Annotated in this window: 40 protein-coding genes (2 of these 40 only partly in view); 17 read left to right on the top strand and 23 right to left on the bottom strand. The window is 48.7% G+C overall.

Going from position 1 to position 57,671, the window contains the following annotated elements:
* Positions 1-880 carry the 3' portion of a S41 family peptidase gene (locus tag K7A41_RS06940; RefSeq protein WP_265713132.1) on the top strand. The gene continues 125 nt to the left of window position 1, outside the view, so only the last 880 of its 1,005 coding nucleotides appear in the window; its start codon lies off the left edge, out of view; it ends in the stop codon at positions 878-880.
* A gap of 104 nt (positions 881-984) precedes the next feature.
* Here the strand turns inward: K7A41_RS06940 and K7A41_RS06935 are convergent, their stop codons facing one another.
* The 10 genes from K7A41_RS06935 to prfB form a co-directional block, all read right to left on the bottom strand.
* A complete protein-coding gene (locus K7A41_RS06935) occupies positions 985-1,983 on the bottom strand; it encodes a hypothetical protein (protein ID WP_265713131.1) in 999 nt (332 codons plus the stop codon).
* 10 nt (positions 1,984-1,993) lie between these two features.
* Positions 1,994-2,260, bottom strand: a complete 267-nt coding sequence (locus tag K7A41_RS06930; RefSeq protein ID WP_028069387.1) for a hypothetical protein — start codon at positions 2,258-2,260, stop codon at positions 1,994-1,996.
* A gap of 171 nt (positions 2,261-2,431) precedes the next feature.
* Positions 2,432-4,810, bottom strand: a complete 2,379-nt coding sequence (locus K7A41_RS06925; RefSeq protein ID WP_265713130.1) for a PQQ-binding-like beta-propeller repeat protein — start codon at positions 4,808-4,810, stop codon at positions 2,432-2,434.
* A 65-nt stretch (positions 4,811-4,875) separates the two neighbouring features.
* On the bottom strand, positions 4,876-6,666 hold the full coding sequence (locus tag K7A41_RS06920; protein WP_265713129.1) for a RagB/SusD family nutrient uptake outer membrane protein: 1,791 nt from the start codon (positions 6,664-6,666) through the stop codon (positions 4,876-4,878).
* Positions 6,667-6,678: 12 nt separating this feature from the next.
* Positions 6,679-10,092, bottom strand: coding sequence for a TonB-dependent receptor (locus K7A41_RS06915; protein WP_265713128.1), 3,414 nt, complete (start codon positions 10,090-10,092; stop codon positions 6,679-6,681).
* 237 nt (positions 10,093-10,329) lie between these two features.
* Positions 10,330-11,439, bottom strand: a complete 1,110-nt coding sequence (locus tag K7A41_RS06910; RefSeq protein ID WP_265713127.1) for a FecR family protein — start codon at positions 11,437-11,439, stop codon at positions 10,330-10,332.
* A gap of 130 nt (positions 11,440-11,569) precedes the next feature.
* Complete coding sequence (locus K7A41_RS06905) at positions 11,570-12,112, bottom strand: RNA polymerase sigma factor (RefSeq protein WP_265713126.1); 543 nt, start codon at positions 12,110-12,112, stop codon at positions 11,570-11,572.
* 211 nt (positions 12,113-12,323) lie between these two features.
* Complete coding sequence (locus K7A41_RS06900; RefSeq protein WP_265713125.1) at positions 12,324-13,625, bottom strand: nucleotide sugar dehydrogenase; 1,302 nt, start codon at positions 13,623-13,625, stop codon at positions 12,324-12,326.
* Between the two features lie 39 nt (positions 13,626-13,664).
* A complete protein-coding gene (locus K7A41_RS06895) occupies positions 13,665-15,110 on the bottom strand; it encodes a glycosyltransferase (protein WP_197734457.1) in 1,446 nt (481 codons plus the stop codon).
* A gap of 444 nt (positions 15,111-15,554) precedes the next feature.
* Positions 15,555-16,638 (bottom strand): peptide chain release factor 2 gene (gene prfB, locus K7A41_RS06890; protein WP_265713124.1). Its coding sequence is split into 2 segments (ribosomal slippage): positions 15,555-16,577 and positions 16,579-16,638, totalling 1,083 coding nucleotides; the frame shifts between segments, so codons are not numbered across the junction.
* 271 nt (positions 16,639-16,909) lie between these two features.
* Between prfB and pgi the strand changes: the two genes are divergently transcribed.
* Positions 16,910-18,559 carry a glucose-6-phosphate isomerase gene (gene pgi / locus K7A41_RS06885; protein ID WP_265713123.1) on the top strand — a complete coding sequence of 550 codons (1,650 nt, stop codon included), beginning with the start codon at positions 16,910-16,912 and terminating at the stop codon, positions 18,557-18,559.
* Between the two features lie 117 nt (positions 18,560-18,676).
* Here pgi and K7A41_RS06880 read toward each other — a convergent pair whose 3' ends face one another.
* Both K7A41_RS06880 and K7A41_RS06875 read right to left on the bottom strand, forming a co-directional pair.
* Positions 18,677-20,572, bottom strand: coding sequence for a heavy metal translocating P-type ATPase (locus K7A41_RS06880; RefSeq protein WP_265713122.1), 1,896 nt, complete (start codon positions 20,570-20,572; stop codon positions 18,677-18,679).
* 265 nt (positions 20,573-20,837) lie between these two features.
* On the bottom strand, positions 20,838-21,185 hold the full coding sequence (locus tag K7A41_RS06875) for a phage holin family protein (RefSeq protein WP_028069380.1): 348 nt from the start codon (positions 21,183-21,185) through the stop codon (positions 20,838-20,840).
* Positions 21,186-21,389: 204 nt separating this feature from the next.
* Between K7A41_RS06875 and K7A41_RS06870 the strand changes: the two genes are divergently transcribed.
* From K7A41_RS06870 to typA, 4 genes are all read left to right on the top strand, one after another.
* Positions 21,390-21,815, top strand: coding sequence for a DUF2147 domain-containing protein (locus K7A41_RS06870; RefSeq protein WP_028069379.1), 426 nt, complete (start codon positions 21,390-21,392; stop codon positions 21,813-21,815).
* Positions 21,816-22,108: 293 nt separating this feature from the next.
* A complete protein-coding gene (locus K7A41_RS06865) occupies positions 22,109-23,356 on the top strand; it encodes an ABC transporter permease (RefSeq protein WP_037532746.1) in 1,248 nt (415 codons plus the stop codon).
* A 216-nt stretch (positions 23,357-23,572) separates the two neighbouring features.
* Positions 23,573-24,763, top strand: a complete 1,191-nt coding sequence (kbl, locus tag K7A41_RS06860) for a glycine C-acetyltransferase (protein ID WP_265713121.1) — start codon at positions 23,573-23,575, stop codon at positions 24,761-24,763.
* Between the two features lie 78 nt (positions 24,764-24,841).
* Positions 24,842-26,647: a translational GTPase TypA gene (gene typA, locus K7A41_RS06855; protein WP_028069376.1), complete on the top strand. Its 1,806-nt coding sequence runs from the start codon at positions 24,842-24,844 to the stop codon at positions 26,645-26,647.
* Between the two features lie 175 nt (positions 26,648-26,822).
* Here the strand turns inward: typA and K7A41_RS06850 are convergent, their stop codons facing one another.
* Positions 26,823-27,329 carry an ecotin gene (locus tag K7A41_RS06850; RefSeq protein WP_081817832.1) on the bottom strand — a complete coding sequence of 169 codons (507 nt, stop codon included), beginning with the start codon at positions 27,327-27,329 and terminating at the stop codon, positions 26,823-26,825.
* Between the two features lie 291 nt (positions 27,330-27,620).
* On the opposite strand from K7A41_RS06850, the gene K7A41_RS06845 reads away from it, so the two are divergent.
* The 6 genes from K7A41_RS06845 to K7A41_RS06820 all read left to right on the top strand — a co-directional run bounded on the left by K7A41_RS06845 (position 27,621) and on the right by K7A41_RS06820 (position 38,410).
* Positions 27,621-29,315: a GMC oxidoreductase gene (locus tag K7A41_RS06845; RefSeq protein ID WP_265713120.1), complete on the top strand. Its 1,695-nt coding sequence runs from the start codon at positions 27,621-27,623 to the stop codon at positions 29,313-29,315.
* 40 nt (positions 29,316-29,355) lie between these two features.
* Entirely contained in the window at positions 29,356-32,157 is a 2,802-nt protein-coding gene (gene uvrA / locus K7A41_RS06840; RefSeq protein ID WP_265713119.1) for an excinuclease ABC subunit UvrA, read from the top strand.
* A 163-nt stretch (positions 32,158-32,320) separates the two neighbouring features.
* The gene (gene pafA / locus K7A41_RS06835) at positions 32,321-33,964 is read left to right on the top strand and encodes an alkaline phosphatase PafA (RefSeq protein ID WP_265713118.1); all 1,644 of its coding nucleotides are present in this window, start codon (positions 32,321-32,323) and stop codon (positions 33,962-33,964) included.
* 151 nt (positions 33,965-34,115) lie between these two features.
* On the top strand, positions 34,116-34,565 hold the full coding sequence (locus K7A41_RS06830; RefSeq protein WP_265713117.1) for an RrF2 family transcriptional regulator: 450 nt from the start codon (positions 34,116-34,118) through the stop codon (positions 34,563-34,565).
* Positions 34,566-34,789: 224 nt separating this feature from the next.
* Positions 34,790-37,573 (top strand): outer membrane beta-barrel protein, encoded by a 2,784-nt coding sequence (locus tag K7A41_RS06825; RefSeq protein ID WP_265713116.1) that lies wholly within the window; start codon positions 34,790-34,792, stop codon positions 37,571-37,573.
* Positions 37,574-37,615: 42 nt separating this feature from the next.
* Positions 37,616-38,410, top strand: a complete 795-nt coding sequence (locus K7A41_RS06820) for a GLPGLI family protein (RefSeq protein ID WP_265713115.1) — start codon at positions 37,616-37,618, stop codon at positions 38,408-38,410.
* A 143-nt stretch (positions 38,411-38,553) separates the two neighbouring features.
* Here K7A41_RS06820 and metG read toward each other — a convergent pair whose 3' ends face one another.
* Complete coding sequence (gene metG / locus K7A41_RS06815) at positions 38,554-40,623, bottom strand: methionine--tRNA ligase (protein ID WP_265713114.1); 2,070 nt, start codon at positions 40,621-40,623, stop codon at positions 38,554-38,556.
* Positions 40,624-40,817: 194 nt separating this feature from the next.
* Here metG and K7A41_RS06810 point away from each other — a divergent pair, with 194 nt between their 5' ends.
* Positions 40,818-41,720 (top strand): S66 peptidase family protein, encoded by a 903-nt coding sequence (locus tag K7A41_RS06810; protein ID WP_265713113.1) that lies wholly within the window; start codon positions 40,818-40,820, stop codon positions 41,718-41,720.
* Between the two features lie 31 nt (positions 41,721-41,751).
* On the opposite strand, the gene K7A41_RS06805 is transcribed toward K7A41_RS06810, so the two are convergent.
* A complete protein-coding gene (locus K7A41_RS06805; protein ID WP_265713112.1) occupies positions 41,752-42,573 on the bottom strand; it encodes a universal stress protein in 822 nt (273 codons plus the stop codon).
* Between the two features lie 408 nt (positions 42,574-42,981).
* On the opposite strand from K7A41_RS06805, the gene K7A41_RS06800 reads away from it, so the two are divergent.
* Positions 42,982-43,389, top strand: coding sequence for a DoxX family protein (locus K7A41_RS06800; RefSeq protein ID WP_265713111.1), 408 nt, complete (start codon positions 42,982-42,984; stop codon positions 43,387-43,389).
* Between the two features lie 27 nt (positions 43,390-43,416).
* Here the strand turns inward: K7A41_RS06800 and K7A41_RS06795 are convergent, their stop codons facing one another.
* From K7A41_RS06795 to K7A41_RS06785, 3 genes are all read right to left on the bottom strand, one after another.
* A complete protein-coding gene (locus tag K7A41_RS06795; protein WP_265713110.1) occupies positions 43,417-44,247 on the bottom strand; it encodes a universal stress protein in 831 nt (276 codons plus the stop codon).
* Positions 44,248-44,444: 197 nt separating this feature from the next.
* Complete coding sequence (locus K7A41_RS06790; RefSeq protein WP_265713109.1) at positions 44,445-46,565, bottom strand: carboxy terminal-processing peptidase; 2,121 nt, start codon at positions 46,563-46,565, stop codon at positions 44,445-44,447.
* 304 nt (positions 46,566-46,869) lie between these two features.
* On the bottom strand, positions 46,870-47,967 hold the full coding sequence (locus K7A41_RS06785) for a tetratricopeptide repeat protein (protein WP_265713108.1): 1,098 nt from the start codon (positions 47,965-47,967) through the stop codon (positions 46,870-46,872).
* Between the two features lie 189 nt (positions 47,968-48,156).
* Between K7A41_RS06785 and K7A41_RS06780 the strand changes: the two genes are divergently transcribed.
* Complete coding sequence (locus tag K7A41_RS06780) at positions 48,157-49,437, top strand: replication-associated recombination protein A (RefSeq protein WP_265713107.1); 1,281 nt, start codon at positions 48,157-48,159, stop codon at positions 49,435-49,437.
* Positions 49,438-49,522: 85 nt separating this feature from the next.
* Positions 49,523-51,076, top strand: coding sequence for a S41 family peptidase (locus K7A41_RS06775; RefSeq protein WP_265713106.1), 1,554 nt, complete (start codon positions 49,523-49,525; stop codon positions 51,074-51,076).
* Position 51,077: 1 nt separating this feature from the next.
* Here the strand turns inward: K7A41_RS06775 and K7A41_RS06770 are convergent, their stop codons facing one another.
* The 5 genes from K7A41_RS06770 to K7A41_RS06750 form a co-directional block, all read right to left on the bottom strand.
* A complete protein-coding gene (locus K7A41_RS06770; RefSeq protein ID WP_265713105.1) occupies positions 51,078-51,989 on the bottom strand; it encodes a hypothetical protein in 912 nt (303 codons plus the stop codon).
* A gap of 10 nt (positions 51,990-51,999) precedes the next feature.
* Complete coding sequence (locus K7A41_RS06765) at positions 52,000-53,628, bottom strand: ABC transporter ATP-binding protein (protein WP_265713104.1); 1,629 nt, start codon at positions 53,626-53,628, stop codon at positions 52,000-52,002.
* A gap of 22 nt (positions 53,629-53,650) precedes the next feature.
* Positions 53,651-53,923 carry a PqqD family protein gene (locus K7A41_RS06760; RefSeq protein WP_265713103.1) on the bottom strand — a complete coding sequence of 91 codons (273 nt, stop codon included), beginning with the start codon at positions 53,921-53,923 and terminating at the stop codon, positions 53,651-53,653.
* A gap of 124 nt (positions 53,924-54,047) precedes the next feature.
* Positions 54,048-54,542 carry a S24 family peptidase gene (locus tag K7A41_RS06755; protein WP_265713102.1) on the bottom strand — a complete coding sequence of 165 codons (495 nt, stop codon included), beginning with the start codon at positions 54,540-54,542 and terminating at the stop codon, positions 54,048-54,050.
* Positions 54,543-54,545: 3 nt separating this feature from the next.
* Positions 54,546-55,454, bottom strand: a complete 909-nt coding sequence (locus K7A41_RS06750) for a DUF5106 domain-containing protein (RefSeq protein ID WP_265713101.1) — start codon at positions 55,452-55,454, stop codon at positions 54,546-54,548.
* 384 nt (positions 55,455-55,838) lie between these two features.
* On the opposite strand from K7A41_RS06750, the gene K7A41_RS06745 reads away from it, so the two are divergent.
* Positions 55,839-57,671, top strand: partial view of an SLBB domain-containing protein gene (locus K7A41_RS06745; protein ID WP_265713100.1) — the 5' portion only. It continues 690 nt past the right edge of the window; only the first 1,833 of its 2,523 coding nucleotides appear in the window; its start codon is at positions 55,839-55,841; its stop codon lies beyond the right edge, outside the window.

Genomic DNA, 57,671 nt, shown 5'->3' with positions numbered 1-57,671 from the left:
CGCGAATATTGGCAGTATAAAAAGCTGGCTGTATGCAGAATCTGAAAAACTTACATCAACCGACAGTCTAGCACCGCTGTATGAAGAAGTTTTTAAACGGTTAAATGACTATCATGGCAATTTAAAGTATAAAGGAAAGACCTACGGTTGGCAGGCACCTTTGAACATTGAGAATACGTATGTCAAAAACAGAATGAAGAATGCAAAGTCAGTGGTAAGTACTGTACTTAACGGCGAGTTTGGATATATTCGAATCCCCGGCAATAATGATTTTGCATTTAAGAAAGTGGACAGCATTGCTTCTGATATTGTTGCACATATTAATAAAGTCAATGCTACAGAGATCAAATGCTGGATTATTGATTTGAGATTCAATACCGGTGGAAATATGTACCCAATTCTTTTGGGCTTAAAAGACTTTATTGGAGATGACGTAGTCTTTGGCGGCTTTCGTAATTCTAAAGATGAGCCCTCAGGAAAATGGGAGATCATCGATTCCCGGATGTTAATTGATGGTATGCAACTCACACCAACATGCTCCGTGGCGAGCACTATTCCCGTGACCGTGCCTTTGGTCATCTTGACAAGTGCCTATACGGCAAGTGCGGGTGAAATGGCGGCAATCGCACTTATTGGACGTCCTAATACCACGGTTATTGGTGAAAAAACAGCAAATTATACCACCGCAGTTCAGGGTTTTAAAATCAATGCGTACGCTGGTATAAACCTTTCCACCGATTATGTTGTGGATCGGAATAACAAGGTTTATAAAAGTAGTATTGTTCCTGACGTTGAGGTCATAGGGGGAGATGATTTGGAGAATATGCTAAAGGATGATAAAATAAACAAAGCACTTGAGCTTTTTCGAAGACAACCATAAACACCTAAAAATCCTGAGAAAACGCTAATTAGAGAACGGTCCCCGCTCGTTATCGTTTACTCGAGCGCTCTTATCCGCGGGCTGATATCCTCCAGGGATCTGCATTAGTACGGTGGAGATGATTCCCCGCTATCAGACGGCATGTTGAAAATACTCTCCGGATCCAAATGTATCGTTTTAAGATCTACTTTCAATGTGTCGGTAGGGTTTAATTTCACATATTTCTTAATGAATCGGGTATCCTCATAGCTTTCTGTTTTTATATCAGCATGTTGTTCCCTGTTCGATTTGTCTATGTACAAATTGGTTTTATCGTCCAGGCGGTATTGCTCTGGATCGAACGTTATCGTATTGTAAAACGAGTTGGCGTAAATAAATTCGGAATTCATGGTTGCGGCGCTCAGCGCATTTTTCCAATTTAAGACCTCATCCCAGGAACTGATTTCATCTTTCGGAGTAAAGGGCAGCAATCGACTTCCAAAATTTGCTGAGGTCTGCAGGACAATTTTATTGTCATTTGTTCTAAACAGTGTCCCCTGAAAGGGCAAATGATAACGGGAAGGTTTGTTAAACACAAAAATAAAATCGTTATACCCTTTGTTCGTAAATTGCCATTTGTTTTTGACAACCAAGCTGTTATCGGGTAATTCAAGAGTATCTGTGTAGAAGGCGAATTGATTCAGCATGGCTGTAGTATCATGTATATAAGGCCAGGTGAAAGAACTGGCATTTTCATGGAAAACCAGTCGTGCTGCCTGTTGACCGAATTGCATATAATTTCCCCCTTCCTCAAATCCTTGGAACATCAGTTTTGTCTGCTCTTTTAATTCCGGATTATAATAGCCATACACGCTGAATAGATCTGGAAAATCTGGTTGAAACTCAATAAGGCTATCGTTTAGGGTGTAATTTCCGAGGACGAAGGTCGCATACCCATATAATGCAAAGCGGCCGTCCTCAAACACGTAAATTCCGTCATTGTCTCCAAACTGTCCAGTGAACTGCTTTGGGCCTTGCTCAGCGCCCGGGTTATAAACCTTGAGTTGGGCCGATGTGGTAGCATATATCACGATGTTGAGCAAAATGATGAGATAATATTTCATAACTGAGAATTTAATGGCCTTCAGCTTCTTTTTTTACCAACATCGTGCGCAACGATACGTATACACCAATGAGTACGATAAGAATACCGGTCAGCACAAGTCCCAGGTACTCCACTACCCAGCCAATGAGTATGGCTACGATGTGAATTTTTCCATTTTCAGGCTGAAACATTTTACCAGAAAGCATGTATATAGCGAAGTAAACAAAAAGGCCCAGCCATATAAGGGCATAGATGTAGTGTAAAGGGTTTTTACTAAACTTATATTTTTTAAACATAGCATGTATTTTCTCTCAAATATAGCTCCCAGACCGGTAATTGATTCGGCGATTTACAATTCGATCGCCTGTTTTTATTATTCGCGAGTATTATTCGCAGAGTAAGTAGTTATTTATTGTGGGTGTATACTCTCGCCACGATATTAAAGTAACGAGAGTAGTCTGCAGCGACTATTCCAGGCGGAAACAGCTTACTCGGCCCGCGAAGTCCGCGACATAGATAAAATCACCTTCCGCAGCGACCTCTGAAAAGATCGGTGCGCCTACATTGAACTGCGTTAGGAGATTCCCCGCTTTGTCGAGTACGTAGACATGGCCGTCCGAAGCTCCGAATACCAGTTTGCCTTTAGCCTCGATAACAGCAGCTTCGACTGTGGCAACTTGTTTGCGTTGGTCAGGTGTGCTGTAAGGCGACGTATAGACGAGGGCTTCTACCGTGGAAAAATGCCATTTCTCTTCCAGAGTATTCAGGTCGTATGCTTTTACACCATGACCGGCAGTCGGCATCAACAGGAGGTTATCCATGATACTGGGTGAGGCCATCACCTTGAAATCATCTGTTTTTATACTTTTCTGTACGATTTCGCCTGATTTCAGATCAATTTTGAAAATTCCGTTAAGACCTGTCGTATACACATAATCACCTGCGGCTGTCACACCGCCGCTTCTGAAGCGAAGGCCATCTTCCTGCCGCTTCCAACGCAATTTCCCGGTCCGGACGTCGTAAGCACAGAGGGCATTCCAGTTATAGCCTGCCAATAGTGTCTGGTCTACCACAGAAAGTTCGGCCGGTGTGGCTTCGCCGCCTGTTGGCTGTACACCTTCCCAGAGCACTTTCCCATTTTGAATGTCGAGTGCAGCCATGCGTTTGCCGAGTCCGGTATAATAAACCCCTTTGGCAAGAGCTGGTCCAGAAACAAAAGTGGGCAGACCCGGTACAGCTTTTCTGCTCCAGCGTAAGCGGCCTGTACTGGCATCGATTGCATATACGTTTGTTTCGGCATCTGTAGCCAATACCATACCTTCGCTGAATTGCAGCTTATGTTTAATGGAGTTGATGGTTGGCATCGTCCAGAGCTCTTTACCGGTATGTTTGTCGAGCGCTTTAATGCAGTGACCGGCTCCTTTGCCGTCGTCCATTGTGGCGACAAAGATTCTGTCGTCTACGACCAGGGGACTGGTCTTCCATACGTTTCCGCCCAGTGCGGCGGCCCATTGCAGGCTGATGCCCTTCTGGTCTTGTGCCGCCATGACCAGAGACTGCCGTTTCAATACCTGTTCACCATTGGTATAATGCACTGCAATCAGCGCCTCGTGCGGCACATGGAGATCTTTTGTTTTGAAGGCGATGTGTCCCTGCCACAGCCAGTCGCCGGATGGCTTCAGCGCTACCACTGACTGCCGTTTTCCCGTTGGGGTGGCGCGGATCTCGACCTCCACCCGCTGGATCTGGCGCTCACTGTCATAAGCGGTGACTATGAATGGTAATTCCGCTCCCGACTGTGGTTCCGGAGCGGTCTGGATCAGCTGGATGTGATCGCGAAGGTTGGTATAGACTGGCCGGATCTCCCTGATGCCCTCTTTGTCAATGTCCACTACCATAAACTGGGCGGCGGAATTGTCAATCCCGCCCTTATTTGGCGCGTTAGAACAGACGACATACACGTCTTTCTGTCTAAATACAAAGTTGTTGTGCCAGTGGCCGTAAAACCAGGCTTTCAAGTTATATTTTGTCAGGTCGATCTGTTCCTTCTCACCTTTAAGTATAAAGTCAGGACCTGCGAAAAAGTCGTGATTGATAAAAATCAGCGGTTTTGATTTATCCATGGCTTCCAGGTCTTTCTTCAGCCAGGCAATGATCTGATCCGCTGTATAGCTCGGTTTGAAGTCACCGTTCGGCATCGGGGTTACGACGAAGTGTGCCGGACCGGCGTCAAAGGAATAGTAGGTTGGGCCGAAGAGCTCTTCAAACAACTTCTCTCCGTATTCACCCTTCACAAGATCATGGTTGCCGACCGTATAGTACGTGGGCCGTCCCATGAGCGCCGTGTTCACCTGTCTGGCATGAAAAAGCATGCCCGGTTCATAACATATATCACCGGTATGCATAATCAGACTTGCCTTTTGCTGTTGTGCATAGTTTCTGACGTTGTCTATCCAAGGGCCGTATAAGGGCGTTTCGGTATCCGTAATCTGGATGAACCGCAAAAAATCAGCTTGTTGGACTTCATCTCTGACCAACGCAAAGTCGAGGTTTTTAGTTTCTTTTTCCAGACGGATGTAATGTGTTTTGGCCGCCTTGTAGCCACTGGGTAGTGTAACGGACAGAAAACGCGCACTGGCATGGTAGGGGAGGCTGTAAGTTCCGTTTGAATTCGTCTTTACGACGTTATAACCATCTGATACGACGACACCGGCGAGGAGCTTTTCCTGTGGCTCAAATAGGTTATTGGCATTGCCATCTTCGAAGACACGGCCTTCGCGTTCCTGGGCGAATAGGGCTGGGAGCGGTAAAAGGCAGTACGTAAATAATTTCAGTAATTTCATCATTTTTATTATAAAAATGGGCCAGCTGCCCAATGGAAAGCTGGCCCTATGTAAAGCGGGTTGGATGTTTATTGCCAGCCCGTTGGTTGTTTCAGGTTGGGATTCAGTACCGTCTGCTCTATAGGGATCGGAAAATAATAATATTTGGATTCATCGAAACTTCTGGGGCGGGATGTCTTGTCGTCAACGAACATGATTCTGCCCGACTCGCCGTTTTCCAGGTAGAAAGGGCCCTCATTGATATAAAACTTGGATATCTTTTCGAGTTGTTCCTTCGGGATACCGGTGAGCGGACTGTCATCTCCTTTTTTCAGGATGGCAATATCGGCGGCGCCGTCCCCCGTCACATCGATTGCGCCCAGCTTCGGAATGTACATTCCACTTGGCGCCTTCGCCAGTAGCCTTCCGGCTTTCCAGCGATACAGGTCATCGAAGCGAAATCCTTCACAGGCCAGTTCCACACGTCGCTCGCGGCGGATTTCCAGCAGCAGGCCCTTATTCGGGCCGCTGACCGAAGGGTATTGTGCAGCCAGATACGCATCAGGGGCCGCGTTGGCTGCTGCCACCTTCAATGCCGGCATACCTACACGAGCGCGGAGTTTATTGACCGTCGCGTCGATGTCTGCCTGATTTATGGAGCCGAGCTCGGCTTTGGCTTCAGCATGGATCAGCAAAACTTCCGCATAGCGCATGATGGGGAGGTCGGTGTAATTCAGCTCCCAGCCGCCGCGAAGAGCAGGATCGCGGGGATAGAATTTGATCTGCAGCAAACCGCCAAAATCAGGGCGGGTGATATAGGGTGTGCCAGTAGCATTATTACTAAAGCCCGCAGGCATGATAGTCTCAGCGAGGCGTGGGTCCCGGTCTTTGAAGAGCTCCAGCAGGCTTTTCTTTTTATAGTCTGCTTTGTCGGTAAATGCAGTCCCGTCTTTCATCAGGAATTCGTCCGCCAGTTCAGCGCTGAGCGCCCACTGCCAGTCCAGTACAGTATGTGTGTTGTTGGCGACACCCAGATCACGGCTATTTTTTTGCAAAAATATAATTTCCTTGTTGGCAGACAGGTTGTTGCTCGAGAAAAGTGCACGATAATCCGCTGCTGAACTTCCAGAAATGGCAAAGCCGCCATTACTCATGATTTCTTGTGATGCCGAGACCGCCCTTTGCAAAAATTGCTGCGCTGTATTCTGTAGATTCAATTCCGGATGATATTTACGGAAAGTGCCCTCATGGAGTGCAATTCTCGACAGGAGGGTAAGGGCACTCCATTTGGTCAAATAACTGTTGTCCGTACGTGCAGGCAGCACATTTGCTGCAGCAAATTCGAGGTCTTTCATCACCGAGTCTACCACGGTTGTCCGCGGGTCCTTTGCCTTGTAAAGCTCTTCGGAAGATGTTCCCATCACATGGGAGTACCAAGGTACGTCACCATATTTTTTTACCATTTTATAGTAAAAGTTTGCGCGTAGCAGACGGGCGATGCCGATGTAATGGTTGATCACTGCCGGATCGCCGCTTACTTTACCTGCATTATCCAGCATGTAATTGACGTCGCGCAGGGGCGCCCATACCGCTTTGTCCCATCCTTTGACCGTTGCTGGAGTCAGGGTTCCGGCAAGCATTGTTCGCACTTCCGCATTTTGGTCATTATTGCTTAGTGCAATATTATCTGAATAAAGATCCGTGTAGCTGGCGCGCATCTGCGTATAAAGGCCATTGGTATACAAGGCTAGGTCCTCAGCCGTGTTAAAAAAGACTTCTTTTGTAATGGCCGAGCCTGATGTCCGTTCAAGGTAGTCCTTCTTGCAGGATGTCCCCAGCAGCAAAAGACATGCGAATATAATAGATTTGATACGTTTCATTGTTGCGTAGAATTAAAGATTTAGATTCAGACCAAAGGTGAATGTCCGCTGGAATGGGTAGGCTGCCTGGGCCGAATTGCCGGTGCCGATGGATTCCGGATCCAGTCTGACTTTAATATGCGATATCTCAAAGACGTTTTCAGCACTCAAGAAGAAGCGTATTTTACGCAGTTTGATACGCTGTAGCGCCGACTCTGGCAACGTATAGCCCAGTGTAAGGTTTTTCACCCGCATATACGCGCCGTTTTGCATGTAACGTTTATTTGGTATGCCCAGTTGCTGATAATTGTCCTCCGCTGAGTAAGCCCGTATTGCGGGGAAATAGGCGTTGGGATTGTCAGAAGTCCAATGGTCGGCGTTTTGCACGGTAGGATTTGTCCATGGCTGTGCGTAGACACCCCAGAAGTAAATGTTGGACGCACCGGGATACCAGTCGCGTTTGCCGATACCTTGCAGGAATACGCGTAGGTCAAAACCTTTCCACCCAGTGGAGAGATCCAGGCTGTATGGCAGCCTTGTGCTGCTGTTGCCGATAATATACATGTCGCCGGGGTTGTCTACCGTTTTGTTGCCCATGTCCACAACACCATCACCGTTGCGGTCTGCAAAGATGGGGTCACCGGCAAAGAACTTATAGGACTGGTCGTCTGTACCCATGGCGGATTGTTTGGCGGCGGCTGCCGCCGCATCATCCTGGAAGAAACCGGTGATGTCGGCTCCCCAGATCTCGCCAATCTCTTTGCCGACATAATGCCTATCCCATGCCCCTCCGAGCGATTTTGTCGGGTTGTCGTAGCGCGTGATCCAAGAGCGGCTGTCAGCTAAAGTGAAGGCAATGCTGTACCAGAAAGGAGACCCCGCTACTACTTGGCTGTCTCGCCAGCTCAGGCGCAATTCCCAGCCTTTCGTCTTAAGGTCACCTGCATTTTCAACCGGTATTTTCGTGCCGAATGGACCAGGCAGCTCCTTGCCAGGTATCAGCATGTTTTTGGTATATCGCGCGTATTTATCAAAATTCACGCCCAGTTTACTGTTGAAGAAATTCATGTCGATACCCGCGTTGACCGTCTGGATGGTTTCCCAGGTAAAGCTGTCGGAGACCGCTCCTGGCGCATAGACGGCCTGTGGTTTGCCGCTTCCCAATATATAGCCTGTCTGTTGGCTGCTCATGATCGGAATGTAGGGATAGGTGTCGTAGTAAGGGTAGTCTGAATCGTAGTTAAACAGTTGGTTGCCTAGCGATCCGTATGATCCCCGGACTTTTAAAAAGTCCAGTCCTAGGGCCTTTTTAACCAATTCGAAGAAATTTTCTTTAGATATTACCCAGCCTGCAGAAGCCGAAGGGAAGAATCCCCATCGCTTTCCTTTCGGGAAACGGGAAGAGCCGTCAAAGCGTCCATTGAATTCCGCAAGGTACTTGTCTTTGTAACTGTATGTTGCCCGCGAGAATATGCCCTGCACAGCCCAGTCTTTGACCAGTTCGTTTTTGCTGATATCACCCGTTGCAGTACCGATTGAAGGAACTGAGGCGGAAATTAGGCCAAGCGCCCTTACCCAATAGTCATTGGCATAGTTATATTCTTGATTATAACCGGCAAGTGCCTGAAAGTAATGATCTCCAAAGTTCTTGTGAAAGTCGGTATAGATGTTATAGACATTATATCGCGTTGTCGAATTGTCGTTTCTGGCATAGGTATTGGAGAAGGTCGCTGTCAGTGGAGCATCGGGGCCCGTCTTATAGCGGGCAGGCACATCGTACGACTTCTTCAGTCCGGAGCTGCGTCTGAAAGTCGCGTCGGCATTTAAATCCCAGATTCCTTTGATCAGAGCGGCTTTGGCCGAAAAGGTTGTGACATACTCATTAATCCGATCTTCGGCGCGGCCGTCTTCCTGCAGGGATCCAAGCACCTGTGCTCCGGATCTTGTCCAGCTCCCGTCGGGGTTGCGCGGGATGTCCAGAGAATTGGTTCGATTGACGCGCCAGAAGAAGTTGTCTCCCCCGTCTAAAACCACAGGGGCTTCATAATTGGTGCTGGTCAGTAAGGTATTGTTCGATAACTGCAGCCAGTTGGTGACATCAAAGTCCACCTTACCCCTGACATTGTAACGCTTGTAGATATCATTTCCATATTTCAGGAGACCATCCTGTCTATAGTAGTTGCTGGACAGGTAATAACCGATTTTATCGGATTTTTTGGCTATACTCAGGTTGGCAGTATAAGTTGGGGCAGTTTTATTGTACGATTCCCGGAGCCAGTCTGTGGTACCCGTATATACCCAGTCTTGTCCGTTGTCAGACAGCGTTACCGCCGGTAGGGAAGGATCTTGCGAACGCCTCTTTGCATATTCGCGTGCTGATTCCGGGTATAAGTTATATAAAGGTTTTCCGGCTTCATTTTTTATATCCATCACCTGATATGGATCAGTGATAAATTCGGGCAGTTTTCCCAGTGTGCGGTATCCCACATTGGTGCTGAAATTGATGTCTAACTGTCCACTTCTCGCGTTCTTGGTAGTGATTAGTACCACTCCAAAGCCACCGCGGGCACCATAGATTGCTGCCGATGCGGCATCCTTCAGCACCGATACGGACTCCACGTCATTTGGATTGATGCGGGCGACTTCATCTGCCGTATAAGGGATATTATCGACCAGAATGAGCGGTGCGCCACCGTTTAAACTGGTGAATCCGCGCACATTAAATTGTGGGTTGGTCGATGCACGGCCGTTGGAACTTGTGATATTTAAGTTCGGAATCAGGCCCTGCAGTCCGGCCCCGAGGTTAGCAATGGGACGGCTTTCCAGCTGTTTTGAAGAGACCATGTCCACCGCTCCGGTAAGGTTCACTTTGCGTTGTGTACCGTAGCCGACAACCACGACTTCGTCCAGCTGTTCGTTGTTTGCACGCAGCACGACGTTTAACTGACGTTGCGTGCCTACCTGTACGCGTTCGGTGATGTAACCCATATATTGAAATAGCAGTATTGCCTTCTCGGGAACGCGGAGCGTAAACTGGCCGTTGGCATCCGTTTTGGTGGAGATGGCTGACTTGCCTTCTACGAATACGGTCACACCGGCAAGCGCCGAAACCGAATCCCGCACTGTACCGCTGATCTCGATATCAGTCCGTTGTTTTTCGGAGATGACAATGGTATTGTTCAGTACCTGATAGGTGAGATTACGACCTTTGAAGACTTTGGACAGGGCCTGCTGCAAAGGACCATGATCCACATGGATACTGACAGGCTGCAGACTATTCAGCAGCTTTTCGTCATAGAAAAAACGCAGGTGGGTTTGCTTCGATATCTCTTGCAAAACACGCTCTACCCGTACGTTTTTTAGCGAAAGACTGACCGTCTGTGCTGTTCCGGAGGCATGTGCTCCCAGCGCCAGGGATAGCAAAGAAAGAGTGCTCAACTTTATCATACATAAAGTTTTAAAGGCAGGAGGAATCCGGTATTTCCCTTCATTCTCCCTCCTTTTCATAGGAGAAAAAAAATTCATAAATTAGAATGATTTTTAAGGTTCTAAAATTTCTGTTGGTATCAGTAAGTAGGCCTTGGATCTAACGGGGATGCGTCAACATCCCCTTTTTTGTAGATTTTTAAGGCGATCAAGTTCTTGTTTATCCCATAGGCCGTCTTTTTATTGGATCATTAATTTTCATCGTATCTGTACTTTACGTCCGACAATATCAAACTTTCGGCCCGTAGCGATGGACAGGATCTGCAATACTTCCGACAGCCTGCTCTTTCTGCTGATGGAGCCTTTATAGGTCGAACTGCTGTTGATGCTTTCTGCATGTTCAAAGTCCACATTGTACCAGCGCGAGACCTGCTGTACCACCTCTTCGAAGTTGCTGCCGTCAAAGTAAAACTCATCCCGTTGCCAGGCGGTATTTTTTGCCAGATCGGCGTCCCTTACCTGAATATCGTTGCCCTGCAGAGTCGTTGCTTGCTGCCCTGGCTTGATGACACTTACTTTGTCCGCTTTGCGTACCCTGACACTGCCTTCGACCAATGAGGTTGATACTTCATTCTGGTAGGCGCTGACATTAAAGGTCGTACCCAGAACTTCTATCGTTGTCCCGTTGGCCTCGATCCGAAAAGGCCTGTTGGCATCCTTGGCGACCTCAAAATACGCCTCTCCAGATAAGGAAACCAGCCGTTGATCAGCTTCAAAATGTGTGGGGTACGACAGCTTGGTCGAGGCGTTGAGCCATACCTTTGTACCATCTTCCAGGATGATCATATAGGACCCTGCCGTGGGAACATCAACCACAAAGCGCTGGCCGGCAGTAGCCGATTCTTTCCGCTCCCGTTGCACATAAGGATCTGCCAATGGCCTTGCGTGGCCAGACGGACTGATCAGCTTTGCATATTGCCCGCCCGGAAGAATATCGTTGTGAAACTCTTTATGGATAGAAGGGACCTGGGCCGCCAGCTCCGGTTGCGGGGATACAGCCGTCTGCAGGTGGGTATAGGTCCAGAACCCCATACCCGAAATCAGTATCAATAGGGCGGCCACCATCCATTTGGAACGATACCAGTGTAGTCTTTTGGCTGCTGTGGTTGGCTCGCTGAAGAGCTGCTGGTCCAACCGTTCATTTATACGTGCGGCTAACTCTTTTTGCTGTGGTTGTGTGGACTCCGTGTCGGATTCCCCCAGCGCATAAAACCAGCGCAGTACCTGCTGCTCTTCTGCTGCTGTACACTGTCCATCCAGATATTTTTGGAGCAACGCTCTGGCCTGATCTGATTCTTGTTCCTTCATACAGACCTATAATCAGGCTGGCAAGACCGAAGTACCGGGGAAAATGATGGTTTTTTCGTAATTCGCTGTATTTGAGTACAATATTTTTATGATCGCTGTTTAATGTTGCTAGTGCTTAGGTGTGTTTTGGTTATTTGAAGCGCAGCCTAAGCCAGCCCAGCGCCAGGGAGATATTGTTTTTGACAGTCTGTTCGGATAGTGCAAGTTCGGCAGCAATATCTTTGATAGACATAGCTTCCTTGCGGCTGAGAGAAAAAGCCGAACGCATCGTGGTGGGCATCTTATCAATCTCGGTATCGATTAAGGCAGCCAGTTCCTTGGCCAGGAGTTCTTCCTCGGAGGTGGGCACCGACAATTCCGTACCATAGTGCTGGAGCAATTTTTCAGCATGGACGATTTTTCGCTGCTCTTTTACCATCCAGTCGATGATTTTATACTTGGTAGCTTTAAATAAATAGGGGTATAAGGACTGTTCGACCGTGATCTGATGACGTAGATTCCACAGCGATACAAATACCTCCTGCAGAATATCCTCGCTGTCTGCTGTGCAGGAAATACGACGTTGGATAAAACGGAATAACACATCGGAATAGCGGTTGACCAATGCAGAAAAAGCATTACGGTCATCTGCCTGTACTCTAATGAATAGTTCGAGGTCATCTAACTGTTCCATAATCACCGCAATTTTGTGAAAGTCCCTTAGTCTAATGAGGCCAAATTTATAATTGTGCTGTTAAGTTAGTATTAAAAACAAGAAAAATGATGCTATTTTTTTAATCAATCGATTGCATACATCCTGATAAAAAAAATCGTAAGCTTTTCTCCAGAGAATAGCTTACGATTCCGAATGTGTCTGTCACGGTTTAAAAATTCGGCTGTCTATGTTATAGCCGGGCATCGACCAGGTTTCGGTCCAGGATGCCTTTGATATCAAAGACGACGGCAGGGTCGTTTTTCAGGTTTTTGAGGTCGAGTTGTACGAACTCGCGGTGTCCCACTGCCAAGATAATGCTGTCATAGCAATCCGATTCCGGCAGTGCCTCCAGCAGGCTGATGCCGGCATGTTTCTTCAGTTCTTCCGGATTTACCCAGGGATCATAAACATCTACATGGAGGCCAAATTCTTTGAGGTCCTGAATCATGTCGATCACTTTACTATTGCGGATGTCAGGACAGTTTTCTTTGAACGTGATGCCCAGCACAAGTGCTCTGGCGCCTTCAAATTTTATATTTTTCTGGATCATAAGTTTGACCACTTTGGAGGCGATGAATGAAGCAATATGGTCGTTCACCTCCCTGCCGGATAAAATCACATGCGGGTGGTATCCCAGCTGCGTTGCCTTTTGCGCGAGATAATATGGGTCTACCGAAATACAGTGGCCGCCCACTAATCCCGGCTTGAAACGCAGAAAATTATATTTTGTGCCGGCAGCGTCAAGGACGTCCTGGGTATCTATGCCAATGCGGTCAAAGATCAGCGCCAGTTCATTCATGAAAGAAATATTGACATCGCGCTGTGCATTTTCAATGACCTTCGCGGCCTCGGCAACTTTTATGGAAGGAGCCAGGTGGGTGCCTGCTTCAATGATAGTCCTGTATAACGCATCCACCGCAATTCCTGCTTCAGGCGTGCTGCCCGAAGTCACTTTCATGACCTTCTGAAGTGAATTGACCTTGTCGCCGGGATTAATACGCTCCGGAGAATAACCGACAAAAAAATCATGATTAAACGTTAATCCCGAGCATTTTTCCAGGACAGGCACACATTCCTCCTCGGTACATCCCGGATACACGGTAGACTCATAGATCACCAAATCGCCGGCCTTGAGCAGTCCGCCAATCATCTTCGATGCCGATAGCAGCGGCGATAGATCCGGTGAATTATACCGGTCAATAGGCGTCGGCACGGTTACGATATAGACGTTGGCGTCGGCGATGTCCTCAATCGTTGAAGTTGCATCATAACCTTTGCTACTGCCGGATGCCGTATAGAGATTCCGCGCCTGCATGAGTTCGTCGGCATCGGTCTCCAATGTCCGGTCAATACCGGATTTAAGTTCATGAATACGTGTTTCGTTGATATCGAAGCCAATCACCGGAAAGAAATCAGCGAACGCCAGGGCCAGCGGCAGTCCCACATATCCTTGTCCAATGATGGCAATTTTTTTAATCTGAAAATCTTTCATACATTTATTTAAGGTAAAGATACATTCTTTACGTTGAAATTAGCCTCTTGTCAACCAGCCCCGTCGTCCTGCCGTTGCAATTGCATAAGGTGTAATCCAAAATAAACTAAAAGCGTAGAAAATGCTGTAGCTGTACGCCCAGAAAGCCTCTTTCGCGTCTGAGTTTTTGGATGCGAAGAAATAAGCCTGTATACTCGAGAAGATTAAGATCCCCACGAGCGTAGAGCTCAAGAACATCAGCGGATAGTGAAATACTGTCCAGAGCATCAATAGCATCAAAGGGTAAGACAGCAATACCTTTTTCCATTGCATGATCAGTAGGATGCGAGCACCCCATTTAGGTCCTTTCCGGAAGTTTTTGAATGCAAACTGGCTCATCATGATATTTTCACGCACGTTGCTTCGTTCCCAGCGGATAAACATTTTATATAAATTGCGGTAACGTACCGGGGTATCGGTGTAGACATAAGCATTCGACTGAAACAGCACATGGTAACCTTGTTTTAAGATCATGTTGGTCATGGCGCGGTCTTCACCGATGTCAGAGGGCTGACCCATGAAGGTTTGGTTGATCCAGTCTTCCAGACAGTTCATCACCGCTTCCCTGCGGTAACCGGATAGCGCTCCGGGAGTACACATCACGGTGCCGAGCATGCTCTGCGCCGACCGTACAAATTCAAAACTGAATACGAAACTGACATTCAGCATGCGCGGTATGATCGCTTTCTTCGTGTTTAGCACGCGCACATTACCGGCCACGGCACCGCATTCTTTGTTGGTCACAAAGGGGCTGGCCATATTACGGATCGTGTCTTTCTTGACCACAGAGTCACTGTCAACGGTGATGAACACCTCGCCAGTACCTAAGTGGAAACCACGGTATAACGCATGGCGCTTGCCCATATTCTTGGGCTGCTGATATATTTCCACCCGGTCACCCAACTCCATTTTGGCACGCTGTATCCAGGCAAAAGTATTGTCCTTACTACCGTCATCAATAGCGATGATCTGAAGTTTTTCCTCAGGATAGTCGCTGCCTGCAAGACTGTGTAGCGTATCATAAACAAGCTGTCCTTCATTATAAGCTGGCACAATAATGGTACAGGTCGGAAGTTCCTCGTCCGAAACCGAAGCAATCGGTTTGTACCTGCGGTGCAGGACTACCAAAAATATCAGGAAGCTGATGGCCACAACTGCCAGGAATATACCAAACCCGATTAAGAGCGTACCACCTAGACTGTCCAGACGCTGGAAACGCAAAGCATCAAAATCAGGCTGCAACATGTATACGCCAAACACGGATGCAAATAGTACGATAAAGGTAGCGCCAAAAATTCCGTATTCTTTTAATCCAAAATTGCTGTCTTCGGCTTTCTTTGCTGTTGCCTGAGATCGCTGCTGCTCTTCATTTACGTCGTATACAGCAGGCTGCCAAGGAGTGGTCAGCTGCTTCGATACGATGGAGTTTTCTTTCATGTAATTCATAACCGTTCTATTTTTTGATACACATTCTCTTTTATTGCTGTGCACAGCCCCTGGCTTTTTAATTCATCCCGCCAAGGATATGCCGCTTTTGTAATGAAAATATTACGATTCCATAAACGCAAAACACATGCCTTTATTTTGTGCCAAAAATGATGAAGCATGCTAATTGTAACGTTCTTGATACAATATAATTGTTTGTAAATTTTTGATAATCAATAGTATTTACTGATAATTACACGGATTTGTAACTAAAAACGACAGACTAGCGGCAGACTCGACTTTTAAGATTTTTTAACGTTTCAAACTTTTTCGTGACACAAAAAAGCCTGATGCTGACAGCAGATTGTGTACGAAAAGGGGCAAGGCGGGGGGACTATAAAAAAAGGCGCCCCTTGTCTGGAGCGCCTCTGTACTGGGATATGTTTATCTTTCATCGAAGCTCGTTCAGCCGCCGAATTCCATCAGGTAATTTTTAAGGAAATCGTTCAGATCGCCGTCGAGCACGGCCTGTGTATTCGATGTTTCGTAATTGGTACGCAGATCTTTGATCAGTTTGTACGGGTGCAGCACATAGTTGCGGATCTGGGATCCCCATTCAATTTTCTTTTTGCTACCCTCAATTGCTGCAGTGGCTTCCTGACGTTTCCGCATTTCGATCTCGTAGAGCTGCGATTTCAACAGGCGCATGGCATTTTCCTTGTTTTGCAGCTGTGATCTGGACTCCTGGTTCTTGATGATGATGCCTGTAGGTTTGTGATGCAGGCGTACCGCGGTTTCGACTTTGTTGACGTTCTGCCCACCGGCGCCGCCCGAACGGAACGTGTCCCATTCGATTTCCGAGTCTTTGACGTCGATTTCAATATTGTCATCGATCAGCGGGTACACATAGACAGAGGCAAATGAAGTATGCCTTTTGGCGTTGGAATCAAATGGCGAAATACGCACCAGGCGGTGTACGCCATTTTCACCCTTGAGGTAGCCATAGGCAAAGTCGCCGGATATCTGTAAGGTCACGCTTTTGATACCTGCCACATCACCTTCCTGCGAATCTTGTTCGGTGACTTTGTAGCCATTTTTCTCGCCCCACATGATGTACATGCGCATTAGCATGGCTGCCCAGTCACAGCTCTCGGTGCCGCCGGCACCGGCCGTGATCTGCAGGATGGCATCCAGCTGATCCTCCTCAGCACTGAGCATATTTTTGAACTCCAGTTCCTCCACCTTTTCCAGTGCGAGCTGATACTGCTCATCGAGTTCCTTTTCGGTAGCGTCGCCCGACTGAAAAAACTCGTACATCACCGATGTGTCCTCCACAGCAGCGGCGACTTCATCAAAATGGTCGGTCCATATTTTCTGGTTTTTGATGGCCAGAAGGATTTTTTCCGCAGCCTTGGAGTCATCCCAAAAATTAGGCTCCAGTGTAATGGCCTGGTCTCTTTCTATTTCTGCTTTGCGGACATCAATGTCAAAGATGCCTCCTCAGGGAAGTAACACGATCCCTCAAGTCTTGAATTTGTTCTTTTGTCATACAGCGAATGTATAAAATTTAATTTAAAAAATCAGGAGCGGAGATGCGGCCTGATGCTGTAGCTTACCGATAAGGTACTTTATTATCCTGTTGGATTGGCTACGACGGGGCTGGCAGGATCAGCTTTGTACCAGATACAAACTTTTGACGTTTTTTTGTTAGTTTTGGTAGCATCAACTGAACAAACCTTGCTGTGCCGCTGTTGCCTGTGCAGGGAGGCGATGCCCAAGGTTCTTATTGACGATTTAAAACAAATAATATCAAAAACAGTATGTTCCCAAAAATTAATTTTACAAAAACACAAGCCTATCATCAGCTGGCAGACCATTATAAGACGATCAGCTCAAAAAGCCTGCGGGAGCTTTTTGCAGCGGATCCGGCACGGTTTGACAAATTTTCCATAGGTTTTGACGATATTTTGCTGGATTATTCCAAAAACCGCATCGATGCGGAGACATTATCCCTATTGATCAATTTGGCTAAAGAATGTCAGTTGTCCGAAGCCATTGCGGCCATGTTTGCCGGCGAACGAATCAATGTGACCGAAAATAGACCGGTATTACACACGGCTTTGAGAAACCAGTCCGATCAGCCGGTGCTGGTAGACGGAAAAGACGTTATGCCAGAGGTTAGAAAGGTGCTGGCGCAGATGAAAGCATTTACCGAAAATATTCTTTCTGGCCAGTGGAAAGGTTATACTGGCAAGCAGATTACCGATGTCGTTAACATTGGTATCGGTGGCTCGGATCTGGGCCCCGTGATGGTGACAGAAGCATTAAAAGCTTACAAAACCCGCTTGAATGTGCATTTTGTTTCGAATGTCGACGGAACGCATATCGCCGAAACACTTAAAAAAGTGGATCCGGAAAGCACTTTGTTCCTGATTGCTTCCAAGACCTTCACCACACAGGAGACCATGGCCAATGCACAAAGCGCCAAAGACTGGTTTTTGCGGAGCGGTGGCAGCCAGCAAGATGTGGCCAGGCATTTCGCCGCATTGAGTACCAACACCCAGGCGGTACAGGCCTTTGGCATAGATCCGCAGAATATGTTTGCGTTCTGGGACTGGGTAGGGGGACGTTATTCGCTATGGTCGGCGATTGGCCTTTCCATAAGCCTGGCGATCGGTTTCGATAATTTTGAGCAGCTCCTTGCTGGTGCATATGATGCCGACGAGCATTTTAAAACAGCAGCATTCGAGTCCAATATTCCCGTCATTCTGGCGCTATTGGGCATATGGTACAATAACTTCTTTGGTGCCGAGAGCCACGCGATCCTGCCTTACGACCAGTATATGCACCGATTTGCCGCCTACTTCCAGCAGGGGGATATGGAGAGCAACGGCAAATATATTGACCGGAATGGCGAGCAGGTCGACTATCAGACGGGTCCGATCATCTGGGGTGAGCCCGGAACCAACGGACAGCATGCTTTTTACCAGCTGATCCATCAGGGTACCAAACTGATCCCTTGTGATTTTATCGCTCCCGCCAATAGCCTCAACCCGATCGGCAACCATCATCAGCTTTTGCTGTCCAACTTCTTTGCGCAGACCGAAGCCCTAATGAACGGCAAAACCGAAGCGGAAGTCGTTGCCGAACTGCGGAAAGCGGGAAAATCGGCTGCTGAAATCGAAGAACTGAAAGCTTATAAAGTATTTGAAGGCAACCGCCCGACCAACTCCTTTTTATTGAAGAAAATGACGCCGCGCACATTGGGACGGCTGATCGCCTGCTATGAGCACAAGATATTTGTGCAGGGGGTGATCTGGAATATCTATAGCTTTGACCAGTGGGGTGTCGAGCTGGGCAAGCAGCTCGCCAACAACATTCTTCCCGAACTGGAAGATGGCCAGCCTGTCAGCAGCCACGATTCATCCACAAATGGCCTGATCAACACCTACAAAGCATGGCGTGATTAATCCACGATCAGATCGATAATGGATTGAGCCTTGCATCATCGCTTTGGCGCTGATGGGAGCGGCATCTTTGAGATCCGCTCCCATTTGTTTTTGTCCGCTGTGTGGCAGCAGCTTCTTTTAGACATGCTTATGCTGGATGCGGATTGCATTCAAAATGGCCAGTAGGGCGACCCCAACGTCGGCGATGACAGCTTCCCAAAGGGTAGCGACCCCACCTGCGCCCAACAGCAGGACAATGATCTTGACGCCCATGGCCAAGATGACGTTCTGCCAGACGATGCTGCGGGTTATTTTACCAATTTTGATTGCCGCCAGAATCTTGTGCGGTTCATCATTCTGGATGACCACATCTGCCGTTTCTATGGTAGCATCGGCACCAAGTCCGCCCATGGCGATACCCACCTGGGCCAGGGCGACTACCGGGGCGTCATTGACGCCGTCGCCGGCAAATGCTACATTTTTTCCTTGGTCGATCAGCTGTTGTACATGCCGCACCTTATCCTCGGGCAGCAGATCACCATAGGCTTTATCGACGCCCAGTTCGCCTGCTGTTTCTGCTACCACCGCTGCCTTGTCACCGGAAAGCATCACAGTATATAGTCCCTGAGCACGCATGGCACTGATGACCTCCTTCGCCTCCGGTTTGTTCCGGTCCGCCACCGTGATATACCCTGCATATTGCTGATCTATGGCGACCAGCACGATGGAGTATACCATCCGGCTGATCTCCTGCGGGTACGCGATCTGATATCTGTCCAGTAGCTTACTGTTGCCGGCAAGCACTGTCTGGCCGTTTATCTTTGCTTTAAGGCCATGGCCCGCAATCTCCTCCACTTCCGAAGCAATCAGATCGCTGCTGTCGTCGGAATAGCGTACGATGGCCTTCGCGATGGGGTGGGTGGAATTGGCTTCGATGGCTTTGGCATAATCCAATAGCCGCTGCTGCTGTCCGTCGGCGGCATGGACCTCACGTACCTCAAATACTCCCTCCGTCAGCGTTCCTGTCTTGTCCATCACCACCGTGTCGACAGCGGTGATCGCATCGAGGAAGTTGCCGCCTTTAAACAAGATACCGTTTCTTGAGGCCAGGCCGATGCCTCCAAAATAGCCCAGGGGAATGGAAACCACCAGCGCACAGGGGCAGCTGATCACCAGAAAGACCAAGCTGCGGTAAAACCAGTCCCGGAAGCTGTAGTCGCTGACGACAAAAAAGGGGATGATGAGCACCAGCAGAGCCAGCGCAAAAATCACCGGTACATACACTTTGGCAAATCGGGAAATAAACAATTGTGTCCTGGATTTACGCGCTGTGGCGTCCTGCACCATTTCCAGTATTTTACTCAGTTTGCTGTCCTGAAATGAGCTACTGACCTTTATTTCAGCCACGGTCTCGAGGTTTATCATGCCTGCCAGTACCGCTTCATCCATATATTTGGTGTCGGGCTTGCTTTCACCGGTCAGTGCGGCCGTGTTAAATGCCGCCCGTTCATTGAGCAGGTGCCCATCCAGCGCCACCTTTTCACCGGCCTTGACCAGGATGGTCTCCCCGATAGCAACTGTCCTTGGATCCACTTCCTGCTGCTGTCCCTCGCGCAGTACCGTTACCCGGTCGGGGCGGATGTCGAGCAGGGACTTAATGGATTTCTTTGCGTTGTCCACGGCTGTATCCTGAAACCATTCACCGATCTGATAGAACACCATCACCGCCACGCCCTCCTCAAATTCGCGGATGGCGAAGGCCCCTAAGGTGGCCGTGCTCATCAGGAAGAATTCGTTGAAGAAATCACCGCGCCGGGCTTTGCGGTAAGCCATCCGGAGAACCGGAAAACCTGCAAGCAGGTACGCTGCTCCGTTCAGCAGCAAGCTGGCACCCAGCGGAAGCGTTAGTTTAAACGCATATTTAAGCAGCAGCAGGATAAGCAGGATCAAGAGGGCAGTCAGCAGGTTACGCTGGGCGATCCACCAGGGGATCTCTTTTTCGGTATGGCCATGTTCGTGTTGGTGTTCACACATATCTGTAAGGAAGTCTGGTAAAATAATTTAAATTTAGCCATTTTTAGCCAGAATAGCGAGCGACGGCGCGATTAAATGTTGCCTGCGGCTGGCGATACATGAGCAGAGCATTGTCCGGCGCAACAGACCGGCGAATGCAAGGTAAGCAGCTTGCCGGCACAGTTGCGGGTTACGGCGGTGGTAGAGCAGGCACGGTGCCGCGGCAAAAAAAAAGCTGTTTTCCGGTCAGGAATACAGCTTTTTATTCTTGTGCAGTAAGATATCGTTAGTCTTTGTCTCGTGTGACGCTCCCTACGATCATTTCCAGTATTGCCACCACAATTGCAAATAAGGCTGCGGTCCAGAAGCCGCTGACGTCAAACTTATTTCCCAGCAGCGAGTCCGAGAGCAGAACCATCAGAACCGTGATAATAAAAGATACCAGACCCAGCGTCAGCCAGTTTAAGGGGAAGGTAAACAGCCGCAGAATAGAGCCTACAGTGGCATTGACAAATCCGATGACCAGTCCGGTTACAATGGCCCAGCCAAAGCCCGCGACATGGGCTCCCGGAATGATCCAGCAGGCGACCGCCACAACCACTCCTGTGAGTAAAAGACTAATAATAAATTTCATAATATGCGCTAATTAATAAACAGTGAATAAAGTAAGTAATATGATAAATGCCATACAAACGCGATGCCAAACTTAGCTGCCCCCACCCGCCCATCAACATCGCCGGTTCGGGGAGGAAAAAATGCACAACAGAACTAAAAGTATGCAAGCATAGTAAATATTTCGTATATTTAATTTAGAATATAAACTTAACAATATAGTCCAATGAAGAAAATTATCGCATCGTTGATCATGCTACTGACAGCAGTAGCCTTATTCGCCCAGACCGATCCGGTGGTCGGCAAATGGGAAAACCCCAGCGGAGAGGGGCGTGTGGAAATTTATAAAAAAGGAGATAAGTTCTTTGGAAAACTTTACTGGCTCAAGTTTCCCAATAACGAATCCGGCCAGCCCAAAAAAGATATCAAAAATCCCGACAAAGCCCTTCAGGACCGCCATATTCAGGGGCTGGAAATACTGACCGGTTTTAAAAAAGAAGGCAACAGCTATGTGGACGGCAAGATCTATGATCCCAAGACCGGCAAGACCTATAGCTGTAAGATGACCTTAAAAGGAGACAAGCTCGATATCCGGGGCTACGTTGGTGTCAGTCTGCTGGGCCGTACCGAAACCTGGAAACGTATTCATTAGCGGACTGCCGGCGAGCAGGAGAGCATGTAATTCATACCGGCAGCCGGTCTGCCTATTCGGACAGCTGACCACAAGGAAAGTACAGATATCTGGGGGCGAGAAGAGACAGGACCGGTCTGTCCTGATCCCAGCCGCAGCAGGCGGCGCCGCGGAGGGCCTGAGGTTGGCGTGCTGGAACAGTGGCGGTCCGCCCGAAAAGTCCAAAAAGGCAATTTGTTTCACCGAAATGAATTGCCTTTTGTTTTTGTGCCGGAATAACAGTATTTTCATCTGCAAATTATAACAATCTCCTTATGGCCGTAAAAATGTCTTATGTCGAAAACGTCAAGCTTGCGCTGCAGTCTATTGTGGGCAACAAGTTGCGGACATTCCTGACAGCATTGATTATCGCCATAGGCATGATGGCCCTGATCGGCGTACTGACATCCATTGACGCCATGAAAAACTCCCTGACCGACTCCTTTTCGTCGATGGGTTCCAACTCCTTCAATATCCGCAACCGGGGACTCAACGTGCAGATCGGCACAGGCGGTACCCGTTCAAAGGTGTTTGCCAATATCACCTATGCGCAGGCCGCCCGGTTCAAACAGAACTTTCACTTCAACGCGACGACCTCCATCAGCGCCAATGTCAGCTGGAACTCCACTGCAAAATTTCAGTCCCAGAAGACCAATCCCAATATCGGGCTGATCGGTACTGATGATAATTATCTTCAGACGTCTGGCTACCTCATCAGTCAAGGCCGCAATTTTTCGGCCCGCGAGGTCGAGACCGGTAGTTCCGTAATCATCATTGGCAGCGAAGTCAGCAAAATGCTTTTCGGCGAGATCATCAATCCCGAAGGCCAGTTTATCACCGTCAACAACATCCGTTACCAGGTCATCGGTGTACTCAAAAGCAAGGGCTCCTCTGCCGGTATGGGTGGCGATAGAGCCTGTTTTATACCCTTGGTCAAGGCTCGGGCCGTGATGCAGGGGGCAGAACCCTCTTACGTGATTACCGTGTCATCCAATGACCCGATGCGGCTGGAAGCCGCCATAGGCGAGGCGACGATTGTATTCCGCAATATCCGTGGGCTCTCTTCGCGGCAGACCAACGATTTTGAGATCACCAAATCAGATGCCGTGGCACAGATGCTGATGCAGAACATGGCCATGGTGACGCTGGGCGCCGTCGTGATTGCCTTCATCACGCTGGTCGGCGCGTCCATAGGACTGATGAATATCATGCTCGTATCCGTCACCGAGCGTACCCGGGAGATCGGTATCCGTAAAGCTATCGGGGCCACCCCCAGCGTCATACGCAAGCAATTCCTGATGGAAGCCATCGTCATCTGCATGATCGGCGGATTTGCGGGTATCTTCATCGGTATCTTGATCGGCAACATCCTCGCCCTGCAGCTGGGCACATCCTTTATCATTCCCTGGACCGCGATTATCCTGGGCTTCGCCGTCTGTGGACTCGTGGGCATGCTGTCCGGCTACTACCCTGCCTCCAAAGCATCCAAATTGGATCCCGTGGATGCTCTTCGCTACGAATAGCGCGCCGGCAGCATCACAGCAGACCCGGCCAGAGGCGGCATAAGCGCACCGCATGCACTGCATGTGGCCTCCAAAGCAAAACTTGTGCAAACGTTTTCATGTTACCCAAACGTTGATTTCTGATGAAATCTCCGTAAATAGTCTGCTCCGGGGGAGGACCGTAGGAATTTATTCCGATGAAAAACTGTAATATTGTATAAAAAATAAATTCAAATTATGTACAATACATTACAACCAGTTTTACAGAAAGAATTGGAAGCAATCAAAGAAGCGGGATTGTATAAACAGGAGCGGATCATTGTCACTCCGCAGGGGGCCGATATCAAAGTGAGCACAGGCCAGGAGGTCGTCAATTTTTGTGCAAACAATTATCTGGGATTGTCCTCACATCCCAAAGTGATTGAGGCCGCCAAAAAGGCGATCGATACCCATGGTTACGGCATGTCTTCGGTCCGCTTTATCTGCGGTACGCAGGATGTACATAAGGAATTGGAATCAAAAATTTCGCAGTTTTTAGGAACAGAAGATACGATTTTATACGCAGCGGCATTTGATGCCAATGGTGGTGTGTTCGAGCCCCTGTTTGGTGCAGAAGATGCCATTATTTCGGACGAACTGAACCATGCCTCGATTATTGACGGGGTACGCCTTTGTAAAGCACAGCGTTTCCGGTACAAAAATGCGGATATGGCGGATCTCGAAGCACAGCTGCAGGCCGCTTCTGGCGCACGGCACAAGATTATCGTCACCGACGGCGCTTTCTCCATGGACGGATCGGTGGCACCGCTGGATCAGATCTGCGACCTGGCCGATAAATATCAGGCCCTGGTCATGATCGACGAATCACACTGTACAGGTTTCATCGGGCCGACAGGACGTGGGACGCACGAACTCTTCCAGGTCATGGACCGCGTAGATATCATCACGGGTACCCTGGGCAAAGCTTTGGGCGGTGCTTCGGGCGGTTTTACTTCCGGCAAAAAAGAAATTATTGACCTTTTGCGTCAGCGCTCGCGCCCTTATCTGTTTTCCAATACCCTGGCTCCGGCGATTGCGGGCGCTTCTGTGGCCGTCCTGGATATGCTGAGCGAAACTACTGCCTTGCGCGATAAGCTGGAATCCAATACCAAGTACTTCCGGGAGAAAATGACTGCTGCAGGATTTGACATCAAGCCCGGCTTCCATCCGATCGTACCCGTTATGCTTTACGATGCCAAGCTGGCGCAGGAATTTGCCGCCAAAATGCTCGACGAAGGCATCTATGTCATTGGTTTCTACTATCCTGTTGTCCCTCAGGGCAAAGCCCGCATCCGTGTGCAGATCTCAGCTGGACATGAGCTGGAGCACCTGGATAAGGCCATTGCTGCCTTTACCAAAGTCGGTAAAGCATTGGGTGTAATCAAATAAAATACACATAGTTATAAATTTTATGGTGCAAAATGTTTATCTTTGCACCCTAAAATTTTATAAAAATATTCTTGCTCAATGCAAAACATTAGAAACATTGCGATCATCGCTCACGTCGACCACGGTAAAACTACGCTTGTAGACAAAATTTTATACTTTACCAATCAATTCAGAGAAAATGAAAATGCTGGTGAATTAATCCTAGACAATAATGATTTAGAGCGTGAGCGCGGGATCACTATTGTATCTAAGAACGTATCAGTAACATATAAAGGTGTTAAAATCAATATCATTGATACCCCTGGTCACGCCGATTTCGGTGGTGAGGTAGAGCGGGTATTGAAGATGGCCGATGGGGTTGTCTTATTGGTGGATGCATTTGAAGGCCCTATGCCGCAGACACGTTTCGTTACCGGTAAAGCATTGGGACTGGGTATCAAGCCTATCGTTGTTGTCAATAAAGTCGATAAGGAAAACTGTCGTCCGGATGAGGTTTACGAAAACGTATTTGACCTCTTCTTCAACCTGGGCGCGACCGAAGAGCAGCTGGACTTTCCCGTGTTATACGGATCGTCAAAACAGGGCTGGATGTCCACAGACTGGAAAAACCGCACCGAGGACTTTACAGACCTACTGGAAGCGATCATCAAATACATCCCTGCGCCTAAGGTATCAGAAGGTACATTGCAGATGCAGGTCACCTCGTTGGATTATTCAACTTTCGTGGGCCGTATCGCGATCGGCCGTGTTGCCCGGGGTACCATCAAAGAAAACCAGCCCGTATCCCTGGTAAAACGGGACGGAAAAGTTGTAAAATCCCGTGTCAAAGAACTTCAGGTATTCGAAGGCCTGGGCCGCATCAAAGTACCAGAAGTACATGCCGGCGATATCTGTGCCGTCGTGGGTATCGAAGGTTTTGATATCGGTGATACGATTGCAGATTTTGAAAATCCAGAGCAGCTGGAGGTTATCGCTATCGATGAGCCTACGATGAACATGCTATTTACCATCAACAACTCGCCATTCTTTGGTAAGGAAGGTAAATTGGTGACTTCACGTAATATTTACGACCGTTTGCAAAAGGAATTGGAGAAAAATTTGGCCCTACGTGTGGTCCCAACAGAGTCTCCAGATGCTTGGTTGGTCTATGGCCGTGGTATCCTCCATTTGTCAGTGTTGATCGAGACCATGCGCCGTGAAGGTTATGAGCTGCAGGTCGGTCAGCCACAGGTGATCATCAAAGAGATCGATGGTCAGAAATGTGAGCCGATCGAAGAACTGGTCGTTGACGTTCCTTCGGACGTATCCGGTAAAGTAATTGAGCTGGTTACTCAACGTAAAGGGGAATTATTGATCATGGAAGCAAGAGGTGATATGCAGCATCTGGAATTCTCCATTCCTTCACGCGGTATCATCGGATTGCGTAACAACGTATTGACAGCGACTGCCGGTGAAGCCGTGATGGCACACCGTCTAAAAGGCTATGAGCCTTGGAAAGGAACGATTCCTGGCCGTCTGGCAGGTGTACTCATCTCCCTGGACACAGGTTCGACCACAGCATATTCGATCGATAAATTGCAGGATCGTGGCCGTTTCTTCGTTGATCCGGGCGTGGAAGTATACGAAGGACAGATCCTGGGCGAGCATATCCGTGACAACGATTTGACAATCAATGTGACCAAAGGTAAACAGCTGACCAACATGCGTGCTTCCGGTTCGGATGACAACGTACGTATTGCACCGGCAATTAAATTCTCTTTGGAAGAATGTATGGAATATATCCAGGCGGATGAATACATTGAGGTAACACCACAATCTATCCGTCTGCGCAAAATCTATCTGACAGAAAACGAGCGTAAACAAAACGCTAAAAAATTCCAGTAAGATAGCTTATACGATCATAAAAAAGCCATCGGACTTGCGTTCGATGGCTTTTTTATTTGCCCTTCCGGGGGACGGCCTGACCCTTGTGGGCCCTGATACCATGACGATCGTTTGCTGTTTCGTATTTCTGTCGTAATTCGATCGCAGGGAACGTCGGGCTTCAGATATCTGTCCTTTATTTCTTCGAACGTACTTCGGCAGCACGATAAGTGTCTCCGTCGGTGCTGTAGATCTTAAACTGTGCTTCGTAACCCTCCGGTACGTAAATCACGATCGGCATGCGGCCATTGTAACGCACGGTTTCGGGCTGTGCACTGACAAAGAGGTTACGCTTTGCCTTGTCAGGGCAGGCCATCATGGTGCCGGCGACTTGACCGTCTGTCTTAAAGACGTAGTAGTCGTAGCCCCATCCCTGCAGATCTTTCTTTTCGAGCGATCCAGACAGGTGAAAGGCATTGCAACCGTCGACTTCCATCCATTTGCCGACAGCGAATTCAATTTTTTTGTTTTTGTCGTTTTCGGAATAAGGAACCTCGATCACCATTTTCTTATAGCCCTTTTCGGGAGCTGGGAAAATGCTCAGATCTATTTTGTCGATTACCATTTGAGCCTTGCTTACCGTTGTCGATGCAATCAATGCGATTAACATCATGAACATCATTTTGAATACATGTTTTCTCATAACCAATTTTTATTTATATAAACGCACGATGTGTTTATGCTGCTACACACTCCGTGAAATTATATTTTTAAGACTTGGCTGTAGGCAAAAGGATTAATCGAAAATCTATTAAATTTTAAAATAATTGCTTGTGCAATTAAAATGGATTGGTCTTAGATTTGGCTAACGCACGCGACCCGGCAAGGCAGCGACCTGCGATGGTTTGTAACAAAATCATAAAAATTAGAACCCCTGCTTTTCGCAATCGTATAATTAGCAGTATATTACAGGACCAAACGGAACCTAAATAGTATGATAAAAACAGAAAATCATTTTGATGCCATTGTGATCGGCTCCGGTATATCCGGCGGTTGGGCTGCCAAAGAATGCTGTGAGAAAGGCCTGAAGACACTGGTATTGGACCGGGGTCGGGATGTCCGGCACATTCAGGATTATCCGACCGCTTATTACGATCCCTGGGAATTTCAGCATGGTGGACAGTTGAGCCGTGAGATCCGGGAGCAGAATCCCGTAGCTTCCCGCTGCTATGCCTTCCGCGAGGATGCCCGGCATTTCTTTCTGCCGGACGCTGAGCAGCCTTATATTCAGGAAAAACCTTTTGACTGGATCCGTGCCAATCAGGTGGGCGGCAAGTCGCTGCTCTGGGCCCGGCAGACCCAGCGCTGGTCGAAGTATGATTTTGAAGGTCCCGCCCGGGATGGATTTGCCGTGGACTGGCCGATCCGCTATGAAGATATTGCACCGTGGTACAGTTATGTGGAGCACTTTGCGGGGATATCCGGCAATAAAGACGGCATAGACGCTATGCCCGACGGCGATTTTCTGCCGGCCTGGGAAATGAATGTGGTGGAGAAAGTCATACAGCAGCGCATCATGGCGCGTTACAAAGACCGTCCTGTGATCCAGGGCCGATGTGCCCATTTGACGGCGCCGCGGCAGATTCATGTCGACCAAGGACGCAGCCAGTGTCAGGCACGTAGCCTTTGCCAGCGCGGCTGTCCCTTCGGTGGCTATTTTAGCTCCAATGCTTCGACGCTCCCATGGGCAGCAAAGACCGGCAGGCTGACCCTGCGGCCCCAGTCACTGGTCGAGTCCATCATTTACGACGACAAACGGCAAAAAGCCGTGGGTGTGCGCATCATCGATACAGAAACCAAGGAGACTAAAGAGTACTTTGCGCGAATCATTTTCGTCAATGCCTCCTCGCTGGCCACCAACCTGATCCTGCTCAATTCCACATCCGCCCGTTTTCCCAACGGCCTGGGCAACGATAGCGGCCTGTTGGGAAAATATGTTGCTTTCCACAATTACCTGGGCGCGATTTCTGGTACGGTCGAAGGCTATGCGGACAGCTATTACTACGGACGGCGGCCTACACAGCCGATCATACCCAATTTTAGAAATGTCCAGCGGCAGGAAACAGATTTTCTGCGGGGCTATGCTTCGTTTTTCAGTGCCGGCCGCCCACGCGGGACAGCCTATCAGGGCGACAGCGTGGGAGCGGCCTACAAGGATAGCCTCTGTGAGCCCGGCGGCTGGACTGTATCCATGATGATGCAGGGCGAGACCATCCCTAAGGAAAGCAATCATGTACGGCTGAGCCCAGATCAGAAAGATCCTTATGGCATGCCCCAGCTGATCACAGCCGTCGGCTATGACCAGAATGACTATAAATCCAGGGACGACTTTTTTGTGCAGGGGCAGGAGATGCTGGAGGCGGCCGGGGTTCGCAATCTCATGACCAGCGACAGCGGACAAAATCCCGGACTGGATATCCATGAGATGGGCGGAGTACGCATGGGACACGATCCCCGAACCTCCCTGCTCAACAGATGGAACCAGATGCATCTGGTCAGCAACGTATTTGTTACCGACGGCGCCTGCATGACCTCCACAGGGACACAAAATCCCTCGCTGACCTATATGGCGCTCACGGCGCGGGCAGTGGATTACGCAGTCAGCGAGATGAAAAAGGGCAACTTATAGTCAGACAGATTGCGTAACTTTGTGTGAGATAAGGATTATTATGAGTAAACAGGTGGAGCATACTCCAAAAGAATATATTCAGATTAAAGGGGCGCGGGTCAACAATTTAAAAAATATCGATGTTGATATCCCCAAAAACAAATTGGTCGTCATTACCGGAATGTCGGGTTCAGGGAAATCATCGCTGGCTTTCGATACGCTCTATGCAGAGGGACAGCGGCGTTATGTGGAGAGCCTGTCTTCCTATGCCCGGCAGTTTATGGGACGCATGAATAAGCCGGAGGTGGATTATATCAAAGGCATTGCGCCGGCCATTGCCATCGAGCAGCGGGTGATCACCAGCAATCCACGTTCTACCGTCGGTACATCCACCGAAATATATGACTACCTCAAGCTGCTCTATGCACGTATCGGCAAGACCATATCCCCCATATCCGGACGGGAAGTGACCAAAGACAGCGTGAGCTCCGTCGTCGATCATGCGCTGCAGCGTGGCCCCGGAGAATCCGTCACGATCCTTGCGCCGCTGGTGCCCACGCATGGCCGCAAACTCAAAGAGGAACTGTCCCTTTTGTTGCAGAAAGGTTTTGTGCGTGTCGTGTATCAGGACCAGATGCAAAAGATTGAAAGTGTGATCGACGATAAGACCATTGCCAATCAGGATATCCGGGACGGCGAGGTGCTGATCGTCGTGGACCGTGTACGCATCGAGCAGGATGACGATACGGTCAACCGCTTATCGGACTCCGTTCAGACCGGATTTTTTGAAGGTAAGGGCGAACTGTATCTCGAAGTCCATGGCAACAGACAGCATTTCTCGCACAAGTTTGAGCTCGACGGGATGACTTTCGAGGAGCCATCCCCCAATTTTTTTAGTTTTAACAATCCCTACGGGGCCTGCCGCCGCTGTGAAGGCTATGGCAAGATCATCGGTATAGATCCCGACCTTGTCATCCCCGACAAGAGCCGTTCGGTGTACGATGGTGCCATCGCACCATGGCGGGGTGAGAAAATGGGCGAATGGCTGCAGGTACTGATCAAGAATTCGCTGAAGTTTGATTTTCCGATCCATCGGGCCTACTCCGATCTGACGGCCGAACAAAAAGAATTGCTCTGGACCGGAAATAGCTATTTCGCTGGTCTCAACGCATTTTTCGAAGATCTGGAACAGCAGACCTACAAAATTCAGTACCGCGTGATGCTTTCGCGCTACCGCGGCAAGACGGACTGTCCCGACTGCCGTGGGACGAGGCTGCGCAAAGATGCCACCTATGTCAAAGTGGGGGGCAGGTCCATCACGGATATCGTACTCATGCCCCTCGAGGAAGCTTTGGCGTTTTTCAAGCACCTGCCGCTGGAAGGAAATGAGCAGGTCATTGCCAAGCGCCTGCTGGCCGAAATCGTCAACCGGCTGCAGTTTCTCTGTGATGTGGGGCTCAGCTACCTCACGCTCAACCGGCTGTCCAATACCCTTTCGGGCGGCGAATCGCAGCGGATCAACCTGGCCACTTCCCTGGGAAGTTCACTTGTCGGATCGATCTATGTGCTCGATGAGCCCAGCATCGGACTGCACCCGCGGGATACACAGCGGCTCATTTCGGTGCTCAAATCCCTGCGTGATGTCGGCAATACCGTCGTCGTGGTCGAGCATGAGCAGGAGATGATGGAGGCTGCCGATTACCTGATCGATATTGGTCCCGAGGCTGGCATCCACGGCGGGGAGATGGTGTTTGCGGGTACCTACGCCGAGATCCTGAACGATAGCAAAAGCCTGACGGGGCAATACCTCAGCGGAAAAAGCCGCATCGAAATACCGAAAAAACGCCGCCCATGGTCGGATAGCATTACCGTCAGGGGAGCGCATGAAAACAACCTCAAGGGGATCGATGTGCAGTTTCCCCTAAACACTTTTACAGTGGTGTCGGGCGTATCCGGCTCAGGCAAGACTTCCCTGGTCAAGCGGATCCTTTACCCCGCATTGCAGAAAGCCATTGGCAATTATTCGGGCGAACAGACCGGTGTCTACGATGCAATCGAAGGCGATATTGCCAAGGTAGAACAGATCGAGATGGTCGACCAGAATCCCATCGGGCGCTCGTCGCGCTCCAACCCGGTCACCTATGTCAAAGCTTGGGACGAAATCCGGGCTTTATACGCCAGTCAGGCAGCCGCAAAAGCAGCAGGACTCAAGCCGGCAGCATTTTCGTTCAACGTAGAAGGCGGACGCTGCGATGTCTGCCAGGGCGAGGGTGAAGTCAAGATCGAAATGCAGTTTATGGCAGATATTGTGCTGCCTTGTGAAGCCTGTGGCGGCAAACGCTTCAAACAGTTTGTGCTGGATGTGCATTATAAAAATAAGTCTGTGGCGGATGTACTCGAACTGAGTGTGGATGAGGCTATCGAATTTTTCGGCGACCAGCCCAAGATACTGGCCAAGCTGCAGCCCCTGGAGGATGTCGGTCTGGGCTACGTCAAACTCGGACAGTCCTCCAGCACACTGTCAGGCGGTGAGGCCCAGCGGATCAAACTGGCTTCCTTCCTGATCAAAGGCAACAACAGCAAAAAGACACTCTTTATCTTCGATGAACCGACTACAGGGCTGCACTTTCAGGATATCCAGAAGTTGCTGAAGTCCTTTGATGCGCTGATCGATCAGGGCAATAGCATTTTGGTCATCGAACATAATATGGATATGATCAAATCGGCGGACTGGGTCATCGATATCGGTCCCGAAGGAGGCAATAAGGGTGGGCAGCTCGTGTTCGCGGGCCTTCCGGAAGATCTTATCCATTGTAAAGATTCTTATACAGGGCAGTTTTTGAGGGCACATTTAAAAGATTAAATCCTACATTAGCACTGTGTTGTCCGTTCACAATGCCAACAGCCTTGTGAAGGCGACCGAAACGGGATAAAAAATAGATGTAAAAACCAACGAATATGTTACGGAGTAGGGATACCGGGACTGATGAGGAATCCTATACTCACACTCACTATACCATACTAAAATGATAAAAAGATTTTTTTTAAGTGTCGTACTTGGAATAGCAGCAGTCTCCACCATGGCACAGCAACCGGAAAGACCGAAGCTGGTCGTCGGTCTGATGGTCGACCAGATGCGCTGGGATTATTTATACCGTTTTGCAGACCGATATGGCAATGATGGCTTCAGACGGCTATTAAAAGAAGGCTTCTCCTGTGAGAATACCCTGATCAACTATATTCCGACATATACCGCGATCGGGCACAGTTCCGTCTACACTGGATCGGTTCCCTCCATTCACGGGATCGCTGGCAATGACTGGATTGAAGAGCAGACCGGCAAAAATATGTACTGCACCCAGGATGACAATGTCGTTGGCGTGGGCACCGCCGAAAAGGAAGGAAAACAGTCACCCCGCAACCTGCTGGCCTCCACGGTGACCGATCAGCTCAAGCTGGCCTCCAACTTTAAATCCAAAGTGATCGGTATTGCCATCAAGGACCGCGGCGGTATACTGCCTGCCGGCCATTTTGCGGATGCCGCCTACTGGTTTGAAGCGAAATCGGGCAACTGGATCACGTCCAATTTCTATATGGACAAATTGCCGAAATGGGTGGAGGACTTCAATAAGAAAAAATTAGCTGAAAAATACCTGAAAGCAGACTGGAAACCCATGTACGACATCAGTACCTATGCCGCCAACAGTATTGCAGACGATAATATATACGAGGGGAAATATCCCGGCGAAGACAAGCCCACCCTACCGCGCGCCACATCCAAATTAATGAAAGACGAAGGTCTTGAGCTGATCAAGACGACCCCGATGGGCAACCAGCTGACCTTGGATCTGGCCAAAGAAGCGATCAAACAGGAGCAGATGGGCAACAATCCAACAAAAAATACAGATTTTCTCTGCGTCAGCCTCTCGGCCACCGATTATGTCGGTCACCGTTATTCCCTGACCGCTGTGGAGATCGAAGATATCTACCTGCAGCTGGACAGGCAGCTGGCTGATTTCTTCGCCTATCTGGACAATACAGTGGGCAAGGACAATTATACCTTCTTCCTTACCGCAGATCATGGCGCCTCGTACAACTCCCGTTTCTTTATGGATATGAGAGGCAATGGCGGTTACTTCTACTCTCGTCAGATCATTTCGGGACTCAACAAAACGCTGAAAGAAAAATTCGGACAAGAAAAGATTGTAAAGAGCATGATGAACTACCAGGTGCATCTCAACAATCAGCTGATCGACTCGCTGCAGCTGGACCGCGACAAGATCAAGGAAACCATTATCCGTCAGCTGCGCCACACCGATGGGGTAGCCTATGTGGCTGACATGGAAAAAGGCGAGAGCCTGATGATTCCGCAGCCGATCCGCGAGAAGATGATCAATGGCTACAATTTCAAACGCAGCGGCGTGATCCAGATCGTGTGCGAGCCACAGTGGTATGACGGCACGCCCCGCTCCACAGGTACGACACACGGGACGTGGTCGGGCTACGATTCACATATTCCGTTGGTATTCATGGGCTGGGGCATCAAACCAGGAGTGTCCAACACCGAGGTGCATATCGTTGATATTGCTCCGACAATTGCTGCCCTATTGCACATTACCGAGCCCAATGGAAGTATCGGTAAACCGATCACAGCAGTATTGGGGCAATAAAAGACATCTTTATATACCTAAGGGAGCCCTTAGCATTGCCATCCACTACGATAGCAGCTGCTAAGGGCTCTTCATTGCGTAAAGCCCAGTGTGGTTTTATACTATAGAATAAAAAACGTAAATTTGCAATTCAACAGGGGGTTAACAGATTATGCTTTCCAAAAAGACAAAGTATGCAATAAAGGCACTGATGGTGCTCGGCCGTAATTATGGGAATGAACCGATGCAGATCGTGAAGATTGCGCAGGAAGAAAATATTCCAAAAAAATTTCTGGAACAGATTCTTCTCGAGATGCGCAACGCGGGGATTCTCTACAGCAAGAAAGGTGCAGGTGGTGGTTACAGTCTTAATAAAGCTCCCGAGGATATTTTTTTATCCCAGGTTATGCGGCTGATCGACGGGCCAATAGCCCTGCTGCCCTGCGTGAGTCTCAACTTCTACCGCTCGTGCGAGGAATGTATTCAGGAGCATGCCTGCGGTATCCGCGATACCTTCGTCGAGGTGCGCAATGCCATGCTGCAGATACTGAACGATACCAGCATCGCCCACTTAATTAATAAAGAAAAAGAATTGAATCTTAACGTGGACGAATCGAACTAAATCTATCTATAATGGTTAAAAAAAAGAGATGTAATACAACTGTTACATCTCTTTTTTTATTTTGTATTTATGTTGATATACAGTGTTTTTTGTTGATTTTTCTTGCTGTTGGTAAAGACCATTTCCATTTATTTTTATTCATTTGATGATTATTTAACACTATTTTACGAATTTTCCGTAGCAACATTGATATCTTTATTGCGACAATATATAAACGGAAATTTATGAAATTAGCCTATTCCTTCCTGTTGGTTCTGGCGCTTATGGTCTGCAGTATCGCAGCCTTTGCGCAGCAGAGACTGTCAGGTACTGTAGTGGACGGTAAAGACCGCGCCAAGCTGCATCAGGCGTCTATCGCACTGCTCAATCCCAAAGACTCTATTTTGATCAAATTTGACCGTACCAAAGAGGACGGAAAGTTCCAGATCAGCAATCTGGATACCGGGACGTATAAAATGGTCATCTCCTATCCGCAGTATGCTGATCTGGTCAAGGATATACAGGTTGTTGCCGGGGGACTGGACCTCGGTACCGTGTCGTTATCCAAGGCAGCGCTTCTTCTGGAGGAGGTACAGGTGACGGGCAAGATTCCGGTCGTTATCAAGGGAGACACCATTGAATACGATGCCGGCAGTTTCAAGGTGGAGAAGGATGCCAAGGTTGAGGACCTGCTTAAAGTCCTACCCGGTATCACCATCGATGGGACAGGGAAGATTACCGCACAAGGTAAAGAGGTCAAGAAAGTATTGCTCGATGGTGAAGAGTTTTTTGGCGACGATCCCACCCTGATTACGAAGAATATCCGTTCGGATATGGTGAGTAAGGTGCAGGTATATGAAAAGAAGTCGGACCTGGCGGTACGCACGGGGGTGGACGACGGGGAGCGTACCCAGACGATCGACATCCGTCTCAAAGAAGATAAAAAGAAAGGTATGTTCGGCCAGGCGGTTGCCGGAGCAGGGACAGATCGTTATTATGGAGCAAAAGCCATGCTCAACAAATTCAAAGGTTCACAGAAGATAGCGGCCTACGGTATCCTGGCCAATGATGGCATGGTCGGATTAGGCTTTGAAGATAGCCAGAAATACGGTGTAGGTGGTAGCAGCAACGTGCAGATGATGGATGGGGGTGGCATTATGGTCTCTTCCAGTGGCGATGGCTCGGATGGTGGATGGGATGGCAAATATTATGGGGGCGGTGTGCCCAAAGCTGTCAATATGGGAGCAAGCTATTCCGACAAGTCGAAGGATGACAAACATAAAATCAACGTTAACTTTAAACGAAACCAAATTAATGTCGGCAATACCAGTACGTATAACGCGCAGAACAACCTTCCCGAACGTGCTCAGATCGACAATAGTGTGACCCGGTCTGAAAACGAAACCAAGTCAAATATCGCAAACCTACGGTACGATGTAAAGCTCGATTCCTTTTCAGATTTGACGCTGAATATGGGCCTCACCAAATCCAGTCGTGACAATTCATCCTTTTCCGAAGCAGACCAGCGCACACTGGATGGTACCATGATCACCAAGACTTCATCCCGTACGGATATGAACAGTGATCTGGACAAGTTCAATGTCAACGCTATGCTGACACGGCGCTTCAAAAAAGAGCGTCGCTCCATTACCTTTAATGTCAATGCCAATACGGACCGGAACCGCTCGAACACAAAATACTTCTCGGACAACGCGTTTAACAGCGGACGTAGAGATACAATTGATCAATTTAAAAATGATAAGTTCAGCAATAATACCTATGGGGCGTCGGTGACGTATACCGAACCCTTATCTAAACGGCTCACGGCGGCAATTGGTTATTCCTTTACAAGCAATCAGTCTGAGACGCTCAACCAGTCCTTCGATAAAGATCCTCAAACAGGACAATATACAGTTCTGGATCAGAACATCCTGAACGATTTTGACTTTTCCAGTCTCAAAAATGGCGTTAATGCGTCATTGACCTATAAGTCCAACTCCTTGACGGTCAACCTCAGCAATAGGGTCGATTTTGAAGATGTCAAACGGACTTATAATAATCTGAATAAGATACTTCAACGCGACCAAACTTCGGTAAATCCGAATTTTTCAATAAACTACAAGATTTCGAAAAGCAAGAATCTGAATTTTCGCTATACAGGACGTACTGCACAGCCCTCACTGACACAGATTGAGCCGTTGCGTCAGAACGCCCAGCCACTGATCGAGTATCTCGATAATCCGGACTTGAAAGCGGGCTTCAATAACTCGTATTTTATCAACTATAACAGTTATAAACAGCTCAAAGACCGCGGTATTTACTTCTATGTCAGCGCTGACCAGGGCAAGAAGAGCATCAACAATTTTGTTCGTTACAACCTGGAGGAAGGCACGCAGCAGATCTCCTATGTCAATATCGATAAAGACAACTGGCGGGTGTATGGTGGTGGATCTTATTACTTTGTGCTCCATAAGAAATGGGGCCTTAAAGCTGATTTAGGGATGCGTGCACAATACAATAGCCAGTTCAGCTATTTGTCTTTGCTGAATCAGGATGCCCAGCTGAATAGGAACCAGACAAAGAGCATTACAGCAGATATCGGTTTCAACAGAAACAAAGCCAATAAAATGGACTTTTATGTTAATTTTATGCCCGGCTTTGAGCAGATGAGCTCTTATTTGCAGCCAGACCTCAATCGTACTACATTTTTGCTGCGCTCGTATGCACAGTTTACGTACTATCTGCCAAAAGATTTTAAGATTTCCATTTCTGCCAATCAGAATTATCAGGCAGCAACCAAGACCCTGCAGTCCATCAACCTGATCAATATGAATGGCTATATATCTAAAAAATTCCTCAAAGACAAGTCATTGGAAGCACAGTTGTTTGTCAACGACATCTTTAACAAAAACAATGGTGTATCGCGTTATCAGAGCGGAACATCATTTATCCAGACCAGTAATGAGGTCTTGAGGCGCTATGGGATGCTGAAAGTGATCTACAATTTTACCACGATGAACCGTCCATGATCTAAAACATACATGAATATTTAAAAATGAAAGGAGACATCAATGACTAAGCATATAAAACTCATCTTTTGGATAGTAGGTCTGTGTACCGGCGTAGCGCGTGCACAGCATGCCTATTTCCCCAGCAGTGGTACGGTGACCTATGAGCGGAAATTTCACGTGCAGAATTTCCTGAAACGCAATTACCTGAACAAACCAGATCTGGATACCTGGGATAAGTTAACAGTAGACAATGCCGTAAAAAATGGTCCCGTGGAAGTGGTGACCCATCATACGCTCAAATTTTATGATAATGAGACCTTATTTGAAACAGTGCAGGAAGACTACCCTGCGAGTTACCGTAACGTCACCCGCTATAACGCCATTCTTCCGGATGCGAAAACCTATATTAACTTCAAAAATCAGGAATATCTGAAGCTGCTGCCTTTTGGGGACGAGCAGCTATTGCTAAAAGACTCGCTGCCGACAGTGAAATGGAAGTATACCGACGAATACCGTAATATTGCGGGATACGATTGTCGTAGGGCCAATGGTATTATCCAGGATTCGATCTATGCCGTCGCCTTCTTTGCGGGGCAGATTCCGATTCCGGGCGGCCCCGAACTTGTGCACGGTCTTCCCGGACTGATAATGGGTATCTCCATCCCCAGTATGAATGTCAATATGTTTGCGACCAAGGTGGAGCTCAGCAATGCTCCGGTCTCCAATGTGCTGACCAAGAAAAAGAAGGTTGTGCCCGAATCCAAGGCCGAGATAACGAAAAAGTTGAAAGAAACAGTGTACGATTGGCTGGACGAAAGCGAGTTCAGAAAGCGGCTCCAGAGTATATTTTTTTAGCGGATTGCCCATACAGATATCGTTCCCTAGCTGAAGTGTCTGTGTCGTGTAGACTAACGAAAAGGGGATGGAATGAATAAAAAATAGGGTAGCCTACCTGTAGGCTACCCTATTTTGCTATCTTGAAGCTCCTGTTTTGGATGTTACCGTACGGTACTACCAACTTTTATGCTGGTATCTGGTCGGACAAAATCCAGACGTCCATCAGCGTCCTCGGCCATCAGGATCATTCCCTGGGAAGTGATTCCCTTGATTTCGCGTGGTTCCAGATTGACCAGGATAGACACCTGGCGGCCGACAATTTCTTCGGGGCTAAAATATTCGGCGATTCCCGATACGACGGTACGCTTGTCGATGCCCGTGTCGATGGTCAGCTTGAGCAGCTTCTTTGTTTTGGCTACTTTCTCTGCTTCCAGAATGGTGCCTACGCGGATATCCATTTTGACAAAGTCGTCAAAGCTGATATTATCCTTTGCCGGGGCCACCTTGGCGTTGTCTGCCAGATTTTTGACCTTCGCCTCCGCCAGTTTGTTGAGCTGGAACTCCACCTGTTCGTCTGTTATTTTATCAAACAGCAGCTGTACTTCACCCAGCTGATGGCCGTCCCCGATCAGGTTGTCGCTACCAGCATCCGCCCAGCTGCCCTGCGGGAAGTTGAGCATTTCAAACAGCTTTGTCGCTGTCTTGGGCAGGAAGGGCTGTGCCAGCACAGCGAGGTTCGCAACGATCTGGGCAGCTACTCCTAAAATAGTTTTGACACGTTCTTCGTCCGTCTTGATAATTTTCCAGGGTTCTTCATCCGCGAGGTATTTGTTGCCAAGGCGCGCTACGTTCATAAACTCGGCCAGTGCTTCGCGGAAGCGGAACTGCTCCAGCGAGGATTTGATTGCGGCAGGGTAGGACTTCAGTTCGTCCAGCACCGACTGGTCTACGGCGGTCTTCGCTGATCCGCTCAGCACCTTGCCGTTAAAATATTTGTGTGAAAGCACCATGACGCGGTTGACGAAGTTGCCAAAGATGGCCACCAGTTCGTTGTTGACGCGCGCCTGGAAGTCCTTCCAGGTAAATTCAGCATCTGATGTTTCAGGAAGTATGGAGGTGAGCACATACCGGAGCTCATCCTGCTTCCCCGCAAATTCCTGCAGGTACTCATGCAGCCATACCGCATGGTTGCGTGACGTGGAAAGTTTGTCGCCCTCCAGGTTGAGGAACTCATTGGCCGGAATATTTTCAGGTAGGATATAACCGCCATGCGCATGTAATATCGCCGGAAATATGATACAGTGAAATACGATGTTGTCTTTTCCGATAAAGTGGATCAACGTCGAATCATCGGCAGGGTTTTCCTGCGTCTTCCAGTAATCTTCCCAGTTTTTGCCATGGTCGAGTGCCCACTGTTTGGTCGCCGAGATGTAGCCTATAGGGGCATCCAGCCAGACATACAGTTTCTTGCCCTGTGCTTCTTCGAGCGGCACATCTACCCCCCAATCGAGATCCCGGGTCATGGAGCGTGGCTGCAGTCCTGATTTGAGCCAGGACTGGCATTGGCCGAATACGTTGGACTTCAGGCTATTTTTCTTGCCTTCGATAAGCCATTTTTCCAGCCAGGGCTGGTATTTGTCCAGTGGAAGGTACCAGTGCTTCGTTTCTTTCAGTACTGGTGTCTTGCCGCTTAAGGTAGAGATGGGGTTGATCAGGTCCGTTGGGCTCAGGGAAGTACCGCATTTTTCGCACTGATCCCCATAGGCACCTTCGGATTTACAGTTCGGGCAGGTACCGGTGATATAGCGGTCTGCCAAAAACTGGTGAAACTCCTCGTCGTAATATTGTTCTGAAAATTTCTCGACAAACTCCCCTTTATTGTATAAGTTGAGGAAGAAATCCTGCGACAGCTGGTGATGTATCGGTTCGGAAGTACGGTGGTAAATGTCAAATGAGATACCAAACTCTTCAAAGCTTTCTTTGATCTGTTTGTTATATTTATCAATAATCTGCTGGGGCGTGATCCCTTCTTTTTTTGCCCGGATGGTAATGGCGGCTCCATGTTCATCCGAACCACAGACATAGACCACATCCTTTCCATTCAGACGAAGATAACGTACAAAAATATCTCCGGGGATGTAAGCGCCCGCGAGGTGGCCGATGTGCAGCGGACCATTGGCATATGGTAATGCCGATGTAATCGTATAACGTTTTTTATCTAGAATACTCAATGCTTTAAAGTCAGTTAAAGTTAAGTGAATAAAAAAACAAGCCTTGTCACTTGTTTCCTTCACAAAGATAATTCAAATTGCGGTATATAACTAAGATAAATTTACGTTTATTTGTAAGCAAGAGCGCCTTACAGATTGTGTGGGGCCGTGGTTCCGCTACGTGGCGCAATTTTTAACAGAAGCAATAAACGAATATGTCCAGAGTACCTGATTATCTTCAGCCGGGCGACAAGGTTGCCATCGTCTGTCCAGCCAGTTTTATCCGTGGAAATATCGATGTGGGGATCCGGACCCTGGAGAGCTGGGGCCTGGAGGTGGTCGTTGGCAAGACCGTGAGCAGTGCGTACCATCAGTTTGCGGGCGATGACAGTCTGCGTGCTGCCGACTTGCAGTGGGCGCTGGACGACCCTTCCATTAAAGCTGTCTTTGCTGCACGTGGAGGTTACGGCTGCGTGCGCATTATCGATCAGATCGATTTTTCGGCATTTGAGAAGCAGCCCAAATGGCTGGTCGGCTTTAGCGATATCACCGTACTGCATAGCCATATCCAGCGCAACTACAAAATTGCGACTATTCACGGACAGATGCCCAAATCCTTCGAATCCGGTACCGAGGCTTCGCTTGATACCCTCCGGAAGGCCCTTTTTGGCGACAACATGGATTTTACCTATACACAGTCGGCTTTCCCCAACCGTCCCGGTGAGGCGACAGGTAAACTGATCGGCGGCAATCTGGCCATTCTGCTCTCCGTGCTGGGATCAGATTCGGACCCCAAATACAGCAACAAGATTCTGTTTATCGAGGATGTCGGCGAGGCTTACTATGCTGTCGACAGGATGCTGTGGGCGCTGAAACGGGCGGGCAAGCTCAGGAAACTGAAAGGGCTGATTGTGGGCGGCTTCTCCTCCATGAAAGATAATGATCCCGCTTTTGGGCAGTCTGTGGAGGAAATTGTGTGGGACAAAGTAAAAGAATATGATTTTCCGGTCGCTTTTGGGTACCCCGCGGGGCATATTGATGACAACCATGCGCTGATACTGGGCCGTAAAGTGACCCTGACGACGACGACGGAGTCAGTTAGTTTACAATATACGTAGTATTCAGCATTCCATACCCAATATAACCCGGTCAAACTGAAATAACGAGCATGGCGGCCTGGCTTTTCCAGGCCATCTTTTGGGCGATACTGGTGTTAAAAATGCGGCTGAGCATGCCTTTGTCCCGATGAAAGCAAACCATCATATCGATATGGTTTTCGTTGATGTACTGGTTGATGCCGGTAGCGATGTCCGAGGTGAGGATGTAGCTGTACATGGGGTGGTAGCTGGCCAGCATCGCTTTCATGGTCTCAATCTCGGCACTGACGGCTTTGTTGGCGGGATCTTCTTTAGTCACATGCACCACATAGACTTCGCTCTTGCGCAGTACTTCTGCGGCGTTGACCAGCAGCCGGTCCAGCTTGAGTTTCACCTCCTTGAGGTTGGTGGCAATCAGCATCTTTTTGGGGATCCGGAATTCAGCCTTAGCTGGCACCACCAGTAAGGGGGTATGGCAGTTTTCGATCAGCTTCAATGTATTGCTGCCAAGCAGCAGTTTTTTGAAGCCGCTCTTACCCGCAGTACCGACGACAACCAGATCGATATCCTCTTCGGCACAGGTGCGGTTGACACCGTAGCTCAGTTCATATTCTTCCAGTACCACTTTCCACGCGATTCCCTGCGGAAACAGCTGGATCAGATCTTCCTCCCAACTATTGAGATCTTTCTGCTTTTCTTCCAGTATCTCGGCATTGCTGATCACGACAGGCTCTGTCCCGACAGTGGGGACGACCTCATAGGTGTGGTAAAGCACCACTTTTTCTATACCCCAGAGCGGAGCCAATTTGGCCGCATATTGAGCAGCAGCATAAGCATTGTCTGAGAAATCCGTTAGTAGCAGTAGATTCTTCATAGCGTTTATAAAGGGTCTTTGCCCTTAAATTACGTATTTTGAATAATAAATGCAATATTTTTCTGCAGAGCAGCACATTTTCTGTTGCCGGTATTCCCGTACGTCTATCTTTCCCCTGATCAAATATGCTTATGGGCCGTTGTTTTTTAATCTATATCAAATAAACGGCTGTTTTTTTGTCTTAACTTTGAGCCAGGCGGGGAGGTGGAGTGTGCGATGACGACCTGACTGGCGGTCTCGCGGTGGTCTGGTTGCAGGTTTGCCTGAGCTGATCGGTGGTCTGATCGTGCGCTATCAGGCGTTTGCGGTAGAGTTATGGCGCAGGGCCCTTGCTAATTTCGATAAATTGGTTATTTTAGAAACAGAAATCAATAATGAACAGTTTTCACAAATCATAATTCTTCAAATATGGCAATTTGGAATTCTTTGGGTAAATATAGAGACACAGGCTTGTTGATCCTGCGTATCGGGTTGGGCGTGATGATGATTATGCATGGACTGCCCAAGCTGCAGGGTGGACCCGAGCTCTGGGCTGGCGTCGGCAAGGCCATGGGAAATATGGGTATCCATTTTATCCCTGCTTTCTGGGGCTTCATGGCCGCTGCTACCGAAACCGTGGGCGGTCTATTTGTGCTGCTGGGATTATTCTTTAGGCCTTCGGCCTTGCTGCTCGCCTTTACGATGATTGTCGCCGGACTGATGCACCTGTCCAAAGGAGACGGTATCTCAGGCGCATCCCATGCGATCGAATTATTTTTCGTGTTCTTCGGGCTGGTTTTTATTGGGCCCGGCAGGCATTCTGTAGACAAAAAATAGCCCCTATATCAACAGGGGTCTTATTTTTTACCTGCTGTCCATGGGTATCACCAGCAGGTTGGCAGCGCCGTTCCAGGCGATCTTTTTGGATATGCTCGTTTTAAATAAGCTGGCCAGTAGTCCCTGCTTCTTATGGAAGGACAGGATCAGGTCGATATGCTTTTCCCGGGCGTACTCGGTGATGCCGGTGACAATATCGTCGTGGCTGATATAATCGTAGACCGGTTTGTACTTGTCCAGTCGCTCATGCAGATATTTGAGTTCCTGTGCCAGTTCTGCCGCAGCACTTTCCCGTTTGGCTACATTCAGTACAAAAAGCTGGGCGGAGAAGCTGCCAAGGACCTGGTCCAGGTCAAACAGGCTGAGCTTCCGGTCCACCTCCTTGAGGTCTGTGGTGGCCAGCACATGTTTCGGGATGGCGGGGACGACTTTGTGGGAGACGATCAGCATCGGCCTGTTGCAGATATCCATCAGGGTGATCGCGTTGCTGCCCACCAGTATTTTGGCAAAACCTGTCTGGCCGGTGATTCCCAGCGCGACAAGGTCGATATTCTCGGCACTACAGAGCTCATTCACACCGATAGGAAGATCGACATCTTCCAGCCGGTGGGATAAATCCACCTGCGCAGGAAAGAGCGGCTTTATCTGCTCCATCCATTCCTGCAGCTCCTTTTCTTTAGCCGCTTTGACCTCGTCGTTGACCACGACGATCGGTTCGTTGTTCACGATGGTCACGCTGTTGTAAGTGTGGTATACGAGCACAGCTTCGGTGTGCCATGCCTCCGTGCATAGAGCCACTTGCTTTGCCGCCAGCAGGGCATTTTCAGAAAAGTCAGTTAAGAGAAGGATGCGTTTCATAATCGTATCGTTTTTTAGTAAAACAATTAATCTTACGATAAGTTACAAACAAAAGATGAATTTAATGTGAAATGTAGCGCATCGTGATGAAGATCACCAAAAACGTTGATCAGACAACGGCGCATGAGGTAGGGGGGCGGCAAAAAAAGAAAGGCAACCGTAACAACGGTTGCCTTTCTGCAGGATGCTGGACATCCTTATTTTTTACCGGCAAAGTTGATGATGTAATCGGTCATCACTTTGGCACTTTCGTCTTTTACAAAGTCAAGATCCATTTTTGGCTGCGGTTTGCCTTCCTCCCAGGCTGGTTTGCCCTGGAGTTTCAGCAGCGCATTGATGCGCTCGCGGTTTTTCCGCAGGTTATCATCTTTCTCTTTTTTGAATTTGTTAAATTCCAGCGGGAATTTGGTGTCATCATCCTTCTGAGCCTCTTCGATATCCTCTTTCAGGTATTTGTATTCAAGTGAGTTTTTGATGCGGGCTTCATGCAGTGCTTCGAGCTTTTTGTCCACACCGGTCATGTCGGCCACTTTCTTGAAGTTGCTCGACTGGATCTGATCCCATGGCAGGGCCGATTTTTCTGAGCTTTCTCCGAATTTCTCTGCGGAGAACTGCGACGGGAAGCTGATGTCCGGAGTCACACCCTTATGCTGGGTGCTGCTTCCGTTGACCCGGTAGAATTTGCCCAGGGTGATGTTGATCTGTCCATATTGCGGCGCCCCTTCGGGAGTATCCGGATCTTTCTCACCCGATGCTTTCAGCAATAAGCGGCTAGTCGGGCTGATGATGCGCGACATGTCTATCGCCGACTGCACGGTACCCTTGCCATAACTTTGTGAACCCAGGATCACACCACGGCCATAGTCCTGAATGGCGCCAGCAAAGATCTCTGAAGCCGAAGCCGAGAAGCGGTTGATGATCACACCCAGCGGGCCATCCCAAGATACGCCCGGATTCTTATCATCTTCCACATCGATATTATTTTTGGTATCCCGTACCTGTACCACAGGACCCTTGTCGATAAATAGGCCGGTCAGGTCGATGGCTTCGGGAAGCGAGCCTCCGCCATTGAAACGCAGGTCGATGATCACAGCATCCACTTTCGCCTGTTTCAGCGTATCAAGGATCATGCGTACATCTCGGGTCGTGCTTTTATAGTTGGGATCACGTCTTCTATAGGCATCAAAGTCCATGTAGAATTTCGGGATATTGATCACCCCGACTTTGTACATTTTGCCATCGGCACCTTTGACGTTCATGATTTCCTTTTTCGCTGACTCTTCCTCCACGACGATCTTTTCCCGTACCAGCGATACGATGCGTGGATGCGCGTTCATCGGCTGGCCTGCCGGAATGATTTTGAGACGTACCACGGTACCCTTAGGGCCTTTTATTTTCGCAACGGCGGCATCCAGCCTCCAGCCGATGATATCTTCAAATTCACCGTCTTTACCCTGCGCTACGCCGATGATTTTATCATTGACCTGAATGGTCTTGTCTTTAAAGATAGGTCCGCCAGGGATAATTTCGTTGATGGTCACCGCTTCGTTGTCGATCATCAGGCGGGCACCGATCCCCTCAAAGGTATTGGCCATGCCTTCGTTGAATGCCTGCGCAAACGAAGGGTTGAAATAAGACGTATGCGGGTCCACGGCGTCCGTCAGGGCCTGCATCACCACCTGAAAGGCATCATTCGCATTTGTTTTCTTGGCTTGGGAGATCAGGTTGACATAGCGTTTCTTGAGCGTTTCCACCTGTTTGGTTTTTGCGCTGTCGGTCGACTTGCCGCTGGCCGTTTCCAAGTTCAGAAGATCGTATTTTACGCGCTTACGCCATTGATCGTTGGCCTCATTCGCTGTTTTGAACCAAGCTAATTTTTCGCGGTTGGGCTGATAATATTCGTCTTTCGTGAAGTCGTGTTTCTTATCGATTTCCGAAAGCGCATATTGCATCCGGTCCAGATAACGCTTTGAATAGGTATTAAAAATATAAAATGCCGACGAGAGGTCGCCATTTTTTATGTCCTGCGCGAGGTTATTTTTATAAGCCTGAAAGTCATCGATATCTGACTGGAGAAGATAATTTTTGCCCTGATCGAGACTTTTAATCAAATTATCGTAGATAATTCCAGATATCGAATCATTCATTTTGACCTTTTTGTAGCTGGCATTTTCCAGTAGTCCGGTCACTTCTTTGGCGATGATCTGGTGTTGTGTGCTCGGTTTGAGCCCTCCATCATCCGGAAGCGCTACCCGGGGCTTAGAGCCACAGGAGACAATGGATACCACAAAAAGTGCAAATATGAGTTTTCTAAACATATGTTCGACAGTTTTAATAATCATTTTTAAACTAAGACAAATTTGCTGTTATATGCAATTTAAACTATTATCGGCGCCCCTTACTGTTCATCTTCTGGGCTTCGCCCTCGCAGGTTCAGTAAGGAATCAACTCTATCCAGCGCACCATGGATAAGCGTGCTAAATTTAGTGAAATTCATAGCACATTAGCATAGATTCTGAAAAAATATTTGATTTATTCACCAATAATTACAAAAAGCTTAAAATTGTCTTCCATTTCTATTCTTCGGTCTTCGGTTGATACACCCTATGTGTAAAGAACACATTAATTGTACAATTCGTTTTTGAGCTGCGTATATGCTTTGAAGGTCTGATCGGCCGAGGGATAGTCCTTAAGCTCCAGATACACCTCGCCCAGTTTGTCCAGTATCGCCAGTGACAGCTGTTTGTTGTTTTCGTTAGAGGCCAGTTCTGCTGCCTGTATAAACTCTTTGATGGCCACTTTATAGTTACCATCCTGTTGTTTGGATGCCGCCAGCAAGTATTCGATTTCAGCCAGTTCGCCACGCAGCTTTTTGGCATTGGCGAGATCTCGAGCCTGCAGCAAAAACCACTGTGCCTGCGTGAATTTATTCTGTTTGAAATAGATCTCGGCCAGCATTTCCCAGGCAAAAATCTTTTCTTCGTAGGCTTTCGCCTTGTTGAATAGTGGGATGGCGCTTCGGATGATATTATTTTCGGCCACTTTATAGTTTCTCTGTCCTGCGCGTGCCAGGGCAATCAGGAGCCAGGCGTTGGCCTGTTCGAGATAGCTTTTGCTGACCGTGGCATAGCTATGGTAATTTTGCGCGCTTTGCTCCGCCTTGACGAAGTCGCCATTGAACAACTGAAAATTGCAGACATTGAGGTTGATCGTTGCAATATCATCCCGGTTGTCCGTGCGGTTGGCCAGCGACAGCGCCTCATAGAGAAACCTGGAGGCATTGCTGCTGTCGTTGTTTTTGATGGCCGTTAAAGCCGCTTCATTGGCCAGGGCATAGCCGGCGATCCAGTTTTCCGAGTTTTTCTGTGTTTCGATGGCCTTGTTCCATGCCGCGGCATCTGTGGGCACTGGATTCATCAAATACCTAAAATGGCCCAGGTTGTTGGTACTCCTGAGCTGTAGCAATAGTCGTTGAAACAGCAGTTGTCGCGCAATTTCTTTGCTGAATCCTTTTTTGCCCGAGTAGTTATCTTCAATGATTTCGTTTTCGGTTTTGGGCGGCGGCAGAAAATATACCTCCGGGCCGATACCTCGAAACGAGGCATCGTATTTTTTTATGGCTCCTGTATAGTCCTGTGGAGCATCCTGAGCCCTGGCCGCGCCGCCCATTCCGGCGGTAAGGCACAAGACCATTATTAATAAAGTCCGATAGTTCATCATCCCCATGCATTTACGCTATCATTAACGCCTTTTACAAATATGAAGAAAAATAGTGTGAAAAAATGTTAAAGTAATCTGAAGTGATTCGTATTAGATATCAGAATTATGGTCAGGGCTGAATGACATCACCTACTGATAGTAAAACTAAAATATTTAGTTGTTGTGCTGTTTAATTCTTAAATTTGTGGTATGGCAACACGCATTCCACTCGCAGAACGACTACGGCCCCATCAGCTGAGCGATTATGTTGGGCAACAACATATCGTCGGCCCCGATGCGGTCCTTTATCATGCTATCCAGCAAAAGAATATTCCTTCCATGATCCTCTGGGGCCCCCCGGGGGTAGGTAAAACCAGTTTGGCCCTGCTGATTGCCAAGGAGCTTGACCGACCTTTTTTCTCGTTGAGTGCCATACAGGCAGGCGTAAAGGATATCCGTGAGGTTATTGACAAGGCCGAGCGATTGATGAACTTCAATCAGGATCAGCCCATCCTGTTTATCGATGAAATCCACCGGTTTTCCAAATCCCAGCAAGACTCGCTCCTGGGAGCGGTGGAGCGGGGGCTGGTGACGCTGATCGGGGCCACCACCGAAAATCCCTCCTTCGAGGTGATATCCGCACTCCTTTCGCGCTGTCAGGTGTATGTGCTGGAGCATTTGTCCGAACAGGATCTGATTGGCCTGGTGCAGAAAGCACTGCACGAAGACGAGTACCTCAAAAAGCAGGATATCAGCGTCGAAGAATATGAAGCCCTACTGCGTCTCTCGGGAGGTGATGCCCGTAAACTGCTGAATGTGCTCGAGCTTGTTGTGAATGCCGCCATCCTGCACAGGGAGCCGATCACCAATGCCTTTGTACTGAAGCAGGTGCAACAAAATATGGCGATCTATGACAAGGCCGGCGAACAACATTACGATATTATTTCCGCTTTTATCAAATCTATTCGCGGATCGGACCCCAATGCAGCAGTCTATTGGCTCGCCCGTATGATCGAAGGCGGCGAGGACCCCTCTTTTATTGCCCGCCGTTTACTGATTCTGGCTTCGGAAGACATAGGCAATGCCAATCCCAATGCCCTGCTGCTGGCCAACAGCTGCTTTCAGGCCGTCAATGTCATCGGTTGGCCCGAGTCGCGTATTATCCTGTCGCAGACAGTAGTGTACCTGGCCAGCTCTGCCAAAAGCAATGCCACCTATGAGGCGATCAACAAGGCACAGGCTCTGGTCAAGCAGACTGGCGACCTCTCGGTGCCACTACATCTCCGCAATGCACCGACCAAGCTGATGAAAAACCTTAACTATGGCGCCGAGTACAAATATGCACATGCTTACCCCGGCAACTTTGTCGTGCAGGAGTTTATGCCGAAGGAAATCAGCGGTACCAAGCTGTATGAACCCGGACAGAATCCACAGGAGGAGAAAGCGCGGCAGAGCTTGCGGGACAAGTGGAAAGAGAAGTATACGTATTGAGTTGTGCGTATTGAGTTTGCGGGAAAATAAACATTTGTGAAAAAAGCGCAATTTCTCTATGTTTGTTTTACAAAAGCTTCAATATATGAACAAAATGCCTCTACAGCAGATGAGACGCTGGGCACTGATGGCTCTGATCGGGCTCTCTGTACTTTCCTGTAAAAAAGACGAACCTAAGCCTGAACCCAAACCGGAGCCGACTGACCGTACCGAAGGTCAGCAAATCAAAGACGATATTTACACCTACTATAAACTTTATTCGGTGTGGGCTGATGAGTCCATTCCGGATTATCTGGATAATCCAGCCGAATTTACCGATAAATACAACTCCGCGAGCAGTGTTCTGGATGCACTCAAAAAGCTGACACCTGTACACGTGGCAAACGGTTATGCCGGTGTATTCGACCGCTTTTCTTATATGGACGGTATCAACGGCTACAATATCGCCGAGCAGGCTGGCTTAAAAATGGACAATAATGAGGGATATGGCATCTCCGTCCAGTGGTTTTCACTTGACGGCAAAATTGCGCGCCCCTACATTTCCTTTGTTGAAGGCGGTTCTCCCGCCCAGGTAGCCGGATTCAGAAGGTCAGATATCATTGACGCGATCAATGACGACAAAGAGACTTATTCTGTCGAGGTAGACTGTCCGACAAGCAGTTGTAGCGTGAAAGATCCGCAGCTATTCAGCAGACTAAACAGCAATATTCAGTCTGCACTGGACGGTACCACGCTCAAGCTTCAGGTCAAGCGGCAGGACCAGTTATTCACCAAGACGATCAGCTATAACAACTCGTATGTGATCAACCCTGTTTATATGGATACCGTGTACAGCTATAGCGGTAACAATATTGGCTATATCGCCTTGTCGTCTTTCGAAGAGATCGAAAACAACAATCCGAATCAGCAAAATATCAATGCCGCCTTTGCGAAGTATGAAAGTAAACAGATCAAGAGCTTGATCGTGGACCTGCGTTATAATGGTGGCGGCTATGTGGATGCGGCGATCTATATTGCCGACAAGATTGGCGGAGCCAAGACCAAGGGCAAGCTGATGCTGACCTATGAGATGAATAAATACATGCAGTCGGATGCAGCAAAAAGCCTGCGCGATCAACTCGCCATGCATGATACCTATTTTGAAGGACTAAGTGCATTGAATCTGAGTAAAGTGTATTTTCTGGTCAGCGAGCAGACGGCTTCGGCAGCCGAGATGCTGATCAATGTGCTTACACCGCATATGCCTGTTGAAATCATTGCCGCCGGCTCGCGTACCTACGGCAAGCCCGTTGGTTTTTTTGAACAAAAGGTGCGCAATAAGGTCTCTTATTGGCCGGCATCCTTTATACTGAAAAATGCACGTGGCAACATCGGTGAGAAATACAATAAAGGGACTGTTCGCGACCTTCGTGATTACTGGGATGGGCTTGTGCCAGACAAAAGCGAGATCGGTGATGACGTTGCATTCGATGTGGGCAATCCTGAAGAAAGCATGTTGGCAACAGCCCTGGCCGATGCAGCGCCAAGCACTGGCACGCGGGCAACACTACGCCGTGTCTCGAGCCGTAGCATCCGCACATTGGAGCAAGGCAAGATACATGCACTACCTGAACGCGGGATGATCAAGAGGCCCAAGTAAGTTAGTGCCCAATGATCATTTCTTTGCATAGCTGTGCCGCTTCCGCGTCAGGCAGACATTGTAGGTAGCCTACAGGCACCTCAGCGATCACCTTTTCCAGCAGCGTGTTCATGCGGCCAAAGAGCTCCTTGTTCCAGCGTATGGCAGTACAGCTCGGCAGTACAGCGATAAAGCCTTTGAGGTCCGGCTGCCATTCAAATACATTGCTAGGTGCCTGTTGCAGGCGCACAAAGCCTTTCAGTGGTAGCCGCTCATTTTTATAGCAGGGCGTCTTGCCACTCCAGGGCGTTCCGTAGATAAACACACCTTCCGCCGTGATCCGGATGGCCGGATTATCGTCATTTAGCAATACCGTATTTGGGATATGCTTCAGCCAGAGCCTGCTGTGTGTGCTTTTGCCTGTGCCACTCTTGCCGAGGAAGGCGATCCCCAGGTCCTGGTGGTTGACCACCGAAGCGTGGATCATGATGGTATCGTGTAAGAGGCTAGCCTGACCGAAGATCATCATGGCCATCCAGGTGATGACCGCATGCTGCTCTTCGGCTGTACTTTCCGGAACATAAATGGTCGACTGCTCAAAGTTGCGGCTGCTATATTGATACCATGTCGCATTGCCTTTATCATTAACGATGCTGGTGATAAATGTATCCTCCTTCTCGTAAAAGCGGAAGCGGTCGCCCCAGGCGATGGAGTCATCCGTGCGCAGTATACCCATGTCATCACTTATCGGCGCGCTATCCAGCGAAATGTCGATCACTATGTCCGCAGCAGCAGCGCTTCCCACGGTCTTAAAATCCTGGAAGGACTGCAGCAGCTGCTCGATGGGCAGGCTTGTCGGGTGGTTAAATTCCAATAGCAGGTCGGCAATGCGGTAACGTGTCTGTGTGCGTTCGGATGATGTCGTCAAGTTCATTGTTTACTATTTAATCGAGGTATATGCGGTGCTGGCATTGGTCAGCCAGGTGCAGGTCGTGCGTTACAAATAAGCATATTTTGTGCTTGCCATATTCCAGCAGGCGTTGTGTCAGCGTCCCGGAGGTCGTGCGGTCGAGCGCCGATGTCACTTCATCAAAGAGCCAGATATCCGCGTCCTGCATCAGTGCGCGGGCAATGGCGATGCGCTGTGCCTGCCCTTCAGACAGGCCGATGCCCGATTCACCGACCAAGGTGTCGAGACCATCAGGGAGATCGTGCACAAATTCGGCACAGGCCAGCCAGAGCGCCTGTTCGATTGTCAGCGGGCTTTGTTCCCTGACCTGCAGCATCATGTTTTCCCGTATAGTCCCACTAAACAGTGAATTGCCCTGCGGGATATAGGCAAAGTTGACCCGGTGTCTGGCGTCCAGCAGCCTTTCGCCGTTTTGGTCGATCAGCTTGATTTCACCCTTTTCGGCTTTGAGCAGGGCGAGCAGCAGGCGGATCAAAGTCGTCTTGCCTTTGCCGCTGGGGCCGATAATGGCGGTAGGCTCCCCCGCTTTGAGCGAGAGGTTGAGCTGCTGCAATACCCACTTGTCCTCATAGCGGAAAGACAGGCCGCTGATCCGCAGTTCTTCGATACCCTTGAGGCGCTCCTGTTGTACAAGGGGTTCGATTTCACCGGCCTGCAATTCCAGCAGCCGGTCGGCCGCCACACGAAAGCGTACGAAGCCCGGGATATACGAGATCAGGGCGAGGATAGGAGACTGAATCCGGGCCACCAGCTGCAGAAAGGCCGTCATCGTTCCGAAGGTGATCAGTCCAGCCTGTAGCCGGTAGATACCCCAAAAGAAGGCGACCAGGTAACCCGCGTTCATGGCGACCTTCATGGCACCCTGTGTATAGGTCGAGAAGTTGAGCTGCCGCATTTTCAGTGCATACAGCTGCTGCTGGCTTTCGGTGAGCTTGTCCCGGCGTTTGGGGAAAATGCCCATGGCACGAATCAGCAGGCGGAAGCGCAGGTTTTCCTGCAAGATTTTGGAGAAATTGCTTTCCTCCGCTTTCACGTCCTTGCTCAGCTGCCGCATCTTGCGGAAGTATATTTTGGAGAATACAAATAGCGGTGAAATGGCCAGGATCATCAGGGCCAGCATGGGGTCCATGTACCAGAGGAAGCCGACAGAGGCCAGCAGCTGGATGATCGTCAGCAAAAACGATAAAACGGTGTTGGCTATGGTACCGGCGACCTCCTCACAGTCAGTCTGGATGCGGATCTGGATATCGCCTGTATGCCAGTTTTTGACCAGCTTCCAGACCGAAAGCATCTGGGCGTCGAGCATGTTACGTTGCAGCTGTAGCGTCAGCATCAGTTTGATGCGTTCCATCAGCCGACCTGAATAGCCTTTGAGTGCCACGTTGAGGGCTATACTGCCCACGATGCCCCAGAGCAACCATTCTAGCGGCAGGTCTCCTGGCGTAGTCGCCACGTCAACAGCCTTCTTGGATAAATAGACAAAGATGAGTGACAGCGCAATGCAGAGCAGTTCCACTATAAAATAGAGGAGTAGACGGCCGCGGTATCCAGCACTAACCGACCAGGCCCAGTTGACATGTTGCTTGAGGCTAAAGTTGCTCATTCCTCCAAGGTCAATGACGCCTTTATTCCGCCAGCAATCCCTGTTTCTCAAAGTCCTGCAACAGCACAGCGGCGTCGGATTGTGCCTGTTCAGGGGTCACATCATACTGCTCGCAGAGTAGTTCGACGACACGTGCCAGGTCAAACTCTTCCTCTTCTTTGAGCTGTTCCCAGAGCCACGCTGCCGAACTGTTTAAGGTGTAGACAGTCGATAGGTCGACCATATCCTGACTAGGATCTACTATTAAATGATCTGAACCAATGGTTCTTAAAACTAAATCCGATCTTAACTTCATATGTATCTGTTAAACGTTTTTTTTGTCCTCACGCAAGCATTCCATCTCACCATCGCTGCAATTGGCGATGTGGACGGGCTTCGCATATTTAAGGATTAAAAAGAATAAATAAAGCCAAAGTTAATCATTTTTTTTCATCTGGAGCGTTCCTATTTGACAGCATGCGGCCCAGTTTGGCGATAATGCGGCGTGGCAGCCGCAAGTGATACCAGGACAGTCCCCGGAACCGTGCCCAGCCACTGTTGAGATCGATTTCCCGTCGGGAATTCTGGGGCGTATGGCTGAGTGCCAGAGCAATGATATCGCCTTTGCCGATATATTCCCGCAGTACGAGATTGCCGTCACCGGCTAATATTAGTCGTCCTCCTGTCGTCGCCACATAGCGGTGAAAGACATATTTACCCTCGTGTCGGGCCAATACATTGCATCCTTTTCTGAGTGTTTCGCCCTTGTAGGCACGCAGCAGCACGGTGTCCCCGTCACTGATAAAGGGCTGCATGCTGCTCCCTTTGACGCGGATGCGCACCTCCTTGCCTTCGTTCAGCATACGCTGCACCTCAGCAAAATAGAAGTCATTGGACATGACCCGGGTATTATTATTTTCAGCTTGTCTATTCATATGTTACTGATTCGCCTGAACAAAATACTGGACCACCTGCTGCAGGTAGGTATCTTTGAGCAGTACCCGTTTGTTTTCGTCCAGCAGGTAGATGGTCGGCGAGGCTTTTAAATCATAGAGGTTGAAGGCCAGTACCTTTCCCTCGCTGTCAAAGCCATTGATCCATTCATACGAAAGCTCGGACTGGTAGTTTTTCCATTTGTTGCGGTCACCCCAAGGATCTATGGCCAGGATCTTCACCTGCAGTTGGGCAAACAGCTGCACCAGCTGCGGCGTATCCCGGAGCTGCTGTATGGTCTCTTTGCAGTGCGAACAGTCCGGATCGTAAAATAGAAGTAAGGTATATTTCGCTTTGCCGTCCGAGAGCTTCTGTGTACTCCCGTCGGCGGTGACATAGCTAAAATCTTCGGCGATCTGGCCAACCTTGTTGCGCAGCACCAGTTTATAGACCGGCCGGTAAGCCTCCTTCTCCAGATCAGACAGCAGATCCGTTTGGATCAGGTAGCGTAGTACCGATTCGTAGAGCACATCGTTGCGCAGGGGAGAGTTGCCGTCGTAAAGATAACGTTCATAAAGTTTGACGAAGTGGTCGAAGCTGCTCCGATTGCCTTTCGCTTTGTCCAGCATGTTGCCCACTGCTTTGTCGCGCATGGCCGAATCTGGTGTTTTAGAGAGCAGGCCGATAAAATCGGCAAGCTGTTGTTCGCCTTTATCCGGGTTTTTGACCTGTGCGGTATCGTTCATGTCAAACTTATCCCAAAAATGCAGCAGCGTGCTGTCTGCAGTACTTAGCATCTGCCCGGAGGTGGACTTGTTATTTTCCTGTTTGGCGGCATTCTTCGCATTGCAGGCCCAAAGCAGAGTGACCACAATACCTATGGATAACAAGAAACGAAACGTTGAAGTTTTCATGTGATTTATGCTTAACTTTGCTAAGTTAATAAAAGTTCCTAATTCTATAGCTGCATCGCTAACTTGAGCTACTGCTTTTTCGCGTAAACAGAAGAAAATTGCTTATCGACGATTTTAAAAACTATCTTTGTTCGTTGAAGAGAAGTTGTGGCGGAGGGTGATGGATATTTAGATATTTGTTTTTTTGGAAGGTAATAAGCTTTTAGTCTTCCAATTCGAGAATCTTAGTAGCGGACACTACTGTTTTTACGTTACAACACAACAAATAACACATAGAGCTGGGCTAGACGATGGTACTTTTCAATGAAATGGGTCCAGAAGTAATTTTTTAAACCATTTAATTAAATTGTTTTACTAATTTTGCGGCAAATGCCGACGTATCGAATGAAAAGAATAATCATGTGGTTATGTATGGTAGGATTTGTGGGAACAATACATGCACAGACCAGCCCTACCAATATTAAAGTAGATAATTTGACTGATGCTCAGATCGAGCAGTATATGAAGCAGGCTGCTTTGATGGGCTATGACGAGAGCCAGATCGATGCCTTTGCGCGGGCGCAAGGTGTATCAGCTGGAGAAGTACAGAAATTAAAAGATCGTCTGGAGAAAATCAAACGAAAAAAACAACAGCCGGAACCCTCGCAGGGGAAGTACAGCACATCGGTTTCGGGTCGAAATGGAGGTCGTCAAGTGAGCGGTAATCAGACCGATTCCTTGCAAAGTAAACAGCCAAACAGTCAGGATTCGACTCAGCATGATGATGGGAAATTGAAAATTTTCGGATCCGATCTGTTTAAAAACAACGCGATTACTTTTGAACCCAATTTGCGGATGGCCACACCAAGTTCCTATATTATAGGTCCTGACGATGAAATTTTGTTGGATATCACCGGCGATAATGAGGCATCGTATAAGTTGCCGGTCAGCCCTGATGGTCTAATCAAGGTAGAGTACGTGGGTCAGATCAATGTGGCCGGCTTATCCATTGCTGCGGCAAAAAGCAAAATAGAGCAGCGGCTGAGTGGTACCTATCCAGCGATTCGTTCAGGACGTACCCAAGTGAGTGTCACTATCGGTAACATCCGTACGATCCGCGTGACATTGACAGGCGCGGTCACCAAACCAGGAACCTACAGCCTGCCATCCCTAGCGACGGTATTCAATGCCTTATACGCTTCGGGCGGACCAAATAAAAATGGTACCTACCGTCAGATCCAGGTGATCCGCGGCAATCGCGTTGTCAGTACGATTGATGTCTACGATTTTCTGGCCAACGGTATTCAACAAGGCAATATCCGTTTGCAAGATCAAGATATTATCCATATCCCTGTCTACGGTGCGCGCGTACAATTTGAAGGTGAAGTCAAGCGTCCAGCGATTTTTGAGACCGTACCTGGTGAGTCCTTATCCGATATCTTGCGTTATGCAGGTGATTTTACTGAAAATGCCTATACCGCTAAGATCAAAGTGTTGCAGACGACCGGGCGTGAGCGCAGTGTGCAGGATGTCTACGCCAATGAGTTTGCCAATTACACGCCCAAAGGCGGCGATCAATATATTGTGGAGCCCATCCTGGAGCGTTTTGCTAACCGTGTGACCGTGCTTGGAGCCGTATTCCGTCCGGGGATATTCGGTTTGGAACCCGGACTGACACTCAAACAAGTACTGCAGATGGCGGATGGCGTACGTGAAGATGCTTTTATGGAGCGCGGTATAATCAACCGCCTGAGGGCCGACAATACGTCCGAACTGATTAATTTCAACGTACGCGAAGTGCTGGCGGGAACAGGAGAAGATATCCCATTGAAGCGCGAAGACAAAATTGAGATTGCTTCGATCTTTGACCTGCGGGATGAGTATAAGTTTACCGTGCAGGGCGAGGTGCGTTTTCCCGGAGATCTTCCTTTTTCGAGCAATGCCACCTTAGGCGATGTTATTCAAAAAGCTGGAGGATTGACTGAAGCGGCCAAGAATGCACGAGTGGAGATTGCCAGAAGGCTTAAACATCGAAATGTTGAAGATCACGCATCGTCACAGACCATTTTAGTGGATATTAAGGACGGCGTATTGAGTGATCCGAACATAGCGTTGCAACCCTATGATGTTGTTTCGGTGTTAGGTGATGCCGGATTCCGTACGCAGCGTCAGGTGACTATTGAAGGCGAGGTGTTATATCCCGGTGTATATACTATCTCCAGGGAGGACGAACGCATT

Source organism: Sphingobacterium sp. InxBP1, assembly GCF_026191775.1.
GTDB lineage: Bacteria > Bacteroidota > Bacteroidia > Sphingobacteriales > Sphingobacteriaceae > Sphingobacterium > Sphingobacterium thalpophilum.
This window is presented reverse-complemented; position numbering and strand designations above follow the sequence as displayed.

What these genes read in the sequence shown, in the direction of transcription:
- K7A41_RS06870 (WP_028069379.1), top strand. Translation starts at nt 21,390, where the DNA reads ATGAAGAAAATTATCGCATCGTTGATCATGCTACTGACAGCAGTAGCC.
- K7A41_RS06780 (WP_265713107.1), top strand. Translation starts at nt 48,157, where the DNA reads ATGGCAACACGCATTCCACTCGCAGAACGACTACGGCCCCATCAGCTG.
- pgi (WP_265713123.1), top strand. Translation starts at nt 16,910, where the DNA reads ATGTTCCCAAAAATTAATTTTACAAAAACACAAGCCTATCATCAGCTG.
- K7A41_RS06795 (WP_265713110.1), bottom strand. Translation starts at nt 44,247, where the DNA reads ATGAAACGCATCCTTCTCTTAACTGACTTTTCTGAAAATGCCCTGCTG.
- K7A41_RS06935 (WP_265713131.1), bottom strand. Translation starts at nt 1,983, where the DNA reads ATGAAATATTATCTCATCATTTTGCTCAACATCGTGATATATGCTACC.
- K7A41_RS06755 (WP_265713102.1), bottom strand. Translation starts at nt 54,542, where the DNA reads ATGAATAGACAAGCTGAAAATAATAATACCCGGGTCATGTCCAATGAC.
- K7A41_RS06915 (WP_265713128.1), bottom strand. Translation starts at nt 10,092, where the DNA reads ATGATAAAGTTGAGCACTCTTTCTTTGCTATCCCTGGCGCTGGGAGCA.
- uvrA (WP_265713119.1), top strand. Translation starts at nt 29,356, where the DNA reads ATGAGTAAACAGGTGGAGCATACTCCAAAAGAATATATTCAGATTAAA.
- K7A41_RS06830 (WP_265713117.1), top strand. Translation starts at nt 34,116, where the DNA reads ATGCTTTCCAAAAAGACAAAGTATGCAATAAAGGCACTGATGGTGCTC.
- pafA (WP_265713118.1), top strand. Translation starts at nt 32,321, where the DNA reads ATGATAAAAAGATTTTTTTTAAGTGTCGTACTTGGAATAGCAGCAGTC.
- K7A41_RS06930 (WP_028069387.1), bottom strand. Translation starts at nt 2,260, where the DNA reads ATGTTTAAAAAATATAAGTTTAGTAAAAACCCTTTACACTACATCTAT.
- K7A41_RS06825 (WP_265713116.1), top strand. Translation starts at nt 34,790, where the DNA reads ATGAAATTAGCCTATTCCTTCCTGTTGGTTCTGGCGCTTATGGTCTGC.
- K7A41_RS06865 (WP_037532746.1), top strand. Translation starts at nt 22,109, where the DNA reads ATGGCCGTAAAAATGTCTTATGTCGAAAACGTCAAGCTTGCGCTGCAG.
- K7A41_RS06775 (WP_265713106.1), top strand. Translation starts at nt 49,523, where the DNA reads ATGAACAAAATGCCTCTACAGCAGATGAGACGCTGGGCACTGATGGCT.
- K7A41_RS06875 (WP_028069380.1), bottom strand. Translation starts at nt 21,185, where the DNA reads ATGAAATTTATTATTAGTCTTTTACTCACAGGAGTGGTTGTGGCGGTC.
- K7A41_RS06905 (WP_265713126.1), bottom strand. Translation starts at nt 12,112, where the DNA reads ATGGAACAGTTAGATGACCTCGAACTATTCATTAGAGTACAGGCAGAT.
- K7A41_RS06790 (WP_265713109.1), bottom strand. Translation starts at nt 46,565, where the DNA reads ATGTTTAGAAAACTCATATTTGCACTTTTTGTGGTATCCATTGTCTCC.
- kbl (WP_265713121.1), top strand. Translation starts at nt 23,573, where the DNA reads ATGTACAATACATTACAACCAGTTTTACAGAAAGAATTGGAAGCAATC.
- K7A41_RS06895 (WP_197734457.1), bottom strand. Translation starts at nt 15,110, where the DNA reads ATGAATTACATGAAAGAAAACTCCATCGTATCGAAGCAGCTGACCACT.
- K7A41_RS06820 (WP_265713115.1), top strand. Translation starts at nt 37,616, where the DNA reads ATGACTAAGCATATAAAACTCATCTTTTGGATAGTAGGTCTGTGTACC.
- K7A41_RS06770 (WP_265713105.1), bottom strand. Translation starts at nt 51,989, where the DNA reads ATGAACTTGACGACATCATCCGAACGCACACAGACACGTTACCGCATT.
- K7A41_RS06910 (WP_265713127.1), bottom strand. Translation starts at nt 11,439, where the DNA reads ATGAAGGAACAAGAATCAGATCAGGCCAGAGCGTTGCTCCAAAAATAT.
- K7A41_RS06810 (WP_265713113.1), top strand. Translation starts at nt 40,818, where the DNA reads ATGTCCAGAGTACCTGATTATCTTCAGCCGGGCGACAAGGTTGCCATC.
- K7A41_RS06850 (WP_081817832.1), bottom strand. Translation starts at nt 27,329, where the DNA reads ATGAGAAAACATGTATTCAAAATGATGTTCATGATGTTAATCGCATTG.
- K7A41_RS06750 (WP_265713101.1), bottom strand. Translation starts at nt 55,454, where the DNA reads ATGAAAACTTCAACGTTTCGTTTCTTGTTATCCATAGGTATTGTGGTC.
- K7A41_RS06805 (WP_265713112.1), bottom strand. Translation starts at nt 42,573, where the DNA reads ATGAAGAATCTACTGCTACTAACGGATTTCTCAGACAATGCTTATGCT.
- K7A41_RS06845 (WP_265713120.1), top strand. Translation starts at nt 27,621, where the DNA reads ATGATAAAAACAGAAAATCATTTTGATGCCATTGTGATCGGCTCCGGT.
- K7A41_RS06920 (WP_265713129.1), bottom strand. Translation starts at nt 6,666, where the DNA reads ATGAAACGTATCAAATCTATTATATTCGCATGTCTTTTGCTGCTGGGG.
- K7A41_RS06800 (WP_265713111.1), top strand. Translation starts at nt 42,982, where the DNA reads ATGGCAATTTGGAATTCTTTGGGTAAATATAGAGACACAGGCTTGTTG.
- K7A41_RS06880 (WP_265713122.1), bottom strand. Translation starts at nt 20,572, where the DNA reads ATGTGTGAACACCAACACGAACATGGCCATACCGAAAAAGAGATCCCC.
- K7A41_RS06900 (WP_265713125.1), bottom strand. Translation starts at nt 13,625, where the DNA reads ATGAAAGATTTTCAGATTAAAAAAATTGCCATCATTGGACAAGGATAT.
- typA (WP_028069376.1), top strand. Translation starts at nt 24,842, where the DNA reads ATGCAAAACATTAGAAACATTGCGATCATCGCTCACGTCGACCACGGT.
- K7A41_RS06760 (WP_265713103.1), bottom strand. Translation starts at nt 53,923, where the DNA reads ATGAAGTTAAGATCGGATTTAGTTTTAAGAACCATTGGTTCAGATCAT.
- K7A41_RS06765 (WP_265713104.1), bottom strand. Translation starts at nt 53,628, where the DNA reads ATGAGCAACTTTAGCCTCAAGCAACATGTCAACTGGGCCTGGTCGGTT.
- K7A41_RS06785 (WP_265713108.1), bottom strand. Translation starts at nt 47,967, where the DNA reads ATGATGAACTATCGGACTTTATTAATAATGGTCTTGTGCCTTACCGCC.
- K7A41_RS06925 (WP_265713130.1), bottom strand. Translation starts at nt 4,810, where the DNA reads ATGATGAAATTACTGAAATTATTTACGTACTGCCTTTTACCGCTCCCA.